The organism is Pseudoalteromonas sp. 31A1 (genome assembly GCF_011378815.1).
GTDB lineage: Bacteria > Pseudomonadota > Gammaproteobacteria > Enterobacterales > Alteromonadaceae > Pseudoalteromonas > Pseudoalteromonas arctica.
This window is the reverse complement of record NZ_WTKY01000011.1, coordinates 1-57671: the sequence shown is the minus strand read 5'-3', so window position 1 is coordinate 57671 and position 57671 is coordinate 1. Positions and strand designations below refer to the sequence as shown.

Below are 57671 nucleotides of genomic sequence, written 5' to 3'. Positions count from 1 at the left end.
TATTAGGTGGACGTTTTTGAACATCTGATGCTTCTGGTTTATCTGACATACGAACTCCATAAAAATTAAAATGCGATATCACTTAGAGTACGCTAAGTGGATTAAATTCATTCTTACACAAATACTATTACATTTTATAATACGGCAATTATAGCAAAGTAAGTTAAGTACTAAATTGGGTGATTAAACAATGTAATAAGTATTAGGGCAGTTATCCTTTGATTCTTCTAGCTTAAAGACTTACAGTTAATAAATAAAGTAAAGACGTAGAACAGTTTAACCACCAATATGAAAATCAAGCAAGTTGATCCACAAAAACCTAAAATTGCCTTATTACTCACAGGTGGTGGCGCACGTGCTGCTTATCAAGTGGGTGTCCTTAAAGCGCTAGCTCATAGTATGCCTCGTACTGCTCCATTGCCATTTAGAGTAATAAATGGCACCTCTGCTGGGGCTATTAACTCAGCTGCGTTAGCATGTTACGCCTCCTGTGCGCATTTGGCTGTACGAAAGCTTGAATCAGTTTGGAAAAACTTTTCAACCTCTATGGTCTATAAAAGTGATTTTTTAAGCGTATTTGGTCATATTGCGCGTAATATTTTAACGAGCTTTCAGTCAGAACATATTAACCATCCACCAGCGAGTTTGCTAAATAATCGCCCTCTACGTGGTTTGCTCAATGAGATTTTAGACTTACACCGGATAGAGCGTAACTTACACCGAAATTATTTAGATGCGCTTTCAATTACGGCTTCTAGTTATACCACGGGCGACTCTGTTGCGTTTTTTCAATCAAATACACAAACACCATGGCAACGCGCTAAACGCGAAGGCCAAGCTACGCGTATTAACGTTGAGCATTTAATGGCATCGAGTGCCATCCCTATGGTGTTTCCAAGTGTAAATATTTATAACCATTACTTTGGGGATGGCTCTATACATCAACTTTCTCCGCTGAGTCCGTCGATTCATTTAGGCGCTGAAAAAATATTTATTATTGGGGTCGACCAACCCAAAGAATTACACCCACCGGGTTACTCGCCACATTATCCGGGTCTATCTGCTGTTGCGGGACATTTACTCGATAGCGTATTTACCGACACAATGCAGTCGGATTTGGAGCGTTTGGAACGTGTAAATCGCACTTTAGGACTATTACCTGCACGCGATAAACACCAAGAGCTAAAACAAATAGATACCTTTGTTATTAACCCTTCGCAAAACTTTAATGCTATTGCTGCGCAGTATTACGACGATATGCCGTGGGCGATTAAAGTATTGCTGCGTACAATCGGTGTTAAAAAACATTCGCAATCGAGTTTAACCAGTTACCTATTGTTTGAAAAACGCTACACCCAGCATCTAATGCAAATTGGCTATGAAGATGGCATGGCGCAGTTACCTAAAATGCGTGAGTTTTTAGAGTTAGATTAAGCCCAAACAGGCACGTTATTCTATTCCGTCGAGCAGGTAGTGCTCTACCCGCTCTACTCGCCTTGGTTTACCTTGTAGTACTAAAACGTCGTTAGCTAACAAGGTTGTTTGCGCTGATGGCGTGTCTATTTCGGCTCCTTCTCTGCGCAGTGCTTTTACGAGTACTCGACGTTTTTCTAAATTTAGATCTTCAATTGTTTTATTAACCGCATAAGCTTTGCTTGGCAGCGCAACTACATGTAAGTATTCTAATCGTTCACTTGAGGCATCTTCGCTATCTTTAAAATACCCTGCGTAAAAGCTTTGCATTAACGGATAACGGTTTCGACGCTCTTTACTCACTCGGCGCACAATACGTGTCATCGGTACGCCCGACATAGACAACACATGCGACACGAGCATTAAGCTCGCCTCTAACGACTCTGGCACTACTTCGGTTACGCCAAGCGCTTTTAAATAATCGAGCTGGCTATCGTCACGAGTTCTAATAAGTATTTTAACGTTAGGCGCTATTTGTTTTATGGCATCAATAACAACTTGTGCGTGATCAAGCTCTGTAAAAGTAATAATAACCAAGCGAGCTCGCTCTACTCCTGCGCACTTTAAAATATCTTTTTGTTTAACATAGCCAAATATAACAGGCTCACCTGCAGCTTTGCCTTCTTGAACAAGTATTGGATTGCTTTCAATGGCAACGTAGTCTATTGCTTCGGGCTTTAAAAAACGCGCTATAGTTTGCCCAACACGCGAAAAACCACAAATAACAACATGGTCACTGTAAAGCGTACTGCTTTGTGGCTCTGCTTCTAATGCTAAACTTGGACGATCGAGTATGCCCAAACGATTTAAAATAAATGGCGTTTTATCAATCAAAAACGGTGTAAGCGCCATTGAAAGTACACCCAACGCAATTAAAAATGAGGCTTGCTCTGAGTTTAATAACTGATGCTGCCCAGCAAGTGCAATAAGTACAAAACCAAATTCCCCCATTTGCCACAGCATGATGCCACAGGCGAGTGAATCTTGGTTTCGTTCATGCATTAGCCGCGCACTAAGTGCGACTACTGTAATTTTTAATACGAGTAAACCAAGCAATGCGCCAACAATTATTACTATATGCGCCAGTACAAATAAAATATCTAACTGCATACCCACAGTGACAAAAAACAGCCCCATTAAAATATCGCGAAATGGACGTATATCGGCCTCTAACTGATGCCTGTAATGGCTCTCACCTAACATCATTCCCGCTAAAAAAGCGCCCAATGCCATAGACAAGCCAAACATATACGTTAAAAAGCCCGCAAATAACGCTACTAATATAGTGGTAAGCACAAATAACTCATCGGTTCGTACTTGCGCTATTTCTTTAAACACAATGGGCAATACCCATTTACCAATTGCCCAAAGAAGCACGCATACAAATGCGCCCTTACTTAGGGCAAACGCTAAAGCCCAGCCAATACTTTGAGAGTCGCTTGATGCAAATAAAGGAAGTATTATTAATAGAGGAACAACAGCAATATCTTGAAAAAGCAGTACACCAACGGCCAATTGCCCACGGCGCTGATTAAGCTCACCCGTTTCTTTTAATAGCTTAACCACTACAGCCGTAGAAGAAAGCGCCATAATTGTACCAATGGTAAAACTGGTGAGCAGGGAAAAGTCTAAACAATATAAAATAATAATGAAGAGTAAGCTGGTTATACCTACTTGTAACGAGCCCAGCCCAAATACTAGGCTTCGCATTGCCATTAGCCGCGAAATAGAAAATTCTAACCCCAAACTAAATAACAAAAACACAATCCCAAGCTCTGCTACAAACTCTATTTCATGAGATTGCGCTAGCCAACCAACACCATGACTACCGGCTAAAACCCCCGTTGCTAGGTACGCCAAAATAGGCGGCAAGCCAATGCGTTTAAAAAACCACACAAAAAGAACTGCTGCCACTAGCAAGCCAAAAATTTGAACGTTAATACTCTGCAAATTCGGCCTCACGCGTCAATTAAACCAAGGGACTTACTTTAAATATAGCAACCTTCTGTTTTTCAGCCAGTTTTAAAATATGGCACAAAAATCGCTTAGTAATTGCAAAGTAACACCCTCGGGGGAGAATTTAATGGAAAACGTCCATATTTTGACGCAGCGTGTGTCTGGTCGCGGTGATTTTTTGCCGTTTTCGGCTGAACATTCGCCAACAAATGAAATAACAGAAACACATAAACTCGTTACAGAGCTACAAACTAGCTTAGTGATTGAGGATGTTTTAGCTATATACGCAAAATTTACAAAACAATTGTTAAATTTCTCTGGTTTACAGTTTCAGTCAACACTGGGAACTACACAAACATCACAGAGTGATACAAATAGTACACCCTATATTTTTGATTTGGCGATTGGTAAAGAACACTTAGGGCAACTAATTTATTTTAGTAAATTCCCGCTTGGTCAAGCCATTGAGAAAAAGCTACATACTTTGCATACTGCGCTGGTTTATCCACTTCGTAATGCGATGATGTATAGCCGAGTATTAAAGCTTGCCACAAAGGATGCATTAACCGGCTTAAATAACCGTAGTCAGTTTAATGACTTTTTACTGCAAAAACTTGAAAACTGCCGTCGTTACCAGCGTCCATTTAGTTTAATGCTGCTTGATTTAGATAACTTTAAACAAGTTAACGACAACTTTGGCCATAAAATTGGTGACGATACACTTAAAGAGTTTTCAAAAGTACTGTGTAGCAGCATACGCGGCACTGATTCGGTATTTAGATTTGGTGGTGATGAGTTTGCTTTACTTATTGAAGACCCTGAGTTTACAACGAATAAAGTGATTGCTGAGCGGATAATGTGCTTAGTAAGAAAATCGCCCCTAATGTCTAAGTATAAAGTAACAACCAGTATTGGTTTTACTTTAGCTAACAGCCAAGACAGCGAAACTGAAATATTTGCTCGCGCCGATAAAGGTTTATACAAAGCAAAAGCATCTGGCAGAAACTGCGCAAAAGCATATTAGTCTTTACTTAACTGCATTAAATAAAAAGCCTAGCTTCCCCCGCTAGGCTTTGCACTTACCAAATTATAAATAAACAACGCGGCACAAAAACCAAAAAAGAATCCGCTAATTAAATTAAGTAATGCAGTAATAGTAGCAAGCGGTGTAAATAATACTAAAAGCAGTGGCAGGCTCACGCCTAAAATAAAAAACAATCCACCTTTACCTAACCAATAAGCTAATAAAAGCACTGCAGATACAATTCCACCCGCAACTGCATAACCTAGCGTAACTATATTTAGCTCAAGTAAAATATTAGCAATAATAGCTATAACGGCCGTTATTAGCATACCCACTGGCGCTTTAGTAACTAACGACAAACCAACATGCGGCTGTTTACTCATTTATTTACACTCCCAAAAAATACCATTTTCATCAATATGCTTAGCACTTATAAAATAACCAACCACTTGAACTAATTCATCATTATAAAAAATAAGCGGCACACTGGCGCGAAGCCAGGGCGCTATTTTTGCATCTTTAAACCAATGCTTAACTGTATTACTACCAGGCTTTTTAAGTGGTTTAATGCGTGCGCTATTGCAATCAAAACGCACTATTACTTGCTCATTAGCGTGTGGAGGTCTTACTCCACAACCGGTGCTTTTAATTAATAAGCGCCCGTCTGCCAGTTTTAGCTGTGAATGATTCAGCTCAATATCTGTTAACACTTCACTTGGTGTTACAAAATACAAATAACCTTGATGACGACGTATTTGCCCATCGAGCAAATCAATACGCATTTGTGCATCGTTTTTTGCGCACATTGCTTGATTAATAATTTGCTCGAGCTGCTTTTGCGATGGCATCACTTGTGTAAATAGTGCAAGCCACGCACGTACTATATTTGCAATGCGCGCTGCGCTGTATTCGCTTATCTGGCCAATGCAAAGTGCTTGATGCTCGTTAATACACTTATTTAAATCAAGCTGAGTATATTCATCAAGTAATGTTTGTTGCTGCTGTAGTAGCTCAATACTTCGTGCAGTGCATTGTTCAAACCCATTAAAGCGCTCAGCTAACACAGGTACTATTTTCGATCGTAAAAAATTACGGTCAAAGCTTTCATCTGTATTAGAGTCATCGGTTATGTGGTTAATATTAAACTGCGCTGCAAACGCTTCTATATCGCTGCGCGTTACACTTAACAATGGCCTAAAACATATACGCCCACTTTGCAGCAAGCGCTCTTTATACATAGAACCAAGCCCTTTTAAACCTGAGCCACGCTTTAAGCGCAGTAAAAACGTTTCTACTTGATCGTTTAAGTGTTGGCCCAGTAAAATAATACTGTCTTGTGGGCTTAGCTCATCAAGTGCTTTATAACGGGCGTCGCGTGCTTGGGCTTCAAGACTCGTGCGCGACTGCTGCTCAATTACAACTTTCGCAGCTTCAAAAGGCACATTAAGCTCAATGCATACGTTTTTGCAAAAGTGTTGCCAGTCATCAGCATACTGGCTCAAGCCATGGTGGACATAAATAGCCGATACATTAATTGCAGGGTTATCTTCTTTTAAAGTGCGCATTAAATGCAACAACACCACAGAATCAACGCCACCAGAAAGCGCCACTGTAAAAGCGGTGTTACCTTGCTCAATATAGCTATTTAATGATTTTTTTAATTGCTGATAAATTGCTGATGTATGCATATGGGCGCACTTTTATATAAAAACTCTGAACATTTTAAAGTAAAAAAGCCGCATAAGCGGCTTTTTTTTAACATTTAATCTGTTTAGCAATAACCAAACGACATTAAACGTTTGTAACGTTGATCAAGCATTTCTTCAAGCGTAAGCGCTTGTAGGTCTGCTAAGTCACGTTTAAGGCGAACTTTTAAGTTACGTGCCATAGCATCGTAATTGCGGTGCGCGCCACCTAGAGGTTCATCAATTAAGTTACTGATTAAATCTAGTTCTTTAACTCGCTCTGCGGTTACACCCATTGCTTCTGCTGCAAGTGGGGCTTTGTCGGCGCTTTTCCAAAGAATAGACGCACAACCTTCAGGCGAAATTACAGAGTAAGTGCTGTACTGCAACATGTTAACTCTGTCGCCAACACCAATCGCTAATGCACCACCTGAACCGCCTTCACCAATAACCGTACATATTGTCGGCACTTTAAGTGTCGCCATTACTTTTAAGTTACGCGCGATTGCTTCAGATTGACCACGTTCTTCAGCGCCAACACCTGGGTATGCACCCGGCGTGTCGATAAAAGTCATGATTGGCATTTTAAAACGCTCAGCCATTTCCATTAAGCGTAATGCTTTACGGTAACCTTCTGGCTTTGGCATACCAAAGTTGCGTTTAATTTTTTCAGCAGTGTCACGGCCTTTTTGTTGGCCAATAACCATTACTGGTTCGCCATCTAAACGCGCAACGCCTCCTAAAATAGCCGGATCGTTAGCAAAAGTACGATCGCCAGCAAACTCGTCAAATTCCGTGAAAATGCGCTCGATATAATCTCGAGTGTAAGGACGCAACGGATGACGTGCTAACTGTGATACTTGCCAAGCGCCTAAATTAGAAAAAATCTCCTGTTTTTGTTTGGCACTTTTTTCTTTTAATTTGCTGACTTCCTCTTCTAACTCAAGGTCTAATTCGCCAGCGCGGCTTATATTTTGTAATTCTTCAATTTTTGCTTCTAATTCTGCAATTGGAAGCTCAAAATCAAGATAATTGAGGCTCATGCTCTAAACTACCTAATTAGTTAAATTCTAGTTCTACATCTTGCGCAGCCATTAGTGATAACTTATGAATTAAGTCGTCACTTGGCGTAACACACCATTCGATCCCAAGAGTTAATTGCGCCAACGCATCTGGACGTTGGTAATAAACCTTGATCGGACACGTTCCCATTTTATAGGGTTCGAGTACTTTTTGTAATTTATCGAAGAAACCTGCCTCGACTTGCACCATGTTCAGCGTCATTTTAATCGCTTTAATACGCTTTTCACGCGCTTGAGCAATGGTGTTTATTTCTCTGGCGGTCATTGTAATACCACCGGAGAAGTTATCAAAGCTGACCTGTCCAGATATTACCAAGATATTGTTAACTTGGAGCATATCTTGGTACTTTTCAAACTCGTCTGAATACAAGCGTACATCAATCCGTGCACTCTTGTCATCTAAAGTTACTAAGGCCCAACGATTTCCTTTTTTGTTAATTAATACCCTAGAAGCAATCACCAAACCTGCGGCTGTTGCAAATACATCGCGGTTCGTTGGCTGTAAATCAACTATTTTTCCGCTGGTATAATGCCTAAGTTCACGGCGGTACTGATTTATCGGATGCCCAGTTAAATAAAGGCCTAGCGTTTCTTTTTCGCCTTCTAACCACTCGTTATCGGTGAGTCCTGTGGCTTTAATAAAGGCTTGTTCAACCTCATCAGGCTCGGTGGCTAATAAACCAAACAAATCACTTTGCCCTAACAGCTCCGCTTTATTGTGTTGGTCAGCCGCACGCATTGCATCCTTTAAGCTAGCTAATAATGTAGCACGCCCTGGTTGTGTTTTTTCTGGCCCTAACTTATCAAGTGCACCTGAATAAATTAATTTTTCGGTTACGCGTTTATTTAAGCGCTTTAAGTCAACTCGGGCACAAAAATCGAATAAATCTTTAAACGGACCACCTTTAGCACGCGCTTCTAGTATTGCATCAACCGGTGCTTCACCCACGCCTTTAATTGCGCCAATGCCGTAAACAATTTCGCCTTGCAGGTTTACTGTAAACTTAAACTCGCCTGCATTTACGTCTGGCGGCAATAAGGTGAGCTTCATGTTTTCACATTCATCCACCAAAATAACTATTTTGTCGGTGTTATCCATATCGGCCGACATTACTGCAGCCATAAACTCTGCAGGATGATGCGTTTTCATCCACAGCGTCTGATACGATACTAATGCATATGCCGCTGAGTGAGATTTATTAAAACCATAACCTGCGAACTTTTCTACCAGATCGAAGATTTTTATTGCGAGTTCGCCGTCAATGCCGTTATTTCTTGCGCCATCTTCAAATGTTGAACGCTGCTTTGCCATTTCTTCGGGTTTTTTCTTACCCATTGCACGGCGAAGCATGTCGGCGCCGCCTAGCGTGTAACCTGCTAGCACTTGCGCAATTTGCATTACTTGTTCTTGATACAAGATAATGCCGTAAGTTGGCTCGAGTATTGGTTTTAAGCTTTCGTGCTGATACTGCGCATCTGGGTATGAGATTTCTTCTCGGCCCAATTTTCGGTCGATAAAGTTATCTACCATGCCTGATTGCAGCGGACCCGGGCGAAACAAGGCCACCAATGCAATCATATCTTCAAAACAATCGGGTTTTAAACGGCGTACTAAGTCTTTCATACCGCGCGATTCTAGCTGGAATACAGCGGTTGTTTCGGCGCGAAGTAGTAACTCAATACTTTTTTTATCATTCAGTGGGATGGTGTTTATATCAACGAGGTCTTTACCTTGGCGCTCCATGCGCACGTTGGTCATTTCGACCGCCCACTGCAATATTGTCAGTGTACGTAAACCCAAGAAATCGAACTTAACTAAGCCTGCAGTTTCTACGTCGTTTTTATCAAACTGTGTGACCGGAAACTTACCTTCGTCATCGCAATAAAGCGCGGCAAAGTCGGTAATAGTGGTTGGCGATATTACTACGCCACCCGCATGTTTACCGGCGTTACGTGTACACCCTTCTAGAATGCGACACATATCGATTAAATCTTTTACTTCATTGTCGCCATCGTAAGCTTCTTGCAAGCGCGGTTCTATATCAAACGCTTTAGCAAGTGTCATCCCAGGATCGCCCGGGATCATTTTAGAAATACGATCGACAAACCCGTAAGGATGCCCAAGCACTCGCCCTACATCGCGTATTACCGCTTTTGCAGCCATGGTGCCAAAGGTAATAATTTGCGATACCGCATTACGCCCATACAAAGCCGACACGTGATCAATTACTTCGTCTCGTCTGTCCATACAAAAATCGACGTCGAAATCGGGCATTGATACACGTTCAGGATTCAAAAATCGCTCGAAAAGTAAATCGAATTCTAGCGGATCCAAGTCTGTAATTTTAAGTGCGTAAGCAACCAATGAACCAGCACCTGAACCACGACCAGGTCCAACAGGAATATTGTTATCTTTACTCCACTGAATAAACTCCATTACGATTAAGAAGTAACCCGGGAATCCCATTTGGTTAATTACGCCAAGCTCTATATCGAGTCGCTCATCGTATTCAACACGTTTTACTTTTCGCTCTTCTTCGTCGGGGAATAAAAACTGCAGTCGCTCTTCAAGACCATCTTCTGACACTTTAACTAAAAACTCATCAATCTTGAGTGAGCCAGTTGGGTAATCAGGTAAAAAGTAAGTCCCTAGCTGAACCGTTACATTACAACGTTTAGCTATTTCTACTGTGTTTTGTAGGGCTTCTGGAATGTCGCTAAACAGCTCAGCCATTTGCTCTGATGTTTTTAGGTATTGTTCTTCAGAGAATCGTTTAGGCCTGCGTTTATCGTCAAGCGTGTAACCATCAAAAATAGCAACGCGAATTTCGTGCGCTTCAAAGTTTTCAGGCTTTAAAAACACTACTTCGTTGGTCGCTACAACAGGTAACTGCTCTTTTGTAGCAAGCTCTACCGCCATGTGTAAGTAGTCTTCTTCAAGCGGTCGGTTAGTGCGAACAAGCTCAAGGTAATAGTTATCGCTGAAATGCTGCTTATAAAAGCTAACTACCGACTCAATAACACTTGGATTATTTTTTAGTAACGCCTTACCTAAGTCACCATCTTTAGCGCCAGAGAGAATAATTAAGCCCGTTTTATGCTCCACCAGCCATTCTCGGTCAATCACTGGGCGATGAAACACATGCCCACGTTGATACGCTTTAGATATTAATAAGGTAATGTTTTTATAGCCGTCGTTGTCTTTGGCTAATATAGTTAAGCGGCTTGGCTCGTCAGGAAATTCTGGGCTACGAACCCAAAAGTCAGCACCCACAATAGGCTTAATACCGGCGTTATGTGTTGCGCCATAAAAACGCACTAAGCCACAAAAGTTCATTTGATCGGTAATCGCAATAGCGGGCATTTGCAGCTCTTGCGCTTTAGCAACTATTGGCTTTGTTTTAGCAAGGCCGTCAACCATCGAAAAATCTGAATGAACTCTTAAATGAACAAAATCAGGAGCAGCCATGCTTAGCCCTCACCATTGGCTTGCGCCAATACACGCTGCACAGGTTTAAAGCTTTTACGATGCTCGTCAATTGCGCCGTACTGCTCAAGCGCTGCAAAATGTGCTTTTGTTGGATACCCTTTGTGCCCTGCAAAGCCATATTCAGGGTGGCGTTTATCAAGCTCAATCATTTCGTCATCGCGTGCTACTTTAGCTAAAATAGACGCCGCTGAAATTTCGGCCACTAAGCTATCGCCTTTAACAATAGCTTGCGCTGGCATAGTGAGTTTTGGCAAACGATTACCATCTATAAATACAAATTCAGGTTGCGTACTTAATGCCTCTACTGCACGGGTCATGGCAAGCATAGTCGCGTGCAGAATATTTAACTCATCAATTTCTGTTGGATTGCAGCGCCCATAGGCATAACACAATGCTTTTTCTTTTATTTCAATCGCAAGCGCTTGGCGTTTTTTATCTGTTAATTTTTTAGAATCCGCTAAGCCAGCAATTGGTTTAGTGGGATCTAAAATGACGGCGGCAGTAACTACATCACCAACAAGCGGGCCGCGCCCTACTTCATCTACACCGGCAATTAAGGATACATTAGGTCTATCAATTTGCATTTATTAACTCCGCCACAGCATTAGCTGCTTGTTCGCTGGCATTTAATCTAATTTTTTCGTGAATAGCTAAAAAGCGTGCTTTTAGCTCAATGTTATCGGTATTAAGCATTGGGGTAAGCGCATTGATTAAATTAGCCACATTACACTCACTTTGTAAAAACTCAGGCACTAGCTCTTCGTCTGCTAATAAGTTAGGCAACGAAAAATACTTAATATTAAACGTAAATAAAGTTTTAAATATCCAATAGCTCAAAGGCTTTATTTTATAGCCCACTACCATTGGCTTTTTATAAAGCATGCCTTCGAGTGTTGCAGTGCCCGACGCTAATAAAATAGCATCAGCAGCTTGCATCGCTAATTTTGATTGTCCATCAAGCAGGTTAACATTAAGGTTTGGCGCGGTAGCGTTTAATATATCAGTAAACTGCGCTTTGCGTTTTTCGTTAACCAGTGGCACTACAACTTTAAGATTGGGGTTTTTAGCTTGCAGCTCTGCAGCTGTTTTAATGTAAGTTTCGCTTAGTAAACCAACTTCTGAGCCTCGGCTACCAGGAAGTAACGCCAGTACTTTGTCATCAAGGCTTAAGCCGAGTTCTGCACGTGCTTTAGTATCGTCGTGCTCAAGCGCTATATCGTCAGCCAAGGTATGTCCTACAAATGTACATGGCACTTGGTGTTTATCGTAAAACTCTTTTTCAAATGGCAGTAACGCAAGCACTAAGTTAGTGGCTGCACTTATTGTATGTATACGCTTTTCGCGCCACGCCCAAACAGATGGACTTACATACTGTACTGTTTTAATGCCCGCATCTTTAAGTGGCTTTTCAACGCGTAAGTTAAAATCGGGTGCATCTATACCAATAAATACATCAGGTGGGTTATCTACAAAATGCTGCACGAGTTGTTTACGTATTTTAAGCAACCGCGGTAAACGCCCAAGTACCTCAACAAGCCCCATTACTGAAAGCTCATCCATGTCGTAAAGTGTTTTACAGCCTTGCGCTTGCATTTTAGGCCCTGCTATCCCTTCAAAAATAGCATCCGGGAAGTGCTTTTTAAGGGCTTTAATTAAGCCTTCGCCTAAAATATCGCCCGACAGTTCACCTGCCACAATACCAATTCGTAGTTGTTTTTGATCTTTATTCATTTGATTTTATTTCACAAGTAAACCAGGCGTTCATGAGTGTTAGTTTACCGTGTTTTACTGTTTGGTTAAACGCTTTAAATAACTGGTTTTTTATCACTAAATTTAATTTATTATATTGTTTGTTTTTAATACTGATGTAGCATATAAAATATATATTAAGTTTTACTAATATACATATTGACAAAAATTGCACAAACGTAAATAATATTACAAACTTTCAGTAATTACTGAAAGTTCATTGAAACTTAACTTTGCCAATAAAATATTGCCCTGTTAATCCGTCACTCTCAAGGAGCCAATAATGATAGATGAAACCTTTGTGGATCTATCGCGATTACAGTTTGCTGTTACCGCTCTCTTTCATTTCTTATTCGTACCGTTAACTATAGGTATGACCTGGATTTTAGTTATTATGGAATCGGTTTATGTAATGACCGGTCGCGAAATTTATCGTGATATGACTAAGTTTTGGGGAAAATTGTTTGGTATTAACTTTGCAATTGGTGTGGCCACAGGCCTTACCATGGAGTTTGAGTTCGGTACTAACTGGTCTTATTACTCGCATTACGTAGGTGATGTTTTTGGTGCTCCCCTTGCTATTGAAGGTTTAATGGCATTCTTTTTAGAATCGACCTTTGTAGGTATGTTCTTTTTAGGTTGGGACAGACTCTCTAAACGCCAACATTTAGGTGCAACCTTTCTAATGGCCATTGGTACCAACATGTCGGCGCTGTGGATTTTAATAGCCAATGGCTGGATGCAAAACCCGGTAGGTGCTGAGTTTAACTATCAAACTATGCGCATGGAAATGACCAGCTTTGCAGAGCTTGTGTTTAACCCTGTAGCACAAGTTAAGTTTATTCATACGGTATCGGCAGGTTATGTAGCTGCATCAATGTTTGTATTGGGTATAAGTAGTTGGTACATATTAAAAGGCCGCGACCTTGCATTTGCTAAGCGTTCGTTTTCGGTCGCTTCTGGTTTTGGTTTAGCGTCAATTTTATGTGTAATTTTACTTGGTGACGAATCAGGCTACGAAGTAGGAGAAGTTCAAAAAGTAAAACTGGCAACAATTGAAGCTGAGTGGCACACAGAAGAAGCCCCAGCTGCATTTACCGCATTTGGGTTTCCTGATTCAGAAGAGCAAGTAACACATGCTGCGGTTAAAATACCTTACGCACTTGGATTAATTGCAACTCGCTCGCTCGATGAGCAAGTTACCGGTATTAACGACCTAGAAAAGCAACACGAAGTACGTATTCGTAACGGTATGATTGCTTACAAATACCTTACAATGCTCAGAAATGGTGAAGACACGCCTGAAAATATAGCAACATTTAATACCCTGAAAGATGATTTAGGCTATGGCTTGCTGCTTAAGCGCTACACACCTGATGTTGTAGATGCTACCGAGGAGCAAATTCAAAAAGCTGTTAAAGACTCTTTCCCTAAAGTGGGCCCTATGTTCTGGTCATTTAGGATTATGGTTGCCTGTGGTGTGGCGATGCTTGGTGTATTTATATTAGCATTTTACTACAACGCACACCGTGTTATTGAGCAAAAGCGCTGGTTGTTATGGGCTGCTGTATTGAGCATTCCACTACCTTGGATAGCTATTGAATTTGGCTGGATAGTTGCTGAATATGGTCGCCAACCTTGGGCTATATCTGAAATACTACCGACCTTTTTAGCCACGTCGTCACTAACAATAAACGACATTCTAATTAGCTTAACTGGATTTATTGTTTTCTATACTGGTTTAGCCATTGTTGAAGGCTGGCTGATGATCCGTTTTGTTAAGCAAGGGCCAAGCTCGCTGCATACAGGTAAATACCATTTTGAGTTACCAAACAAAGCTGAGCAAACTAAAGGAGAGCAATCATGATTTTTGATTATGAAACATTAAAAATGCTTTGGTGGTTGATCATTGGTGTGCTGCTTATTGGCTTTGCTATTACCGATGGTATGGATATGGGCGTGGCTATGTTGCTTCGCCTAGTTGGTAAAACAGATTCAGAGCGCCGCACAGTAATTAATACTATTGGTCCGCATTGGGATGGTAACCAAGTATGGTTTATAACCGCAGGCGGCGCGTTGTTTGCAGCGTGGCCTATGGTTTATGCCGCTGCATTTTCGGGTTTTTACTTTGCCATGATGCTAGTACTATTCGCTTTGTTTTTTAGACCACTTGGGTTTGATTACCGCAGCAAAGTAGATTCAAAACGCTGGCGCAATAATTGGGATTGGGGCTTGCTTGCAGGCAGCGCAATTCCGGCATTAGTTTTTGGTGTTGCATTTGGTAACTTATTTTTAGGCGTACCGTTTAATATTGATAACCTAATGCGTGTTAGCTACCAAGGCTCATTTTTTGGCTTGCTTAACCCATTCGGATTACTTGCTGGTTTGATTAGTATTACCATGTTAGTTGCTCATGCTGGTATGTGGTTACAACTTCGTACAGCAAGTGCCGTAGCAGAGCGTTCGGGTCAATATGGTCGCTACTCTCTAATTGCATTTATTGTATTATTTGCAGCTGCTGGTTTTTGGGTTGCTAATTTAACGGGTTACCAAATTATATCTATGCCTGATACGCAAAGCCACGCAGACCCTTTAGCTAAAGTAGTAACAACAGCGCAAGGTGCTTGGTTAAGTAATTACAGCGATCGTCCGTGGACAATGACCTTCCCTATTTTAGCGTTTGCAATGGCATTAAGTGCTCTTATATTTTCTAAGTTAAATAAGCCAGCACTTGGCCTTATTTCAACAAGCTTAATGTTAATTGGCGTAATTATGACGGCAGGTGTTTCACTGTTCCCATTTATTATGCCATCAAGCAATAATCCTAATATTAGCTTAACAATTTGGGATGCGGTATCGAGCCATAGAACGCTCAATGTGATGTTTGTTGCAGTGTGTATTTTTGTTCCACTTATTTTAACTTACACCACCTGGTGTTACGTGAAAATGTGGCGCAGAGTGACAGTTGAAGAAATTGAAAATAACACTCACGGTAGCTATTAAGGAGACTAAACTATGTGGTATTTCGCTTGGATTTTAGGTGTACTTTTGGCCTGTACCTTAGGTGTAATAAATGTAATGTGGTACGAGTTTCATCAAAATAAAAACAGCATTGCTGATGATGAACAACCTATGCATGATTTATTAAACGAGGCTAACTCGACTAAAGATGACGACTAACCCTCGACCAGATCGCGCGCAGCAGCAGTCACTGCGCGCTTTTTTAAAGTTACAAAGTAAACCCGCTGCAGTGTGGTTAAAGTTAAGCATTGCACTGGGTACTTTTAACGCATTACTGATGATTGCAGGTGCTTATTTACTGGCTCAAGCTATTCATAATGTAATGTTTGAAGGCAGCAGCTTAAGCGGCGTTACACACTTACTGTGGCCCTTAGCAGCTATTACTTTACTGCGTGCAATATTTTTAGCATTAAGCGAACGCTTGAGTGCATATGCTGCACTTAAAATAAAATCGGCAATGCGCCAAACACTTCTAAATAAGCTCAGCTTACTTGGGCCAAGCTATATAGAACAACACGGCCAAGGCGCTACACTCAATACCTTACATAATGGTGTAGAAGCTCTTCACGACTATTATGCTAAATACCTACCTGGTGCTGCTTACAGCGCGCTTATCCCGCTGGCAATATTGGTTGTTATTTTTCCGACAGATTATAAAGCTGGGTTGATATTTTTATTAACCGCCCCGCTCATTCCTTTTTTCATGATTTTGGTAGGCTCAAAAGCCGAAGCTTTAAACCAAAAACGCTGGAAGCAACTTGCTGTACTGGGCAATTACTTTTTTGACCGCGTACAAGGTTTAACTCAACTCAAGCTATTTAATGCAACACGTACCGAGCTTAAACAAATAGCTAAAATTTCAGATGATTTTAGACACGCTACACTCGATGTTTTAAAAATCGCGTTTTTATCATCATTTGCACTTGAGTTTTTAGCCACCATTAGCGTGGCATTAGTCGCAGTAATTATTGGTTTTAGACTGTTTTTTGGCACTCTTGATTTTGCTACTGGCTTTGTGGTGCTACTTTTAGCGCCTGAATTTTATTTACCACTGCGCCAGCTAGGTAGCCATTACCATGCACGTTTACAAGGCATTAGTGCCGCTGCCGATATGGTTGCGATTTTAAATGCACCACTGCCAAGTGACGAAAATGCGTCAGTGACTACAAGCACGCCTGAAAACAATTTAACTTTAAATACAATTAGCTCAATAAGTATTACCGACCTTAATTTTATATACCCAGATAGTAACGAAGGCATTAAAAATATAAGTTTAACACTGCCAAATAAAGGATTAATTGCTGTTGTAGGCAGTAGTGGCTCAGGTAAAAGTACGTTGTTTGATTGCCTATTAGGGTTTCACCCTGAGGTGATTAACCACCTATCAATTAATGATCAGAGTTTAAGTACAACCGATATAACCTACTTGCAAAATAACATTGCGTGGATACCACAAAAAGCGACGCTGTTTTACGACACCATTGCTGCCAACATTAAATTGGCCAAACCAACTGCCACACAGCAAGAGCTTGAACATGCAGCAAAGCAAGCTGGTGTATTTGAATTTATAAATACCCTACCCGATGGTTTTAACACACTGATAGGTGAGCAAGGGGAAGGGCTTTCTGGCGGGCAAAAGCAACGCATCGCACTCGCTCGTGCATTTATAAAGCTAGCACCGGTTTTAGTGCTTGATGAGCCTACAGCGCACCTTGATAGCCAAACAGAGCTGCTTATTCAAGATGCTATTAATGAATACGCTAAAAATAACTTAGTATTAGTCATTGCTCATAGACTCAATACCGTTAAACATGCCAGCAATATCATTGTTATGCACGATGGAAAAATAGCTGAGCAAGGTCACTTTGAAACACTTGCAGCGCAAAATGGTGCATTTGCTGATTTATTAAAAACGGCTAAACAAGGGGTTGCGCATGCATAATTTTATTCGCTTATTAAAGCTTTGTGCTCCTCATTATAAAGCTATGCTATTGGGTACATTTTTAGCAACGATTACGGTATTAGCCAATGTGGGCTTGTTGGCTATTTCTGGCTGGTTTTTAGCATCAATGGCGGCTGCAGGTCTTGCGGGCGTGCAAATGAACTACTTTACTCCAGCAGGAACGATTCGTTTTTTAGCCATTGTACGAACTGCATCGCGCTATGGCGAACGCCTAGTTACTCATAACGCCACATTTTTATTACTAAGTGAAATACGTACCAATGTATTTGCAACGTTAAGCAAGCTTAACAATGTTGATTTAGCAATGAGCCGCAGCGCTGATCTAGTTAACCGATTACAAAACGATGTAGACGCACTCGACAAGTTTTATTTAAACGTTTTACTTCCTATGCTGGTCGCTCTTTTAAGTGTGCCAATCATCATGCTGTTTATGTCGGCTTATAATGGCAACGTCGCCCTTATTTGCTTTACAGGCATTGTACTTATTGGTGTGGTTATACCTGCTTTACTAAGTGCAAAGCTCATTAAAAACAGCCATAAAGAAACGCAGCTTAGTGCACAACTTCGCTCCGAGCTTTCAGATACACTAACGGGACTTAGAGAGTTGAGTATTTATCAAGCCCGTTCGCAGCAGCTTAATAAGTGCGACGAATTAAGCGAGCAATACAATCAGCAATTATTTATTCGCCACAAAGCACTGGCAAACTCAGATGGGTTAAGCTTGTTGGTTGTTCAATTAGCCATGCTTGCTAGCATAGTAACCATAGTCCCACTGGTTTACACCAACAGTATGGTAAATGTAGAACTTGCTATGTTAAGTTTATTTGTACTGGCAAGCTATGAAAGCGTATTGCTACTACCCAATGCGTTTATAGAGCTTCCTAGTGTATTAAAAGCAGCAGAGCGGTTGTTTACACTTGAAGATAAAGCCGCTAGCTCACAAGTTAAAGATACACATGTAGACGTTGATGAAAGCTTTAGCGCGCAAAACCACACGCTAGCACTTAACAATATTAGCTACCAATATGGTGAGCAAACAGCGCTTACTAATATCAGTTTTGAACTAAAGCCCCAGCAAAAAGTAGCAATTGTAGGTAGAAGCGGCAGCGGTAAAACGACGCTTGTAAATTTACTGACTGGTTTATGGCCTTTACAACAAGGCAGCATAACGCTAAATAATCAAAATAGCGTTGTTAACTTACATTCATTAAATAGCGATATACGCGCAAGTGTGATAAATATACTCGCTCAGCAGCACCATATTTTTGATGGCACACTGAGTGAAAATTTACGTTATGCCGCGCCAAATGCAACTAAAGAGCAAATGATTGAAGCGCTCTCATTAGCGCAATTAAGCCCATGGTTTAATGAGCTAAAAGAAGGTTTAAAAACACGACTAGGCACTGGCGGGCGTAACGTATCGCAAGGTCAGTCTAGACGTATAGCTATTGCACAAGCTTTGCTTAAAAGTCCGGCTATTTTGGTTCTTGATGAACCAACAGAAGGTCTTGATAATCAGTCTAAGCAAGGGGTAATGCAAGCAATAATGCATGTTATGAATAACGCGAGCGTGCTGACAATTACGCACGATCCCGCTCTACTTGCTCAAATGGATAATGTTGTATGGTTGGAAGACGGTCAAATAGTCGCACAAGGCTCTCATAAAGAGCTCAGTAGCGCTTATCCAGATTATGTTGCGCTAACTACCCGGTTTTAATACCTTTACAGACACGTCAATAACGCCGACTTTAGGGTCGGCTATTTTTTTAAACATACTTTTTGATAAATCAATAATACGACCTCGCACATACGGGCCTCTATCGTTGATTCTTACCGTGACTGATTTGTTATTAGCGAGGTTGGTAACAACCACCGTAGTACCAAAATCGAATTCTAAATGGGCTGCCGTGGCGGCTTGTTGGCTAAAGCGCTCTCCGTTGGCGGTTGTTCTTCCGTGGTATTTATCAGCATAAAAAGATGCTTTCCCAACTTGAGTGATTTCTCCAGCAGATGATTTAACAATAGGCTGGCTACTACAAGCGGCTAAAACTGAAGTAATAAAAAGAGTGACTACTAACTTAGGTAAACGCATAGGACGGCTTTTATTATATAAATTACCCGCATACTAACTCAATTACCCTGAGTATTAACTGAATTAGCTTAAAGCAGGGCAATAAAAAACCACCTTCGATTTATCATCTAGGGTGGTTTTTTTAATGCTTAAAGCAAACCCGCGAATTATCTTACGATGCCGCGCTCTGAGTTTTTAACAAAGTCGACCATCAATTTCACAGCAGGATACTTTGCGGCATCTTCACTAAGCGACTCAATAGCTTCTTCAGCACCTAAGCTTTTACGATAAAATGCTTTGTATGCACGGCGTACAGCCATAATTTCATCACTTTCGAAACCACGACGTTTCATGCCTTCTTTATTGATAGCTGCAGGGCCTGCTGGCATACCAATGGTAGTAACAAATGGTGGTACATCTTTGTTAACACCTGAATACATACCAATAAAGGCATGTGCACCAATTTTACAAAACTGATGAACACCCGAATTACCACCAAGGATAACCCAGTCACCAACATGTACATGGCCGGCCACACTTGCGTTGTTAGCAAAAATTACGTTATCGCCAATTACCGCGTCATGTGCAACGTGTGTATAAGCCATAAACAAATTATTACTACCAATTTTAGTAACACCTTGGTCTTGAATCGTACCACGGTGAATAGTGGCACATTCACGGATAACGTTGTTATCACCCATGATTAAAGTGGTTGGCTCGTTGTTGTATTTTTTGTCTTGGCAGGCTTCGCCCACAGACGCGAACTGAAAAATATGATTGCCAGAGCCAATAGTTGACGGCCCTTTAACAACAACGTGAGACTCAATAATACAGTTATCACCGATAACAACATCATTGCCAATATAACTATACGGACCAACTGAGACATTGTTGCCTAGTTTAGCGCCAGGTTCGATTATTGCTGTAGAATGGATCACTATTAAAACTCTCTTCTCGCACACATAATTTCGGCACTACACACTATTTTGCCGTCGACTCTAGCTTCTGCAGCAAACTTCCAAATGTTGCGACGTTCTTTTAAAAACTCAACATGAAGATGCATTGTATCACCAGGAATTACAGGTTGTTTAAAACGTGCGTTATCAACAGCAGCAAACAAATACAATTCGTTTTCGCTACGGTTTTCTACTGTTTTAAAACCTAATAAACCCGTTGCTTGCGCCATTGATTCTAATATTAGCACACCAGGAAAAATTGGCTGATTTGGAAAGTGCCCAGTAAAAATTGGTTCATTTATAGAAACATTTTTAATAGCATGTAAAGACTTGCCAGGTGTAAAATCAATAACACGATCAATTAATAGCATCGGGTAACGGTGCGGTAATAAACTTAAAATTTCTTGAATATCAAGGCTATTTAATTCGTTTGCCAAAATAGCATCCTTATTAGTGTTCAACGTTATGACTTAGCCAATGCTTCAAGCGCTTTAAGACGAGATTTCATGTCTGAAAGGTTACGCAAGTGAGCTATTGATTTACGCCATTCTTTGTTTGTTGTATGGGGCATACCAGATGAGTAAATACCTGGTTCGGTGATTGATTTTGTCACCATACTCATGCCGGTAATTATAACACCATCACATACAGACATGTGACCATTAATTGCAACCATGCCACCAATTTGACAGTTCTTGCCAATGCTAACGCTTCCTGCAAGTACAGTGCAGCCTGCTATTGCGGTGCCTGAATTAACTTCAACGTTGTGCGCTATTTGACACTGATTATCGATAATAACATTGCTATGAATGATGGTATTGTCCAGTGCACCACGATCAATTGTCGTACTTGCACCAATTTCAACTTTGTTGCCTATGATCACTGAACCAAGTTGAGGTATTTTAACCCACTGCCCGCGCTCATTTGCATAACCAAACCCATCACTACCTACAACACTATTTGCTTGAAACAAACAATCTGAACCAATTTCAACATCGTGATAAATAGTCACACTAGGCCAAAGCTTAGTGCCAGAACCTATTTTAACACGTTCCCCGATAAAACTGTTCGGACCAATTTGCGCGTTGTCACCTATAACTGCATGAGCTTCAATGACTGCGTTAGCACCAATAGCGGCGCTATCACTAACAATCGCTGTTGAATGAACAGTTGCACTTGGATGAATACCCGTCGAGGCTGAGCGTGGTGTTGTATCCATAAATTGCGCTAATTTTGCGTAACTTACATACGGATTAGCAACAATAATTTTGCTACCACTAAAGTACTCTGCATCGGCTTGGCTTACTATTACAGCACTAGCTTGAGTAGTCTCAAGTTGCGATCGATATTTTGAGTTCGCTAAAAATGCAATATGCCCAGAATGGGCATTTGCAAGTGTCGCTATTTTTTTTATTTCTAAAGCGCCATCACCCTGAAGTTCGGCGCCTAGAAGTTCCGCAATTTGCGAAAGCGTATAATTTTGCATAGAGTGATTATTTCTTACTAACAGCGGCTACAACTTTAGATGAAAGATCAGTCACTTCTTTAGGGTTAAAGTAAATAGTAGTGTCTTTTACTTTAACTTCGTCGAAGTCGCCGTCTTTAGCAATCTCTTCAATTGTTTTGATGATTACACCTTGAACTTTAGCAAGCTCTTGGTTTTGACGCGCTTTAATTTCTTGCTCTAAAGGGCGACCTTGTTCAGCAAGATTTTTTTGCATGCCCTGAATTTTTTCACGTAGAGTATCTTTTTGAGCTTGGCTCATAGTGGTACTTTCACGTTTAAATTTTTCAGCTTCAAAACGAATATCGCCTTGTAACTTTTCAAGCTCTTGACGACGTTCAGCAAACTCAGTTTGTAAAGACTGTTCAATTTTAGCCATTTGAGGAATTTGCTTGTAGATTTCCTGCATATCAACAATACCTACTTTGTGTGCAAATGCATTCACAGAAGTACCCATCATTAAAGTTGCTAAAACTGCTACAGCTGTTGATTTAAATAATTTTTTCACAAAAAACTCCTTTAGAAAGTGTTACTAATGTTAAAGCTGATGGTTTTCGTATCGTCATCTTCTTCTTTTTGCAATGGATACGCAAAACTGATCAACATTGGACCCATTGGAGAGATCCATTGTAATGAAAGACCGGTTGAAACCCTAAAGCGCATTGGGTCTGAATAGTCATCTAATTTAGCACGCTCATCGGGTGCTAAGTTTTGATAGCGATCTACGTTAAACTCAGTATCCCATACGTTTGCAGCATCAACAAAGAAGCTAGTACGTACAGAACTGGTATTTTCTTCATCTAAGAACGGCGTAGGAACAATTAGCTCCAAACCTGCCACAGCCTTAGCGTTACCACCAATACGGCCTTGTGGTATTAGAATATCAAACTCTGATGAACCACCAATGCTACCGGTTGTTGTACCGTCTGCACCTGGCGTGCCCGGAATAGACTGCGGTATACGCGATACAGCACGCGGTAATATTGTATTTCGATCAAAGCCACGCAGTTCCATTTCTGTTATGGTAAAGAATTCTTGAAAAGGTAATGTTTGCTCATACCCGTTTGTAGAACCATAGCCATTACCATAACCAAGCGCTGCACGCGTTGAGAATACCCAACGGTGGTCGTTTGATATAGGCCAGTAAAAACGCGAATCGTAATTCAGTTTAAAGTACTGAAGATCTGAGTTAGGCGTTGTTGCTGTTAAGTTTAGCGTTTGACGCGAACCCGCAGTTGGGAATAAACCACGGTTAACGGTAATACGCGACCAACCAACACTCAGCTCGTACTTAGTAAAGTCAAAGCCTGCATCTGGGTTGTCTGGATCTAAGAAAGTTTCACGAAGTACACGTGTTTGCTCGTACTCTGCAATATCAGAAAGCTCTTCTTTTATCCAACGAGCGCCAAAGTTAACACGATTTACAGCATCAATTGGGAAACCAATATTTGTGCCTAGACCATAAGTTTTAGATTTATATTCGACAAGGCTAAATTTACTTGCATCGTAGTTTCTGTAAAAAATGCTACTACCTTGCGATACGCCGTCTGGCGTAAAGTATGGGTCAGTGTACGATAAGCTTAAGCTTTCAGAACCTGTAGACGTATTAAGGTTTAAACCAATTTGGTTACCTGTGCCTAAAAAGTTAGATTCTGTTACACCAATATTAAACTGCAGACCTAAGTAAGAGCCATAAGCAAGGCCAGCATTAAAGCTACCCGCTGATTGCTCTTTTACGGTGAAATCTACATCTACTTGGTCATCCACACCGGGTACAGGTACTACATTAAAATCAACTTTTTCCATGTAAGGTAGGCGTTGAATTTGCAGTTTTGAACGCTCAAGGTTTTGATTAGATAACCATGCGCCTTCAAGTTGTGTCATTTCGCGGCGTAATACTTCGTCAGCGGTGTTTTGGTTACCGCCAACAATAATACGACGAACGTATACACGCTTACCTGGGTTAACCGATAGTGTTAGTTGCACTTCTTGCTTTTCGTCGTCAATTTCTGGAATTGTACGCACTTCAGCATTAGCGTAACCAAAACGGGCTAGGTAGCTTTTAATAAATTCTTCAGATGACGTAACAACAGAGCCGTTATAAAGCTCACCCGCTCTAAGTGGGATAACACTTTTAATTAAGTCTTCACGGCCAAGCAAGTCACCAATAAAGTCAAAACCTTTAACTTTATATTTTACGCCTTCAGTTAAGTTAGCTGTAACGTAAACCGATTCACGCTCAGGGCTTACTGATACTTGCGTTGAATCGATATTAAAACGTAGATAACCGCGGTCTAAATAGTAACTGCGAATTTTTTCTAAATCGCCTTCAATGGTTTGCTTTTGGTAGCGATCGCTTCCCATAAACTGCCACCAAGGTAAATCTTGTTGCGATTCAGCAAGTTTAAGAAGGTCTTCATTAGAAAAAAGTTCATTACCCACTAAGTTAATTTGGCGGATAGAAGCAGCATCACCTTCATCAAACTCTAACTTAAGTTTAACGCGGTTACGTGGCAGCTTAGTAATACTGATATCTACTTTAGCGTTATATTTACCAATGCTGTGGAAAAACTCAACTAAGCCTTTTTCGATACTATCGATAACGGTTTTATCAAGTGGTTCACCTTGGCGAATATCTTGCTGATCAAGAGACTCATTAAGCTGCTCGTCTTTAATGTCTTTATTGCCTTCAAACTCAATAAAGCTGATGGTAGGACGTTCCGTTACTTTAAAAATAACGTTGTTGCCATCACGAAGTGCTTTTATGTTATCAAAGTGCCCAGAACGATAAAGTGACTTTATTGTTTTTGAAATCGTATAGTCATCAACATTATCGCCTACGTTAATAGGAATATGTGTTAGCGCTGCACCAAGTGCTACGCGCTGCAAACCTTCAACTTTCAGGTCTTCAACAATAAAGGAGTTTTGGCCTAGGGCTGCAAAACTTGCACCCAATAAACTTGTTATTGCCAAATGTTTTTTTATAGCCATTTTATTATCTTTATCCTTTACAACTGTATTACCGCATAACACCTTACTAGTGGTGCTTTACAATCGTGTTCTAATTAGTAATTTGCCACGCTGTAACTACAAACGCGATACATCATTGAACAAAGCGAAACATGTTAGAAAAATGAGCAACAAGGCACCCACTTTAAAACCAAACTCTTGTGTCTTTTCAGAGACCGGCTTTTTACGAAAAAGTTCAATTATGTAATACATTAAGTGTCCGCCATCAAGCACTGGTAAGGGTAATAAATTAAATACACCCAAGTTAACGCTTATTAAGGCTAAAAAGCTTAAAAAGGCCACTAACCCATAGCTTACGCTAGTTCCAGCGCCTACTGCAATGCCCACAGGGCCACTTAAATTTTTAACCGAAACCTGGCCTGTAATTAAATTACCAATCATGTCAAAACTGAGTGTAATTAAGCGCCACGTTTCTTTTGTGCCTCGCACAATACTATCGAGCGGGCCGTAATGCCTTGTCTCTACATAGCCATCAGGCCATTGCTGTACAACAGGAGCAACACCTAAAAAGCCTTGCTCAATACCGTTATTATCAATGCGTCCTTTCGGAGTTACTATAATGGTTTGTATAGTATCTTGTCTTTTTACACTAAATTGTAAAGATTTGTTAGCTGATTGCGTAATAAGATTAACTAATTGCTGCCAATTGCTTATTGTTTCACCGTTTACAGCCAAAATTGTGTCGTTAACTTGTAAATTAGCGTGTTCTGCGGCTGAGTCTTTAGTTACGGCGGCAATTGTTAAAGTTGCTTGAGGTCTAAATGGCACAATACCTAACGAACTCAGTGGTGGTACGTCTCGTTGGTCAAGCTTCCACCCCTCTAAATTAAGCGTTTTAACGCGTGGTTGAAGGTTTTTATCACGAACAATAACTTCAACGCTTTCTTCGCCTAAGTTAGACATAAGCGCAAACGTGGCATCTTGCCATGTCGTTATGTCATCATCACCAATTTTTATAATATGTTGAGAAGGCATAATGCCCGCCTGCTCTGCGCGACTGCCTTCGGTTATGCTGCCAACAACTGGCTTAACCGATTGCACTCCTACCATATACATCACCGCAAGAGCAAAAATGGCAAACAGAAAGTTAGCCATTGGTCCCGCAGCAACAATAGCAATACGCGCTTGTACAGATTTAGAGTTAAACGATAAGTGACGTTGATTTGCTGGTACGTCATCAACTCGCTCATCAAGCATTTTTACATATCCGCCTAATGGAATAGCGGCAATCACGTATTCGGTATTATATTTGTCATGCCATTTTAACAGTGGCTTACCAAAACCAATTGAAAAACGCAGCACTTTAACGCCCATTTTTCGTGCAACCCAAAAATGGCCATATTCATGTATGGCCACTAAAATACCAAGCGCTAAAATAAATGAGCCAAGATTCCAAAAAAAATCAAACATATTAATGCGCCACTTTTGTTATAAATTCTGAAGCGCTAATACGCGCTAATTTATCACACTCTAAAATTTCATCTAGGCTTTGCACATTGGTGTAAGTTGCAGCTTCTAGCGTCTGTGCATTTATTTTGTATATATCGGTAAAACCAATTTTACCGTTTAAGAATGCGTCCACAGCTATTTCATTTGCTGCGTTAACCGTTGTTGTCGCACCCTGCCCTGCACTACACGCATCAATCGCTAATTGTAAATTTGGATAACGAGAAAAATCAGGTTTAGTAAACGAAAAATCACAAATGTCAGAGAAGTTTAACGGTTTAACACCCGCATTAATTCGCTCAGGATACGCAAGTGCATGGGCAATTGGCGTGCGCATATCGGGGTTACCCATTTGCGCTAAAATAGAACCATCGTGGTACTGCACCATTGAATGAATGATACTTTGTGGATGAATAACCACATCAATATCACTCGCATCACAATTGAATAACCACTTAGCTTCAATAAACTCTAAACCTTTGTTCATCATAGTTGCGGAATCTACTGATATTTTTTGACCCATCGACCAGTTAGGGTGTGCAACGGCTTCACTTACGGTTACATCTTTTAACGTATTTATATCACGCGTTAAAAATGGGCCACCAGAGCCGGTAAGCAAAATTTTACTTACGCCATGTTGCTGTAGTTTTTGATCGCCTTTGGCATTTTGTAACGAAGACGGTAGGCATTGAAAAATTGCATTATGTTCGCTATCTATTGGCAGCAAAGTGGCTTTATGTTGTTTAACTTTATCAATAAACAACTGACCTGACATAACTAAAGATTCTTTATTAGCTAGTAGTACTTTTTTACCCGCTTCAACAGCACTTAATGTAGGTAGTAAACCAGCTGCACCTACAATTGCCGACATTACAATGTCAACATCAGGATGAGCACATAAGTCACTCATTGCTTGCTCACCGTGCATAACAAGAGTTTGGCACTGAGTATTGGCTAAATACGCAGATAATTGCTCTGCGGCCTGCTGGTTAGCCATAATCGCATAAAGCGGTTCATGTTCAATACACAACTCCGCCATTTTCTTTGCATTTTGTCCTGCAGCCAAAACAAAAACATCAAATAGCTCTTTATTGCGCGACACAACATCAAGTGTACTTAAACCAATTGAGCCCGTTGCGCCTAAAATAACCAGCAATTGCTTTTGGCTCATAAACTAAGAGTCCACGCATAGCACATAACAAACATTGGAGCAGCAGCCGTTAAGCTGTCAATTCTATCTAAAATACCGCCGTGTCCTGGTAAACATCGACCGCTATCTTTTAAACCAGCTTCACGTTTAAACATGCTTTCCAGTAAATCACCTACCGCAGAAAACAACGCAATAAATGCTGTCATTATCGCGTACACAGGCCATACAACTAAATCAACATCGGTAAAGTGACAAAATGCTAATACAAAAATAATAGAAGCGACTACACCGCCTGCTAACCCTTCAATTGTTTTATTAGGGCTTACTTTAGGCATTAACTTATGTTTACCAAAACTTTTACCCGTAAAGTAAGCACCCACATCTGCGCTCCATACAATACCGAGTACCACTAAAATTAGCACCGAACCAAAATGAGTTGATTCAGCATATTGCGCGCTACGTAGTGTATTTAGTGCAAGCCATAACGGCACAAGCGTTAATAATCCTGCAATGCCGCGCATAACTAGGCCTTCATTCCACGCTTTAGCCATTTCTGGGTAGCGCCAAATTAAATAGCTAGCAACAATCCACCAAGCAAACGAAAGCGTAAATACGTAATTTGCATCACCGACTAGCTTGCCATTTTCCCATAATGATTCAATAGGCCAATGTAAATTAAGCAAGGCAAGTAAAGCGCCAATAAACACAACAAAGGCAGCACGTTTAAGCTTGTCGCAAAGGCCCATAAATGCAGACCATTCCCATGCGCCTAATAATACAATTGCACCAGCAAAGTAACTAAATAACGTAAGCGGTGTATAAAAAACCAAAGCCAATGCTAATGGAGCTAGCACTAGAGAGGTTAAAATTCGTTGTTTTAACAAAATGTGACCCTTATTCTATTTAGGTTTGAGCGAGTAATTGTTTTATTTGTTCGCCCGTACAACCAAAACGTCGCTCTCTGGCAACGTAACACGCAATGGCCTCAGCAAATGCTGCTTCATTAAAATCTGGCCAAAGTGTCTCGGTAAAGTAAAGTTCTGCATAAGCAACTTGCCATAGTAAAAAATTACTAATACGAACATCGCCACCAGTGCGAATAAGTAAATCAGGTTCTGCCTGATCTGCCATGCTCATATGCTGTGCTAAGCGCTCTTCTGTAATATCTTCTGCGTTTAGTGTGCCCTGCGCAACTTGCAAAGCAAGTTGTTTTGCCGCATTGGCAACATCCCAACGACCACCGTAATTAGCTGCAACATTTAAACGCAACCCGGTGTTATTTTCAGTCAGCTTATGCGCAGCGTCTACCTTGCTACGTAATCCTTCAGAAAATCGTGATAAGTCTCCAATAATGGTCAGTTTTACATTGTTTTTATGAAGCTTTTTAACTTCCTTTGTTAAAACAAATAAGAAAAGCTCCATTAAAGTGTTTACTTCGTCTTCAGGGCGGCGCCAGTTTTCACTACTAAAAGCAAATAAGGTTAACGATTGTATCCCTAATTTAGTACACAACTGAACAGATTGACGAACTGCGTCTACGCCTTTTTTATGCCCATACACACGAGGTCTATTTCTAGCTTGCGCCCAACGTCCGTTCCCATCCATGATGATAGCAACATGTTTGGGTAAACATTGCTGTGAAATTGTGTCAGCATCTAGAACCATAAATATCGAGTATTCCATAAAAAAACGCCGCCTAGTATACCCTAGACGGCGTTTCAAAACTAATAAAATTAGCTGTTTAGATTTCCATCAATTCTGTTTCTTTAGCAGCTAATAAAGTATCCATTTCTTTAATAAACTTATCAGTAAGCTTTTGAATCGCATCATCCGATTGACGCGCTTCATCTTCAGATATGTCTTTATCTTTTAATAAACCCTTTACATCGCCATTAGCATCACGACGAATGTTACGAATAGCAACACGACCGCCTTCAACTTCGCCACGTACAATTTTGATTAGGTCTTTACGACGCTCTTCTGTAAGTGGAGGAAGTGGTACGCGAATAACAGTACCTGCCGACATAGGGTTTAAACCTAAGTCAGATGCCATAATTGCTTTTTCAACAGCTTGCGCTAAAGACTTATCAAATACACCAATAGCAAGTGTACGAGAATCTTCAATTGTTACGTTAGCAACTTGGTTTAAAGGCGTTGGTGCACCGTAGTACGACACCATAATGCCATCTAGGATTGCAGGATGTGCACGGCCAGTACGAATTTTAGATAATTGGCTACCTAGTGCAGTTACACTTTTTTGCATGCGCGCTTGCGCGTCTTTTTGAATATCGTTAATCACGGTTTAATCCTAATTATTTGATTATTTCATCTGAGGCTTGTGAAGAAATAAGTGTACCTTCTTCTTCACCCATAATTACGCGTTTTAGCGCGCCTGATTTATTCATGTTAAATACGCTCAATGGCATATTGTGATCGCGGGCTAGAGTAAATGCCGCTAAATCCATAACTTTTAATTCTTTTTCAATGATTTCATTGTAGCTTAAGTGGGTATAAAGCGTCGCATCTGGGTTTTTAACAGGGTCATCACTGTATACGCCATCAACCTTAGTCGCTTTAATTACTGTATCCGCTTCAATTTCGATACCGCGTAAACATGCTGCAGAATCGGTAGTAAAAAATGGGTTACCAGTACCCGCTGCAAAAATGACTACGCGACCAGTTTTCAATAAACTAATTGCTTCAGCCCAGTTATAAGCGTCACATACACCATTAAGCGGAATAGCCGACATAAGACGACAATTTACAAATGCACGGTGTAGCGCATCACGCATTGCAAGGCCGTTCATAACAGTTGCAAGCATACCCATGTGATCGCCTACTACGCGATTCATACCTGCTTCTGCAAGTGATCCACCGCGTAAAAAGTTACCTCCACCAATAACTAAACCCACTTCTACGTCGAGCTCTACTAGCTCTTTAATTTCTTGTGCCATACGGTCTAAAACTTTAGGATCGATGCCGAAGCCTTCGTCTCCCATTAAAGCTTCACCACTTAATTTGAGAAGAACACGTCTAAAAATAGGTTTGCGATTGATAGTCATAGTATTGGGGCCAACTTTTATTGAATTATGGATAAAAAATAACCGCGCTTATGTTAAACATAAAAGCGCGGTTATTTTAAAGAATTTCTAGCTGCGAAGCAAAACCAAATAGTACTTTAATTGCATCTAATTTCATTATCCTTCACAAATAGTAATCTTACTTAGCTTTAGCAGCAGCAATTTGAGCAGCAACTTCAGCAGCAAAATCTTCTTCTTTCTTCTCGATACCTTCACCAACTTCTACACGTACGAAGCTAGTAACTGTTGCGTTTTTCTCTTTAAGAATATCGCCAACAGTTTTCTTAGGCTCCATGATGAAAGCTTGACCAGTAAGAGAAACCTCACCAGTGAATTTTTTCATGCGGCCAACAACCATCTTCTCAGCGATTTCAGCAGGCTTGCCTTCATTCATCGCGATTTCGATTTGTACTTGCTTTTCTTTAGCAACAACATCGGCTGGTACATCTGAAGGTGTTAAGTATTCAGGGCTAGATGCAGCAACGTGCATTGCAACGTGCTTAAGTGTTTCTTCATCAGCAACACCCGCAACAACAACACCGATACGATCGCCATGACGGTACTCAACTAGGTTTTCACCAGTTACGTACTGTAAACGACGTACATTGATGTTTTCGCCAATTTTAGTAACTAGCTCAACACGGTCTTCTTCAAACTTAGCTTGTAAGTCTTCGATAGAGATAGTGTCAGCAATTGCAGCGTCAGCAACTTTGTTAGCAAATGCTAAGAAGCTTACGTCTTTTGCAACGAAATCTGTTTGACAGTTAACTTCTACTAGTACTGCAACACCCGCGTTTTGCTTGATGATGATAGTACCTTCAGCAGCAATGTTACCTGCTTTTTTAGCAGCTTTAGCAGCGCCACTTTTACGCATGTTTTCAATCGCTAACTCGATGTCGCCATCAGTCTCAGTTAACGCTTTTTTACAATCCATCATGCCAGCGCCTGTGCGCTCGCGTAATTCTTTAACTAGGGCAGTAGTTACAGCCATTAGTAAATCCTCAAATCTGAAATCAGGTTAGATAAGCGGGTTACCCGCTCGACAAGAATAGCAAGTCTTCACCTTAAAAAGATGAAGACTTGATGACAGCTAATTACTCAGCTTCAACGAAATCGTCTTTCTCAGCTTGAGCAACGATGTTATTCTCGCGACCTTCAGTAATAGCAGCTGCAACAGCGCTAGTGTAAAGGCTTACAGCACGGATAGCATCATCGTTACCAGGTACGATGTAATCAACACCGTCTGGGTTAGAGTTAGTATCTACGATTGCAACAACTGGAATACCTAGGTTGTTTGCTTCACGGATAGCAATGTGCTCGTGGTCAGCATCGATAACGAAAAGCGCGTCTGGAAGACCGCCCATGTTTTTGATACCACCAAGGCTCTTTTCAAGCTTTTCCATTTCGCGGTTAAGCGTTAACGTTTCTTTCTTAGTTAATTTCTCGAAAGTTCCGTCTTGGCTTTGTGCTTCAAGGTCTTTAAGACGCTTGATTGATTGACGTACAGTTTTCCAGTTAGTCAACATACCACCTAACCAACGGTGATTTACGAAGAACTGGTCGCTTTCTAAAGCAGCTGATTTAACTGCGTCGCTTGCTGCGCGCTTAGTACCAACGAAAAGAACTTTACCTTTGTTTGCTGCAGCACTTGATAAAAACTTAAGTGCGTCGTTGAACATTGGTACAGTTTGCTCAAGGTTGATGATATGTACACGGTTACGTGTGCCGAAGATGAAAGGCTTCATCTTAGGGTTCCAGTAACGTGCTTGGTGACCAAAGTGAACACCAGCTTGAAGCATATCGCGCATTGAAACGTTTGCCATTTTATAGATCCTCTATAGTTGTTTAGGGTTAGGCCTCCACATATCCCATAGCACCAACACCGAAGTAATTAAACTTCAAATGCACCCAAGTGTATGTGACGATACGTGTGTGTGTTAAAATAAAATTGTGTTTGCCTTAAATACAAAAAATCATTTAAGAATTTATTTGTAAAAAGACGGCGCGCTTTATACCATATTAAAATTAAATACTCAACGTCGCGTGCAAAATTTGTTCGGCGATAAATGTTAAAAACTCAACTTTGGAGCCTCAATGAGCGCTATTATCAAGACCCCTGAAGAAATAGAGAAAATGCGCGTAGCTGGGCGCTTAGCGGCCGATGTACTTGAAATGATCGGCCCTCATGTAGTGCCAGGTGTTACCACCGATGAGCTAAATACACTTTGTCATGATTATATTGTTAATGTGCAACAAGCAATCCCTGCTCCGTTAAATTATCATGGCTTTCCAAAATCAGTTTGTACGTCAGTTAATCATGTTATTTGTCACGGAATTCCAAATGACAAAGCATTAAAAGAAGGCGACAGTGTAAATATCGACGTAACTGTCATTAAAGATGGTTACCACGGCGACACATCTAAAATGTTCCACGTTGGTACACCAAACATTCAAGCTAAGCGTCTTGCAGAAGTAACACAAGAAAGCTTATACCTTGCTATTAAAATGGTAAAACCAGGTGTGCGCTTGGGTGATATTGGCTCAGCAATTCAAAAATATGCAGAGAGCTTTAACTACTCAATTGTACGTGAATATTGCGGCCACGGTATCGGCGCAGGATTTCATGAAGAACCACAAATAATGCATTACGGTAAAGCCGGTACTGGCGAAGCCTTAAAAGCAGGTATGTGTTTAACTATTGAACCTATGGTTAATGCGGGTAAACGCCAATGTAAGCTTCTTAAAGATGATTGGACAGTAGTAACACGCGACCGTAGTTTGTCTGCACAGTGGGAACATACTTTATTAGTGACTGAAAATGGTGTTGAAATTTTAACGCTACGATCAGATGATACTATCGACAGGATTATCGAACACTAATAAAAACCGAACCATTTGATAAAAATACTTATCAAAATAAAGGTTCAACAAGGAGCCAGCCCACGTGGCATTACCCAACAAAGTAAAAAAGTTGCTTAGCGATGCTGAGCAACTTAATGATTATCGCGATTGTTCTAGCTATTTTTATAAATGGCTACATAACGAGTTTTCTAAACAACCGGTTGGGAATTTAATTAATGCCCGGGCTGAGTTTATTGACCGCCTACTCATAAAGCTGTTTCATGTTTACGACTTAGCGCATGAACCTGATTTAGCGCTAATTGCTGTAGGCGGATACGGACGTGGCGAGCTACATCCCTACTCCGACATCGACTTTTTATTGCTTGTAACTAAACCGCCAAGCGAAGAAATATGCGAAAAAATAGGCCTGTTTGTCACCATGCTATGGGATCTCAACTTAGAGATAGGTCACAGCGTGCGCACCATAGAACAAGCCATTGAGCAAAAACGTGAAGACGTTACTTTTGCCACCAGCTTGCTCGAAAGCCGCCTTATTTTTGGTAACCACATTGAGTTTGAAAAACTCAAAATGCATATTCTTGAAACGCCAGTATGGCGCTCAGGTGAATTTTTTACTGCCAAAGTTCAAGAACAAAACTTACGCCACAGAAAGTGCCACGGCACCGCGTATAATCTTGAGCCAAACATTAAAGAAAACCCCGGTGGTTTGCGCGACTTACAAACCATTATTTGGGTGGCAAAAAAGCATTTTAGAACCGAAACCCTGCAAGAGTTAATAAGCCACGGCTACTTAACTCACGAAGAGTTTCAAGAGCTTTCTGAGTGTCTAGAAAACCTATGGAACATTCGCTTTGCACTGCATTTAGCTGCAGGTCGAGCTGAAAACCGCTTATTGTTTGATCATCAACCGCAAGCCGCCGAAATTTTAGGTTTTGGTAGCGACGGTAAAGCCTCTGTTGAGCGTATGATGAAACGCTTATTTAGAATAATGAGCCGCGTGCGCGAACTTAACCAAATGCTACTTTCATACTTTGAACAAAGTATAATGCCCGAAAGTAGTGAAAAAACGGTGATAGAACTCGACAGAAACTTTGAGCAAGTAGGTCATCAAATACGCGTAAAAGATCCGTCGGTATTTTTTAGACGCGACCAACTCTTTGTATTGTTTGAGCACATAGCCGATAACCCAGCAATAACGCATATTTACCCAAGTACTATTCGTACTATTCGCCAAGTGCGCCGTCGTTTATTGGGCGATTTGCAAGATTACGCAGCCTGTCGCGAAGCCTTTTTACGCTTAGTTAAACACCCTAACGGTATGGGCCGCGCATTTACGCTTATGCACAAGCACGGCATGCTTGCCGCCTACTTACCGCAGTGGCGTAATATATTTGGGCAAATGCAGTTCGATTTGTTTCACGCGTACACCGTAGATGAGCACACTCACAAATTAATCAAAAACATTTACGAATATTTTGATAAAACAGGCATTAGCGAGTTTCCTATTTGTAGTGAAATAGTCACTCGAATGGACAAACCAGAGCTACTTTATTTAGCCGGTATATTTCACGACATTGCTAAAGGCCGAGGTGGCGACCACTCAGAACTTGGCGCTGTTGATGCCATAGCTTTTGCTAAATTGCATGGCTTTTCATCGGCTGATGCTAAGCTAGTAGCATGGCTTGTAAGTAACCATTTACTTATGTCGGTTACCGCGCAGCGTAAAGATATTAACGACCCTGCTGTAATAAAAGACTTTGCTACACGCATTAAAACAGAGCGCCAACTCGACTACTTATATTGTTTAACTGTTGCCGACATACGTGCAACCAACGACAACTTGTGGAACGATTGGAAAAACACCCTACTGCGTGAGCTATACTTACACACGCAACGCGCACTGCGCTTAGGGCTCGAAAACCCAATGGATCAACGCGACCAAATTCGCGACAAAAAGCACCAAGCTAAACAGCGTCTTCTTAATTTAGGTTATCAAGAGGAAAAAATTGATTTAATTTGGAGCCGTTTTAAAGCCAACTATTATACCGCCTTTAGTGAGCAGCAAATATCATGGCAAACCGAGCATTTATTAAATAGCCCAGATTTAAGCCAACCAAGTGTTATTGTGTCTAACAAAGCAATGCATGGCGGTACGCAAGTATTTGTATACAGCCCTTACTCTGGCGCACTATTTGCCAGATTAGTGAGCGTAATTGGCTCTAAAAAAGCGCAAATACAACACGCGCAAGTACTGACCACAAAAGACGGTTATGTCCTGTTTAGCTTTGTAATACTAGAAGTAAGCGGCGACCCTATAGCCAGCGGTCGAGCGCAATCAATTAAACGTGGACTTGAGCAAGCATTGAGCGATCCGCGTAAAAAAATTCGCTTTAAAAAGAGCCGCTCTCAACGCTTTAAAGATTTTAATATTAAACCTAAAATTGTGTTGCGCCCACATGCACGCAAAGATCGCAGCTTAATAGAAATTCAAGCCGTCGATATTCAAGGTTTACTAACCAAAATAGCCGAAGTTTTCCAAGCGCATTTACTACACATTCACGCTGCCCGTATTACCACAGTAGGTGAACGTGCCGAGGATTTCTTTGTTGTATCTAATAACGAATACCAAGCGCTGACTGATGAAGAGCAAGCAAAAATTCATCAGGCATTACGTAAAAAATTCAACGCCGAAACAGAATAGAGGACACACATGTCAGATTTAAAAACAATGATAGAAAACGCATGGGACAACCGCGATAGCATCAGCCCAAGCACAGTATCAAGCGACGTAAAACACGCTATTATCGACGCACTTGATTTACTTGATAGCGGCGCTGCACGCGTTGCCGAAAAAATATCAGGTGAATGGGTTGTACACCAGTGGCTTAAAAAAGCAGTGTTACTGTCGTTTCGTATTCGCGACAACCAACCAATGAACGATGGCGTAAACCAGTTTTACGACAAAGTACCGCTTAAATTTAGCGACTACACCCCAGAGCAGTTTCAGCAAGGCGGTATGCGCGTAGTACCAAACGCTGTAGCACGTAAAGGCAGCTTTGTAGGTAAAAACGTTGTACTTATGCCATCGTACGTAAACATTGGCGCATACGTTGACGACGGCACCATGGTTGATACATGGGCGACTGTAGGCTCGTGTGCACAAATTGGTAAGAATGTACATTTATCAGGTGGCGTAGGCATAGGCGGCGTTTTAGAGCCTCTACAAGCTAACCCAACTATCATTGAAGACAACTGCTTTATTGGCGCACGCTCTGAAATTGTGGAAGGCGTAATAGTTGAAGAAGGCGCTGTAATTTCAATGGGCGTTTACATCAGCCAAAGCACCCGTATTTATGACCGTGAAACCGGCGAAATTCACTACGGCCGCGTACCAGCAGGCGCAGTAGTTGTACCAGGCGCACTACCGTCAAAAGATGGCACTCACAGCCTTTACGCTGCAATAATCGTTAAAAAAGTAGATAAACAAACACGTGAAAAAGTAGGCATAAACGCCCTACTACGCTCAATTGATGAGTAACAGTCGGTTGGGTTGAGTAAAACGAAACCCAACGATACTTTTAAGTTAAGTGTTTTAGCTAAACTTTAATTGTATAAAGAAAGCTCTAAGCCTTTGGTTTAGAGCTTTTTTGTTTATGGCAATAAACTCTCAATCAAGCAGCATTATTTTTGTCTTAATGAATAACGTATTAACTGGATCTTCTATCTTGAAGTCATATATGTAGTCTGTTTCTTCATTAAATCTTTTTAGGTAATGATTAGCTAATGGATCGTAGCGGTCCCCATTCAACCAACTATAAAACTTCCCTAACTCATAACTTAGCTTTCGACTTAAATCTGATTTAGGCTCAAGAAGTCCGTCATTATCTAAATCTATAATATTCATCGATTGGAGGTTTATTTTTATTTCATCAATTAATAGCTCTAGCGACCTTCTGTAATTAGCAGCTTTAATTTCAAGATCTGGCTTTAAAGGCTCGGCTTCGTAAACCATAATTAAATTATCAATAACATCATTATAATAATCATTGTTTAATCTTATCTCAGACTCATTTTTTAAAATATATAACTGCTCTAAATAGGATGCTTTAGTTTCTATAGGCTGCTTAGTTAAAATCAGCTTAAAATCGTTAAATAATTTTGTTATTGCTTGAGATAAAACATCCAGATAGTTGTATCTCTCAAGAAGGAAACAAAATAGTTCGTTAGAGTTAAGAACCATAACTAAATCACTCTCACCCACTTTATTGCTATATAAGTTAACAGTAAGCTCACTATTCTCCATGTGGTTCTCGTAAGGCCAACTAGCGAACCTTTTACTATTTGTATGATTTAAGTTTACAGGATGCGCACCAAATGAGGCTCTTATAGATTTGAAATAACTGTTATCATCCTCGTCAAATAAACGATTTTTAAAACACTCTTTTTCACCGGAGAAAGGTAGCGTCTTTGGGTTTATAAACACCCGGTGTAGTTGGGTTATTGCTTCTGAAACGAGATCTATCGCAGAAATTAAAGAAAACATCTGCATTACACGCACATCAATATTTTCCTCTAATCCTGGAGGATGTTCTAAATACCTAATCGATACAGTGATCCAATCCATACAAGAGCAAATTATATTCCATTGATTTTTGCCATTTTTGTTGTGATAAGTCTTATAAACAAAACTTGAATTGGAATTTACTAGATCTCTAAAGTCAGAAATCTTGTCATCCTTGATCGCCTTTTCCATTAACTTTTACTCTGAAGCTAGTTATTAGCTCTAAAATATCACTAAAAATACAAACGTATAAAGAAAAAAGGAATCTTTTAATCTAGGCCAAAAAAATATTGGTGGTAAAATAAGCACCGAGGTAAGTAAGGTCATTAGAGGTTCGTTGGGTTTCGTTTCACTAAACCCCATTAAAATAAAATTTACATAGTTAACTTAGTGGTGATATAACTGAATGTGTTTTAGGAACGGAGTTGGTGATAAATCAAACCGTTAGCTGCCAGCTAAAAAATATTACTCAGCTAGCTTACCCTCACACCCTTTACTTAAAGAAAGTAAAAACCCTAACTAAAACAGTGTTTACCACATTTTAAATAACAAAAGCACAAGTAGGTTGTACTAATGGAAGAGTATTTAATCGTTAAACAAAAAAGTAGATATCCTATCGCTATTGCGGCTTTATTGCTGTTATTGGTTTTGGGCTATTTAATTAAAGTAGTGCTGTTCTCTGATGATATTCCTGAGCGTTATTTAAAGCCAATATTAGTCTCTCAAGTATCATTACCCAACGTATTAAAAGGGATTGGTACAATAGAGCCTACACAAAGAGAACTTTTGTCTGCGCCGCTAAAAGGCAATATCAACACACTTACAATTCGTGAAGGGCAAGCTATAAAAAAAGGCCAAGTATTAGCAAAGCTGACTAACTACGAATTGGAGCAAGATATACATAATGCGAGTTATGAGCAGCTTAATTTAGAATCCCAAGTAGCTATTGATAAAAGTAATTTAGCAATTAAGCTCTCGCAAATTAAAGTCGACTTATCAAAAGCTAAAATGGCATTGCAGCAGCAAGCACTTGAATTAAATGCTAATAAAGTTTTAATGGAACAAGGTATTATTTCTGCAATTCGCTTTAAACAAAGCGAAATGCTTTACAAGCAAAGTGAACTTGAAGTTAATGCCAAAAATGGTGAACTGAGTCTATTTAAAGAGGCATTTGATCAGCAATTAATTGCGCTTGATAACAAAGTAAACATCGCAAAAAACAAACTTAGCTATTTACAAAGGCGTCAAGAGCAACTAACACTCACAGCAAACTTTGACGGTACCGTAAGTCAAAACTTAGCTAAATTAGGTCAAGCGGTTACTCAAGGGCAATCACTGTTTGAGTTAATAGAGACCGACAACTTACTGGCTAAAATACAAGTCCCTCAGTATTCATCTAATCAGTTACGAATAGGCCAAAAAGCAGACATAGTTACACCCAGTGGCACAATTGCAGCTAAGGTTGATTATATAGATACAGTAATAAGAAATGGCGCTATTAATGTATTTTTAGTATTAGACACTCCCCCACCATCATGGCTTAGAAGCAGCCAAGCAATAGAAGCCCATATTTATTTGGAGCAATCTTTAGTAGTTCAAAATATTAAAAAACCGAATGATTTTGATAACTACAGCAAATGGAAGGTCTACGAAATAACACCATCGAGTAAAGCTATTCTTACCAATATAAATTATAAAACGACTGAGCAAGACACCTTGAGCTTTAATGAAACGCTAAAAAGTAATTATGTATTATTACTGCCTGCTGATTATGCCACTAAAAATAACTTTGATTTAATAGGCGCTTTTAAATGAGTTATTCGCTGATAGAGTTTAATAATGTTTTTTATCAATATCCTAATACCAACGTCAATACACTTAAAGCTATAAACTTTAAAATAAACAGTGGTGACTACATTGCAATAACCGGTACTTCTGGCAGTGGTAAAAGTACCTTACTTTCTATTTTAGGCTTACTAAACTTACCTAGCCAAGGGCAATACACTATTTTAGGCACTAACACAGCAGACTTAACACCCGATGCTATTTCATCCATTAAAAACAGAGAACTTGGTTTTATATTTCAAAACTTTAATTTATTAAATCATTTAAGCGTATTTGATAACGTGGCTTTGCCACTCAGTTACAACAAATCGGTGTTAAGAAAGGATTATCAAAAAAAAGTAGAAGCTGCGCTTAATAAAGTAAATATGCTTGAATTTATTGATAGAAAGCCAAGCCAATTGTCAGGCGGGCAACAACAAAGAGTTGCTATTGCTAGAGCGTTAATAAATGAACCATCTGTTATTTTAGCCGATGAGCCAACGGGTAATTTAGATTCGAGCAATAGCGAACAAATATATCAGTTACTCAATAAGCTAAACGACGAAGGCAAAACAATTTGCTTAATAACACATGATGAAAACCATGCTAAAACAGCAAAAACGCGTTTGTATATTCAAGATGGACAGCTTAGTGCGCAAGTTTTTTAATGCTGAACTTAATTACTGATCTGACCTTAAACTGGCTAAAATATGCTAAGCAAAATACTAAATTATGGCTTAGCTGTTTGTTGCTGAGTATTCCTTTATGTTTAATTTTAAATATAAGTAACATTCATAGTCAGTTTTTATCAGCCGATTACACGGCAATAAATAACATCCAAAAGATTAAACAAGTTTATTTAAGTGACACTCAAAATGACTTGCCCGTTGATGAGTACATTTTTGATGAAATAACCGTATTGCACCAAGATTTAGTTGGCGTTTTTGAGCGTTCTATTGATTTATCATTAAAGCTTTCGGTTAATCATGATAAAGAGTCTGTTAAGGTAAGCTTTATATCGGGGGGGTATAAACAATTAGGTATCATTCCTGCCTTAGGCAGCTTTGAACAATTAGATTTCCCAAAACAAGGCAGCGCACTAAGTGCCGCCATTAGCTATTCGTTTTGGCATACTCATTTTAAAGGTGTCACTGATATTATTGGCAAACAGCTTGTTGTTAATAATAAAAGCATAAACATTGTCGCTGTAATGCCAAAAGAGTTTAAAAGCTTTAAACGTGCTTATGAACCTAAACTTGTTATTCCTTACTCGCAACTTAAACGTATTTTGCCTCAAGAAAGTAGCCTGACCCCAGATACATTTACGTATATTTTAGGGCACGTTAAAAATAAAACACTCTTTTTAAGCTTGCTAAATAAGCACTTACAAAACGAAATGTTTATCTTTGATAATACCGAACTTAAGTTTAGTGATGGTATTGGTGTCAACCCAACTCACTTTAATAAAATAATAAAGCGCCTAAACTTATTGCAGTTACTTTATTATATTTTGCTCTTATTTAGCTTTATTGCCTTTTGTGCATTTTACTGTGCAGAGTCAATTAAAAAGCAACAAGAAGAAACTATACGCAAATTATGCGGAGCCAATAACACACACATTTTTGTGCAGCAAATTATTGATATCGTACTCACAAGCCTACTACTTATTATTGTAATGTGCGTTTTGTATCCACTGAGCGACCGCATCAGCGCAATTTTATTACCAAGCCTGAACCAGCTAAACAGCTCTTTTTCATTATTTACGCTGGCGGTATTTTACATTGTTATTATTACTTTTTTATCGGCGCTTAGTTATTTTCAACGAAGGTGGGTACATAGCAGTATTGGACGCGGCCAAAGTGCGACAACAAGCGAAAAAGTACAAGTATTCTCATTACTTTCATTACTTACTAGCCTTGCTATTACAAGTGTTTACATTAGTAGTTTGGTTATTTACAGCCAGATTAATTTAAATAATAAAAGTATGGGTTTTAATGCAAATAATATTCTAATTGCCAGCTTTAGTTTTCCACAATCACCTAGCGAGGCCTTTAATGCAAATAACTCTGCTCAACAATTAATTCAGCAATTAAATTCACTGCCCATTATTGAAGAAGTATCACTTAGCTCTGCCCCACCACTATCAGAGCGCAGTGGGTTTAGTGCATGGTACACCGTTACCGGACAAGCTATCAGTTCGGGTAAAAGCGCCAGTACCGCAAGCCACAGAGTGAGCCCGCATTACTTTAAAACTATTGGCGCTAAGCTTATCTCTGGGCAAAGCGTGCAATGGCAACATTACCAAAACATTGTCGTTAACAGCGCTTTATGGGATCAATACTTTGCAGGCACAGAACTAAGCCAAGCTTATTTATTAGCCCAATTTGATACTGGAAAAGTAAAACATAAAGTAGTTGGCGTTGTTAATGATATTTATAATGAAGGAGCCGATACACCGGTTCAGCCCACTGTGTACAGTGTAATAAGCGCCCTGACAGGTTTTGAAACAATCATAATTAAAACTTATGCGCCCATCACACAAGTTGAAAAAGAACTACAAACGGCAGTAAAAGCATTAAGTGTAAACTTTAACGATTTATCACTTACCCCCCTTTCGTCTTTAGTAAAAAATGAGCAAGCCCCTAGAAATGCATTACTTGTAATTACCGTTGTGTGCTCCTCAATTCTTCTACTCTCTGCCTTTTTATACAACTACAGTAGTATTAAACAGCTTACTGCTAAATCATCCACAGAGCTTGCGTTAAGACGTGCTATGGGCGCTCGCAGCTACCAAATATGCTATTTATTTTTAAAGCTCTTTTTCACTGCATTTGTGATAGCCCATATAGTTATTGTTGCACTATTTTTCACCCAACATGAAAAACTACAAACTTTTTTATTTCAACAATCCGTTTTTGACCTAAATATTATACTGATAGTGCATTTAGTCATTTTGTTAGCGGTTATATGTATTATTGCTATAGAGATTAAAAAAACACTTAACAACTCGTGGAATCACTTAACTTAAGGATAAACATGTACAAATTACTACTAGCTACACTACTTATATACGGCGGAAATACATACGCTGAGCAGTACAGTTTCTCTCATTACCAAATGGTTAAATCGCCCATTAATAATACCGCACCGCAAATGTTTTTATTTAACAGCAAAGGCGAGCTGATGCATTACTCTGATAAATATTTACCCAATATTTTATCCATTTTTAAAAATAAACAAAGCCATCCTGATTCTGATTTAATTAAAAGTAATTTAGAGCAGCTATTAACAACATTGCCCGATTTTACCCAGCAAAAGTATACGTTGTTTTACACCTCAATAGATGAAGGTATAGGCCCCTGCCCGCCTTGTAGGCAACAAGAAAAAACCATCGACATGCTTAAAAGTAAGTTTTCAGATAAGCAGCTAAAGGTTCATTCAATTTCTATAATTGCCAGTGACTACGGTATATAAAAAAAACCCGCTAAATAACTTTAGCGGGCTTTTTGTTGCGAAGGTTAAATCTCTAAAAAGTTTACAGCGCGTTAAATACGTCGTCTGTTTTAGCTGCGCAAATAAAATCGTTTTTGTGTAGGCCTTTAATTGAATGGCTCCACCATGTAACGGTTACTTTGCCCCACTCGGTTAATAAACCTGGGTGATGGCCTTCGTCTTCTGCCATGTCGCCTACTTTGTTAGTAAACGCGATAGCCTGTTTAAAGTTTTTAAATTTATAAACACGCTCAAGCTGCATAATGCCGCCACGAACTTCTGGAACCCAGTCTGGGATTTTAGTAATTAATTGTGCTAACTCTTCGTCAGATACTTTTGGCGCATCTACATGACAGGCTTCGCATTTTTGTGCACTTAATGAAGACATTCTAAATCCTTACTTTTAGCTTTTTTAGCATTAATGTTTAACTGGCTAATTTTTCTTTTGGTGGAAATTTTGGGTCGTGCAAGCCAAGATCTTTAGCTCGCTCAACCAAAGTCATAATATCCATTTGTGATATATCAAACAGATCATGAATCGAATTTATGGTGAAGTACTGTGGTTGCATAATATCAATTCGGTACGGCGTACGCAGTACATCAAGCACATTCATTGGGCTAATTTCTGGCGTATTTGAGTATACGTATTGGGTTTCACCTGGGCTTGATAAAATACCACCGCCGTAAATACGCAGGCCATCTTCGGTTTGCATTAAACCAAATTCAACCGTAAACCAGTATATACGTGCAAGGTATACACGGTCTTTTTTCTGCGCTGCGTAACCTAACTGTCCGTACTTATGCGTAAACTCGGCAAAGTCAGGATTAGTTAGCATGGCGCAATGGCCAAATATTTCATGAAAAATATCTGGCTCTTGTAGGTAGTCAAATTCTTCGCGACTACGAATAAATGTAGCTACCGGAAATTGCTTGTTTGCCAGTAATCTAAAAAACTCATCAAAGTCGATAAGCGCAGGTACTGGTGCTACTTGCCACCCGGTAGTGGCTAGTAACACTTCATTTAGTTCGCTTAACTGAGGAATACGATCGTGCGGCAGGTTAATCTTTTTTAACCCTTGCATGTACTCATTGCAGGCTTTGCCTTCAATGCACTCAAGTTGGCGCGCTACAAGCTCAGACCAAATTTTATTTTCTTCATCACTCCAATGTATAACACCATTTTCGTCTGGTGTTTTGGATGTGTATTTACTTGCTTTAGCCATAAGTACCTTCTTGGGTGTGTGCCCTAAATCGGTGTCAGTGTGATACTCAAATCTATTGAATATCGAATGACCCCATACTATGCAAAAGTGAAGAAAAGTTTAATAGATAGGCTAACATCAGTATTTGGCGCGATCACCCCAATCGTAAAGTTAAAATTACACCTGTGGAACATTAAAAATACAGGCCTTAAATTAAAGGCCTGCAGCCTGACTTTTAACGTACACAATTAAATACACCTAGCCAGTTTGAGTGAAAGCTTGGTTTAAATCACTAATAATGTCGTTAACATCTTCAAGCCCAACCGAGAGCCTGATCAGCCCATCACTTATTCCAGCGGCAGCTCGCTCCTCTGGCGTATAAGGCGAGTGGGTCATAGATGCAGGATGCTGAATCAGTGTTTCAGCGTCGCCTAGGCTTACAGCAAGTGTACAAAGTTTCATACTATCAATAAATTGCGCGCCATCTTGTAGCGTACCTTTTATTTCAAATGCAATAACACCACCAGCGGCTTTCATTTGGTTACCAATAAACTTATAACCTGGATGCGATTTAAGCCCAGGGTAATATACGGTACTTACTTGTGGATGCGCTTCTAGATACTCGGCTATTGTTTGTGCACTTTGACAATGGCGCTCTATTCTAATGGCGAGTGTTTTTAGACCTCGATTAATTAGCCATGCATCGTGCGGACTTATAGTTGCACCAATGTCTTTTAGTACGGTCATTTTAATGTGTGTTATGTGCTCAAGCGATCCACATACAATACCGGCGACTACGTCACCATGACCATTTAAGTACTTGGTCGCACTGTGCATTATAATGTCGATACCGTATTTTTTAGGCGATTGCAGTAGCGGCGTTAAAAAGGTGTTGTCGACCACACTAATTAAACTGTGATCTTTAGCAACTACGCCAATGAGTGCTAAATCAATAACCGCCATAGTGGGGTTAATTGGCGTTTCTACAAATATCATTTTTGAATTAGGTTTAATGGCAGCGCGTAGTTCGTCCTCGTTGGTCATATCAACAAAAGTGACTTCGATCCCCCAGCGCGGCAACATATGCGAGAAAAACGCAAAGGTACAACCATACAAAGCACTTGAGGCAACAAGGTGATCGCCCTGCGATAAAAAGCTCAGTACTGAGGCTGATACAGCCCCCATACCTGTTGCGGTTGCAGCAGCTGCTTCACAGCTCTCTAGTTGAGCAACTTTTTGCTCAAGCTCTGTGGTTGTAGGGTTTCCTAAGCGCGTATAAATATAGCCAGGTTCGTCGCCTGCAAAACGCGCAGCACCTTGTGCGGCGTTTTCAAAATGAAAGGTAGAGGTTTGATACAAAGGAGAAGTAAGTGCGCCATGCGGGTCGTTTGCTTTTTGTGGTCCGTGAATACACTGGGTGTTTATATGATACTTGCTCATTGTAGGCTCATTTTTGATTATTATGTTTTTGCGATTCAACAATCAAAACGTATGCGCTTACAAACAGCAAGCATGCCGGATGCTCAGATGGCTATTTGTGTAAAAACCGTGCAGCGCAAGTTTGTACACAAATATTGCCACCAGGGCGTGTTGACCTTTGCGGATTGAAATTTGTTCAATCTAGGGGCGATTAAATCGCGGCGCGAGGTTTGTAACCTAGTGGGCTAAGTAAAAACCGAGCAAAGCTTCCGCGTCCTGCTCACGCCCCTTACCTACATCCATGTAGGCAACAAAGAGTTTATCGCCCCTAGAAAGAACCCAACAGGCAGCGCATGTTTGGCATTTATGCTGCGTTATCGCCTATTTATGGGGAATAACCACACTACATAGGCTCTGCCTTGCCTAAATACCAAACACACTGCTGCAAATTCAACCATCAAAGATCAACACGCCCTCGTATTTTACTGCGTTGGTTCCGCCTTTTTGCGGCTCATAATTTTACCTGCGATGCTTTGCACAGTGCCTTTTAGTAAGCTGCGTTTGTTTTCAAGCCGTGGTAATGGGCGACTAAGCTCCATTGCTTTGTAACCAATACGCGCTGTAAAAATACCGGCGCTTACGCCCTGCGCAGCCCGACCCGAAAGCTTACCTAGTAGCTCAGCACTTAATGCAGTTGCTGCAAGATCAGATACAAGCTCTGCACTGCCTACAAACATCACTTGCCTTATTAACATGCGGTATAACTTTATACGGCTTGCGTAGCCAAAACCAATGCCATAAATTTTACCAATTTGTTCAATCAGTTTAGTCCCTCGCCAAAGCACAGCCATCATATCCACCAGCGCCAGTGGGCTTAGGGCAACTAGCAGTGCAGATTCGGTCGCAAAACGATTTATAAGCTTTTTAGCTTTGGTGTCTTGGGTTATTAATAAACTATTGGCGTACAGCGTCATGATTTCTTTGTCGCTGTGATGCATCGCTACTTGGTTTTTAAAGGTTTCAAAGTTATCAAGTTCTTGGTGTTTATTGAGCTTTTCGAGCCAAGGTAATGCACCGCCTACTTGCTCGCTGTTTAAAAGCCTGTCGGCTTCAATTCGGTGCAATTGGTTACGCTTTAAACTGCGCAGCATTCGGTACTCTCGCCACAATAAGCGCCCTATTAGCAGCACGCCACTTACAACCGCAGTTAAATAAACACTGCCTAAAATAACAGACTGCTGAAATGCAAATACTAACGAGTACGCAAACTCTAAAAGCACCAGTACTATAAAACTAATAGCAAACACACCTTTAAGCGTTTGCCATTTTGATTTTTTATACACAGGTTCCAGATCTATTTCGGGATCGAGTGATTCATCTTCAAGTTCTTCGTAATCACTTTGTCCGTGCTGAATAATTTTTGCAGGTGCTAAAGCGGGTTCATTTTGCTCAATGCTGTGCGTATCTATACGACGCCCTGCTTGAAATGTTTGGTTTGACTCACTCATGTTAATTTGTCTCCTAGCAGGTACTGCATGACATGATCTAATCGAATATGTTTGAGTTGTTTATCGGGGCTCGGCATTGGAGAAAACGATAAAAAATCAAACCCCTGTACTGGCCACTCATTTTTATTGAGCATTCGCGTGGGAGGCTGTGGCGGTAAATACGTAAGCCAATCAGGCTCGTTCAACGGTTTACCGTAAATGCAATCAAGCGTTTGGCCTTTGTCGGTGATTTGGCGTGGCTGCGTGGCTGTAATTGACGACATAGCCATAGTTTCTATTTGCACACCATCAAACTTTAAATGATTACTTTGCTCATGCACGAGCGAATCAAGCAGCAGTGCTAAATCTTTATGATGCTTTGCACTTATGTGGTCTGACTTATTAGCTGCAAATAATATTTTGTCTATGTTGGGCTTAAATAAACGTTTAAAAAAGCCTGACTCACCATAATTAAAGTGCGCGAGTAATTGGTTTATTACACTGCTTTGCTCTTGTAAGGTTTCATGCCCTTCGTTTAATGCACTCAGTACATCGACAAGTACAATTTGGCGATCAAAGTGCCTAAAATGCTCATTATAAAATGGTTTTACAACTTCTTTTATATAGGCGTTAAAACGCTTAATTAAATGCGCTAAATTAGAGCCCGCAACGACATCGTCACTGTTTATTTCACCCGATACCGGAAAAAACAATAACAATGGCGCGCCTTGTAAGTCGCCAGGCATAAGCATGCGCCCGGGTTGTAACATGGCAAGTTTTGTATCTTTTTTAAGCCCTACTAACATGCTTTGATAAAGCTGAGCAATATGAGCAAGTGCGTTTTCATCTACAGGTGCATTTAAATCAAGTTGCTCAACGGCAGCTAGAAAATCACTTGATGTATTTACACGCGAAGGCTGAGTTAGTAACGGATATTGCTGCTCGCACCATTGAGAATAGCTTTGCTCAAGCATAGGTAAATCAAGAAGCCATTCACCCGGGTAGTCAATAATATCTAAATAAAGCGTTGATTGCGGCGAAAAGTGCCCACGCAGCCCTGCATTACTTTGATACTTTATTGCTAAGCGTAGTGTATTAATACGCTCGGTTGATGCAGGCCACGTAGGCTTCCCATCGCTTGGTAATAATGAATTTAGCGCGCGCGTATAATTAAATGTAGGGACTTTTAACGCCTCTTGCGGCACAACTTTAGTGGCAACATGGCGGTGCTCGCGCATTACATCAAAAAAAGGTAAGTTTTTATCGTCCGCTTGGGTTGTTAAGTGTTTAACAAGCGCGGTAATAAAGGCTGTTTTACCACTACCACTTAGGCCTGTTACGGCAAGTTTTACGTGTTGGTCTAAACTGCGATGAAGGGCTTTTTGTGCTTTGCCTTTAATACTTTTAAAGGTCTTTTTTGCAAATGATTGGCTCATAAAGTGTCTTGCACCTAATTTGCCGTAATTTATCACGCTGCAAATAAGGTGCTATTAAATCCTTTAAAGTTTGTTAATTTCACGGCTCACCGTAAACTCACTTGAAGTAACATGGCGCTCCATATCTTGAAGGCGAGTATCTACACGCGTTAAACGCTCTTTTAAATCTTGCAATGCGCGGCGCGGTGGCTCGCCCTTTTGCCATACTTTAAATTTTACTTCTAGCGGATCGTCAGTTTTAGTTGAGCTGTTAGTTTGCGCTGTTGCGGGCTCTTTTTTATCTAAAATAAACCAGGCTGCAATATACGCTACCACAAATAATGGGCCACCCGTTAGCAGTACCGCACTAACAAATATAATGCGAACTAACCATAACTCCATATTAAAGTAGTCACTTAATCCCGCACATACGCCGGCTATTTTACCGCGTTGTGGGTCTCTTAATAATTCGCGTTTGGCACTCATACTTTGCGTCTCCATTGTGGTGACTCTTGATCAAGCAATGCTTCTAGTGTTTCGACTCTGTCGGCCATTTTTTCGGCTTTATGTGCAAGCTCAAGTAACTGGCGATGTTCGTGTTCACTTAAACCTTGGCTTACTTGTTTTTTGCTACGGTAATGTAAAATTAACCACAGCGGTGCAACAAAAATCATAAACAAGATAAATGGTGCAACTAGTATCTCTGGATCAAACATAATCCTCTCCTGACAATCCGTTTTGATGTTTTTAAGCAGTGGGGTACTTTAAGTACCCCTTTATAAGTTATTTATCAGCTAGCTTCTTTTTAAGTTCGGCTAGCTCATCATCTATCTTTTCATTTTTTTGTAGATTAGCAATTTCGTCCGCTAACGTCTTTTTACCTAAATCGTAAGACTCAATTTGAGATTCTAGTCCATCAATTTTAGTTTCGTAACGTTCAAAGCGATTAAGTGCGTCTTCTACTTTTGAGCTATCAAGTGTCTTTTTCACTTCAAGGCGCGACTCAGCCGAACGTTGGCGAAGTATAATTGCCTTTTGACGTGATTTCGCATCTGCTAGCTTTTCTTGTAGTGTCGTTACTTCTTGCTGTAATTTCTCAATATGAGACTCTACATGTTCAAGTTCACTAGCGACTGAAGCAACGGCATCTGCCGACTTTTGCTTTTCAAGTAGGGCTGAACGCGCTAAATCGTCGCGGTCTTTACTTAAAGCCAGTTCGGCTTTATCTTGCCAATCGCTTACCTGTGCTTTAAGCGTATCTAAGCGGCGTACAATTTCTTTTTTCTCAGCCAATGTTTTAGCTGATGTAGAACGTACTTCAACAAGCGTATCTTCCATTTCTTGAATAATCAGACGAACCATTTTTTCTGGGTCTTCTGCTTTATCTAAAATGGCGTTGATATTAGAATTAACAATATCTGCAAAACGTGAAAAAATTCCCATAACATTTACCTCTGTAATTAAAACTTAGTTAGTCTGCTATAACTAGTATCAATATGCTTGCCAACTTTTTAAAAGTTAAAATACACTTTATTTTCATTACGTTAAACTAAATATACAAATTTCTTTAGTTATCCCTACTTATGAAATACACTAACTGTTAGTAAAAATGACCAAGAGTTAGGAAATATGAGCCAATATCGCCAACAGGATAATTTACTCGGCCAATCAGATAGCTTTCTGTCTGTATTAGATCAGGTATCGCAACTGGCTAATTTAGATAAACCGGTACTTATTATTGGTGAACGCGGCACAGGTAAAGAGCTAATAGCAGCACGCTTACACTTTTTATCAAAGCGTTGGGATCAAAACTACGTAAAACTTAACTGTGCAGCACTTAACGAAAACTTACTCGAAAGTGAATTGTTTGGCCACGAAAGCGGTGCTTTTACGGGGGCAAGCAAACGCCACGAAGGTCGTTTTGAACGCGCCAACAGCGGCACACTGTTTTTAGATGAATTAGCTAATACCTCAGCTATGGTACAAGAAAAACTGCTGCGCGTTATAGAATACGGTGAGTTTGAACGTGTTGGCGGCAAACAAACTGTAAAAGTAGATACACGCTTAGTGTGTGCTACAAACGAAGATCTTCCTTATTTAGCTGAGCAAGGTGAATTTAGAAGTGACTTACTTGATCGCCTCGCCTTTGATGTAATTACCCTGCCGCCACTGCGCGAACGCCAAGACGATATTATGTTGCTTGCTGAGCAGTTTGCGATGAATATGGCGCGCGATTTAGAGTGGGAACTCTTTAGCGGTTTTACCCGAAGCGCAACAGAAACACTGCTCAGTTATGATTGGCCTGGTAATATTCGCGAACTTAAAAATGTGGTTGAACGAAGTTTGTATCGCCACGGTAGTGAACATATCCCCGTTCACCAGATTATTTTAGACCCATTCGACAGCCCATTTAGGCCAAAAGCGCGCATTAAAGCACCTGTAGCGGCTCAAACTGTTAATGCAGAGCCTATTGTAGTTGCGCAGCCGATCGCTCAAGCAAGCGCAGATATAACCCTTGATATTCAATTTCCGTGTAGCTTAAAAGAGCGTTCAAACGACTTTGAAATAAACATGATTAATAAAGCGCTCGAGCATAGCCAATTTAATCAAAAGAAAACTGCAGAAGTACTTGGTTTAACGTATCATCAATTACGTGGTTATCTTAAAAAATACAACTTGTTGGATCAACAATAGTCAGAGGTTATGCGGGTGCATAAATTATTACTTGTTTTGCTTGCCACCACTTTAGTTGGTTGCCTTGATAGCAAAGAAGAAATCATAGAAGAAAAAAACCAAGGCTTAGTTTATTGCGCTGAAGCTAACCCTGTGTCGTTTAATCCGCAAGTCACGACCACCGGTTCAACTATTGATATAATTGCTAACCAATTATACGACCGTTTAATTAGCATTGACCCTGTTACGGCAGAATTTCAAAGTGAGTTAGCGACTGATTGGAAAATTAGTAAAGATGGTAAATCGGTTACCTTTACCCTGCGTAAAGATGTAAAGTTTCATACAACTTCTTATTTTACCCCATCGCGGGATTTTAACGCCGACGACGTTATATTTACCTTTAGCCGATTATTCGATGTATATAATCCATATCACTTTGTGGGCGATGCCAATTACCCGTATTTTCAAAGTGTGGGGATTGATCAACTTATTCGTAAAATTGTCCGCGTGTCTGACTATCAAGTCCGTTTTGAATTGTTTAATCCTGAAAGTAGCTTTTTAGCCAATATGGCTACCGATTTTGCTGTGGTGCTTTCAGAAGAATATGCCATGAAACTCAAGGAAAACAATCAAGAAAATTTATTTGATCAGTACCCGATTGGCACTGGCCCGTATATTTATAAAGAATACCGCCGAGATCACCTTGTACGCTTTTATCGTAATCCACTTTATTGGAAGCACGATGTAGCACTTGAACAATTGGTTTACGACATAACGCCTAATGGCACTGCGCGCATAGCTAAAATGCTAACTAAAGAGTGCGATGTAACGGCTCATCCAAGTAGTGCGCAATTAAGTATTTTAGCGCAACGCGATGATATAAATATTGAAAAAGAAACAAACTTAAACATAGGTTATTGGGCGTTTAATACAGAACGTGCCCCATTTGACGATTTACGCGTACGCCAAGCACTCGCGCATGCAATAGATGTAGATAAAATAATGCAGGCGGTTTATTACGGTAACGGTACTCGCGCACAATCTATTTTGCCACCAACCTCTTGGGCGTTTGAGCCACAAGAAGATATTCCTACGTTTGATCCAGAACTTGCTAAAAAGTTACTTATTGAAGCAGGCTTACCTGATGGATTTGATATGACAATATGGGCTATGCCTGTGAGTCGTATTTATAACCCTAACGCACGTAAAATGGCTGAGCTTATGCAGAGTGATTTACGCAAAGTGGGCGTTAATGTAAGCATTGTAGAATATGAGTGGAACACGTTTATTCAGCGTATTGGCGAGCACAGGCACGACAGCGTGTTACTTGGTTGGGCGGCAGATACACCCGATCCTGATAACTTTTTTAGCCCACTGCTCAGTTGTACCGCTACTTTTAGTGGCAAAAACCCAGCAAACTGGTGTAATCCCCAATTTGATTTATTGCTTACTCAAGCACTCGACACCACTGATTTAAACAAACGTAAAAAATACTACGACGATGCACAAAGCTTAATTATTCAAGAGCTGCCGTTATTGCCTATTGCTCATGGCCTGCGCTTTCAAGCGAGTAGCGCCGATGTGGAAGGCATAACACTTGGCCCGTTTGGCGCTATTTCGCTTGCCAATGCGAGGAAAAAATAATGATCTTAGATTATATTTTACGCCGCCTTGGTTTATTCCTTTTTATGATACTAATGCTTAGTGTATTTACGTTTTCGCTAGCGTATTTATTTCCCGGTGATCCACTCAGTAATTTAAGTGGCATACCGAGCAGTAACTTTGCACAGCATAGTGAGCTTGAAGACAAATATTTATACAACAGCAATTACTTTATGCAGTACGTTGCCTTTTTAGGGCGAATATTTCAGGGTGATTGGGGGTTTTCGTTTGCCTCGGGTAACAGCGTCTTTAGTCATATTGTTGATTTGCTACCGGCCACTTTAGAGCTAAGCGTATACGCATTAATTGTATCGGTTGTTATTGGTGTACCGACTGGCATTTTAGGCTCTGGCTATCATAAACGTTGGCCCGACAAGCTTATAAACTCGACCACTATGTTGGGTTATTCAATGCCTGTATTTTGGCTCGCATTGTTATTAATAATGGTTTTTTCATTAAAGCTTGGCTGGTTTCCTATGTCGGGGAGAATGGGGCTCCTTTACGAAATACCCGCAAATACTGGGTTTATTTTAATTGATATTGCACTTGCTGGCTTTCCGTATAAAGGCATGGCTTTTGTTGATGCGCTGCGCCATTTAACGCTCCCTACAATTGTACTTGCTATGTATCCTACAACCGTATTAATTCGCTTTACTCGCGAGTCGATGCTTAAGGTAATGGATCAAAACTTTATTAAAACAGCTAGGGCAAAAGGCCTTAACCGCCGTCAACTTATCATGCACCATGCACTGCGTAATGCATTACTGCCGGTAATTAAGCAAATTGGTTTGCAATTTAGTACGCTAATAACGCTTGCGATGATTACCGAAGTTATTTTTTCGTGGCCGGGTATTGGCCGATGGTTAATCGATAGTATTTATCAGCGTGACTTTCCTGCAATTCAAGGCGGATTAATGGCGGTATCTTTATTTGTTATTTTAGCTTCTATTACAGCTGAACTTACTTACACTTTATTCGATCCACTCTCGCGGAATCAGGCTCATGGCAAAGTTTAATTTATTTTCTGAAGAGTCGAATAAATCGCCACTCGCGCGACTTTGGCGAAAGTTTAAAAATAACCACCCTGCTTTGGTTGGTTTATGGATATTTATAGCGTTTGCACTATTAGCCGCCACCGCTCCTTTTTTAGCCCCGTATGGTGTAAACCAACAACACAGTGATGCACTACTTATTCCACCATCGTGGCGAGAAATGGGCGATGTACGCTTTCTTTTAGGTACCGATGATTTAGGCCGTGATGTACTCTCGCGCTTAATGAATGGTGCTACATATACGTTTGGCCTTTCTGTTGTAGCCGCCCTAATCACCACTATTTTTGGTGTATTAGTGGGTACTTTTGCAGGGATTAGTAAAGGACTGCGTTCAAGCTTTTTAAATCACTTACTTGATATAACGCTTTCTATTCCTTCTTTGTTATTGGCAATAATAATAATCGCTATACTCGGCCCGGGTTTAATGAATACCGTATGGGCCATTATTTTAGCGCTACTGCCGCAGTTTATTCACTCGGTGCGCAACTTGATTGTTGATGAATTAAGTAAAGACTACATTACTGCGTTTAGACTCGATGGTGCGTCTAACTGGCATATTATATCGCGCGGTATTTTCCCTAATATTTATGAGCACATTGTGGTTATATTCACGATGGCGCTTTCTACCGCTATATTAGATATTTCAGCACTGGGATTTTTAAAATTAGGGGCTCAGCCACCGACGACCGAATGGGGCGCAATATTAGCCGAAAACTTAGGCCTTATTTATTTAGCGCCGTGGACTGTAGCGCTACCTGGTGTGCTGTTATTTTTAGCCGTGTTATCTACTAATTTAGTAGGCGATGGCCTGCGACAAGTGCTTAAAGCACGTAAGGCTGATTAAATGCAATTACTCGATGTTCGTAACTTAACAATTGAACTACGTACCTCTGAAACAGTAATTAGAGCCGTAGACAGAGTGAGTTTTAGCTTAAAAGAAGGCGAAGTACATGCGCTTGTAGGCGAGTCTGGCTCTGGTAAAAGCCTAATAGCAAAAGCGATTATTGGTGTATTGAACGAACGCTGGGATATTACTGCCGACCGTATTCATTGGCGCGGCGTAGACTTAATGCGTTTAAGCCCAGAGAAACGCCGTAAAATAGTAAGCCAAGATATAGCGATGATCTATCAAGATCCAAGTCGCTGCCTTGACCCAACCGCTAAAATATTTGACCAAATTGCCGAAACACTCCCAGAGATCGCAACTAAAGGTTTCTTTTTAAAGCGCAACCGCGAGAGAAAAGACAGAGTAAAAGCGCTTATTCATAAGGTGGGCATTAAAAACCACGAAGCGGTATTAAGTAGTTACCCACATGAGCTCTCAGAGGGCGTATGTCAAAAAGTAATGATTGCGATGGCCATTGCTCGCACGCCTAAGTTATTAATCGCTGATGAGCCAACTACAGCGCTTGAGAGCACAACTCGCGCACAAGTATTTAGACTACTAAAAAGCTTAAACCAACTTAAAAACATGTCTATTTTGATGATCTCTCATGAACTTGAAGAGATTGCACATTGGTCGCATGGCATTCATGTTTTATATTGCGGGCAAATGGTTGAAGCAGGCCCAACCCATGAAATATTTAAACAGCCTCGCCATCCATACACGCAAGCATTACTAAAAAGCTTGCCTGACTACGAACAAGGTTTAGCGCATAAAGAACCTTTTTATGCACTTAAAGGGACTATCCCTACTCTGCAACATTTGCCTATTGGCTGCCGCCTAGGGCCACGCTGCCCGCAAGCACAAAAAGCCTGCGTAGTAACTCCCACCCTTACTAAGCATCATGGTCATAGTTATGCGTGCCATTTTCCGTTAATTAAGGACATGAAATAATGCAGCCACTGTTAAAAGTACAAGCGCTTTCAAAAACATTCAATGTGCGAGCAGGGCTTTTTTCACGTAAAAAGTTTGAAGTACTTAAAAATATTTCGTTTTGTGTCGGTAAAGGCGAAAGTATTGCCATAATTGGTGAAACAGGTGCAGGTAAAAGTACATTAGCAAAACTACTTTCAGGAGCTGATACTGCTGATAGCGGGCAAATTTTGCTCGAGAATAATATTATCGAAGATAATGGCGTACGCGATAATCAATGCCGGGATATTCGTATGATTTTTCAAGATTCAGCTGCATCGCTCAACCCGGGGTTAACCATTGGCGAAATGCTTGATGATTGCCTGCAATATAATACTGAACTTGATGCTAGTGAACGCACTGAAAAGATTGATGCAACGCTTTCAAAGGTGGGTTTGTTAATCGATCATAAACACTACTACCCGCATATGTTTAGTGTGGGGCAACTACAGCGTGTTGCGTTTGCTCGTGCATTAATTTTAGATCCTAAGGTGATTGTGCTTGATGAAGCCGTTTCGTCTTTAGACCCTTCTATACGCGCGCAAATAGTGAATTTATTACTTAAGCTGCAGCGCGACACAGGCCTTACATATGTGATGATCACCCATCATTTAAGTCTAGTGCGCCACATCAGTGATTATGTGGTTGTACTCGATAAAGGCGAAGTAGTTGAATACGGCCCTACTGAAGATGTTTTTCAAAATCCCCAATCAAAAGTAACGCAGCGATTACTTAGCTGCTAAACGCAGCCTAGCGTGTAATGTAATCTCCTTTATGAAGGTCTTTGTTAAATGCGCAATTTAACAACTAAAACCATAAAGAGGATCTATGCTAAAAAAAACATTACTCACAGGCATTTCATCATTAGCGTTACTACTGCTATCAACAACCTCAATAGCTGACGAAAACTCTACCTCTAAAAGTTGGGTTGGTGGCGTTGATCATTTAGGTTTAACCGTATCAAACTTAAATGCATCCAAAGCATTTTTTACTGATGTACTTGGTTTTAAAACGCTAGGAAGTGATCCAACCTACCCCGCTTATTTTTTATCAAACAATAAAATAACCATTACATTATGGCGCGTAAAAAATGATGAAAAACGTGTGGAGTTTAATCGGGCAGAAAATGTGGGCTTACACCATTTAGCACTCAGTGTAGAAAGTATCAAAAAGTTAAGCGAGCTACATACACACTTAGAAATGCAAAATAATATTACTATAGAGTTTGCACCAGAAAACTTAGGTAAAGGTCCAACCCAACATATGATGATAAGAGAGCCTAGCGGCAATCGGATTGAGTTTATTGCCAGAGGTAATTAATACCAATCCGCAATAATACTTAATTAAGCGAATTGGTAATATACCAACTTTATTTAAGACAATAAAAAAGGCGCTTACTAAGCTGTCTCTTGATCACAAGTCTGGCTCAAGAGATTTTGCTAAATCGTAGCCTTCCAGGATGGCTTGTAACTTAAGCCATCCTTGCC

52 protein-coding genes (1 of these 52 running past the window's edge) are annotated in these 57671 nt (G+C 40.3%); 21 read left to right on the top strand and 31 right to left on the bottom strand.

From position 1 onward, the window contains the following. Positions 1–49: the start of a DUF3014 domain-containing protein gene (locus GQR52_RS11610; protein WP_101164364.1), read on the bottom strand. 827 nt of this gene lie to the left of the window's left edge; 49 of the gene's 876 nt are visible here — the first part of the coding sequence; the start codon lies at positions 47–49; its stop codon lies off the left edge, out of view. Between the two features lie 239 nt (positions 50–288). On the opposite strand from GQR52_RS11610, the gene GQR52_RS11605 reads away from it, so the two are divergent. Further along, complete coding sequence (locus GQR52_RS11605; RefSeq protein ID WP_165728544.1) at positions 289–1434, top strand: patatin-like phospholipase family protein; 1146 nt, start codon at positions 289–291, stop codon at positions 1432–1434. Between the two features lie 15 nt (positions 1435–1449). On the opposite strand, the gene GQR52_RS11600 is transcribed toward GQR52_RS11605, so the two are convergent. Beyond that, on the bottom strand, positions 1450–3423 hold the full coding sequence (locus tag GQR52_RS11600) for a monovalent cation:proton antiporter-2 (CPA2) family protein (RefSeq protein WP_165728543.1): 1974 nt from the start codon (positions 3421–3423) through the stop codon (positions 1450–1452). Positions 3424–3556: 133 nt separating this feature from the next. On the opposite strand from GQR52_RS11600, the gene GQR52_RS11595 reads away from it, so the two are divergent. Continuing rightward, on the top strand, positions 3557–4453 hold the full coding sequence (locus GQR52_RS11595; protein ID WP_024590733.1) for a GGDEF domain-containing protein: 897 nt from the start codon (positions 3557–3559) through the stop codon (positions 4451–4453). A gap of 29 nt (positions 4454–4482) precedes the next feature. On the opposite strand, the gene GQR52_RS11590 is transcribed toward GQR52_RS11595, so the two are convergent. The 6 genes from GQR52_RS11590 to lpxB all read right to left on the bottom strand — a co-directional run bounded on the left by GQR52_RS11590 (position 4483) and on the right by lpxB (position 12441). Next, the gene (locus GQR52_RS11590; RefSeq protein ID WP_165728542.1) at positions 4483–4836 is read right to left on the bottom strand and encodes a hypothetical protein; all 354 of its coding nucleotides are present in this window, start codon (positions 4834–4836) and stop codon (positions 4483–4485) included. Continuing rightward, on the bottom strand, positions 4837–6141 hold the full coding sequence (tilS, locus tag GQR52_RS11585; protein WP_165728541.1) for a tRNA lysidine(34) synthetase TilS: 1305 nt from the start codon (positions 6139–6141) through the stop codon (positions 4837–4839). An 83-nt stretch (positions 6142–6224) separates the two neighbouring features. Beyond that, entirely contained in the window at positions 6225–7181 is a 957-nt protein-coding gene (gene accA / locus GQR52_RS11580; protein WP_007581016.1) for an acetyl-CoA carboxylase carboxyl transferase subunit alpha, read from the bottom strand. A gap of 16 nt (positions 7182–7197) precedes the next feature. Continuing rightward, positions 7198–10689, bottom strand: a complete 3492-nt coding sequence (gene dnaE, locus GQR52_RS11575) for a DNA polymerase III subunit alpha (RefSeq protein WP_165728540.1) — start codon at positions 10687–10689, stop codon at positions 7198–7200. A 2-nt stretch (positions 10690–10691) separates the two neighbouring features. After that, positions 10692–11294 (bottom strand): ribonuclease HII, encoded by a 603-nt coding sequence (gene rnhB, locus GQR52_RS11570; RefSeq protein WP_010553737.1) that lies wholly within the window; start codon positions 11292–11294, stop codon positions 10692–10694. Then, positions 11284–12441, bottom strand: a complete 1158-nt coding sequence (lpxB, locus tag GQR52_RS11565; RefSeq protein WP_165728539.1) for a lipid-A-disaccharide synthase — start codon at positions 12439–12441, stop codon at positions 11284–11286. The genes rnhB and lpxB overlap by 11 nt, the downstream gene beginning before the upstream one ends. A gap of 301 nt (positions 12442–12742) precedes the next feature. On the opposite strand from lpxB, the gene GQR52_RS11560 reads away from it, so the two are divergent. From GQR52_RS11560 to cydC, 5 genes are read left to right on the top strand one after another with little or no spacing between them, the layout of a single operon-like run. Continuing rightward, positions 12743–14326, top strand: a complete 1584-nt coding sequence (locus GQR52_RS11560) for a cytochrome ubiquinol oxidase subunit I (RefSeq protein ID WP_165728538.1) — start codon at positions 12743–12745, stop codon at positions 14324–14326. Next, entirely contained in the window at positions 14323–15462 is a 1140-nt protein-coding gene (gene cydB, locus GQR52_RS11555) for a cytochrome d ubiquinol oxidase subunit II (RefSeq protein WP_165728537.1), read from the top strand. The genes GQR52_RS11560 and cydB overlap by 4 nt, the downstream gene beginning before the upstream one ends. 12 nt (positions 15463–15474) lie before the next feature. Further along, positions 15475–15639, top strand: coding sequence for a cytochrome bd-I oxidase subunit CydX (cydX, locus tag GQR52_RS11550; RefSeq protein ID WP_008133888.1), 165 nt, complete (start codon positions 15475–15477; stop codon positions 15637–15639). Beyond that, the gene (gene cydD, locus GQR52_RS11545) at positions 15629–17422 is read left to right on the top strand and encodes a thiol reductant ABC exporter subunit CydD (protein ID WP_165728536.1); all 1794 of its coding nucleotides are present in this window, start codon (positions 15629–15631) and stop codon (positions 17420–17422) included. Before cydX ends, cydD begins: the two co-directional genes overlap by 11 nt. Then, the gene (gene cydC, locus GQR52_RS11540) at positions 17415–19160 is read left to right on the top strand and encodes a thiol reductant ABC exporter subunit CydC (protein WP_165728535.1); all 1746 of its coding nucleotides are present in this window, start codon (positions 17415–17417) and stop codon (positions 19158–19160) included. Before cydD ends, cydC begins: the two co-directional genes overlap by 8 nt. Here the strand turns inward: cydC and GQR52_RS11535 are convergent. The 14 genes from GQR52_RS11535 to rpsB form a co-directional block, all read right to left on the bottom strand. Continuing rightward, positions 19143–19535 carry a septal ring lytic transglycosylase RlpA family protein gene (locus GQR52_RS11535; RefSeq protein ID WP_010553743.1) on the bottom strand — a complete coding sequence of 131 codons (393 nt, stop codon included), beginning with the start codon at positions 19533–19535 and terminating at the stop codon, positions 19143–19145. The two genes, cydC and GQR52_RS11535, sit on opposite strands and share 18 nt — an antisense overlap. 146 nt (positions 19536–19681) lie before the next feature. Next, complete coding sequence (gene lpxA / locus GQR52_RS11530; protein ID WP_007580998.1) at positions 19682–20452, bottom strand: acyl-ACP--UDP-N-acetylglucosamine O-acyltransferase; 771 nt, start codon at positions 20450–20452, stop codon at positions 19682–19684. Between the two features lie 2 nt (positions 20453–20454). Further along, positions 20455–20907 (bottom strand): 3-hydroxyacyl-ACP dehydratase FabZ, encoded by a 453-nt coding sequence (fabZ, locus tag GQR52_RS11525; RefSeq protein ID WP_007580997.1) that lies wholly within the window; start codon positions 20905–20907, stop codon positions 20455–20457. Positions 20908–20933: 26 nt separating this feature from the next. Continuing rightward, entirely contained in the window at positions 20934–21956 is a 1023-nt protein-coding gene (gene lpxD, locus GQR52_RS11520; RefSeq protein ID WP_165728534.1) for a UDP-3-O-(3-hydroxymyristoyl)glucosamine N-acyltransferase, read from the bottom strand. Between the two features lie 7 nt (positions 21957–21963). Then, positions 21964–22482: an OmpH family outer membrane protein gene (locus tag GQR52_RS11515; protein WP_007580993.1), complete on the bottom strand. Its 519-nt coding sequence runs from the start codon at positions 22480–22482 to the stop codon at positions 21964–21966. A gap of 11 nt (positions 22483–22493) precedes the next feature. Further along, complete coding sequence (bamA, locus tag GQR52_RS11510) at positions 22494–24965, bottom strand: outer membrane protein assembly factor BamA (protein WP_165728533.1); 2472 nt, start codon at positions 24963–24965, stop codon at positions 22494–22496. A 96-nt stretch (positions 24966–25061) separates the two neighbouring features. Next, positions 25062–26414 carry a sigma E protease regulator RseP gene (rseP, locus tag GQR52_RS11505; RefSeq protein WP_165728532.1) on the bottom strand — a complete coding sequence of 451 codons (1353 nt, stop codon included), beginning with the start codon at positions 26412–26414 and terminating at the stop codon, positions 25062–25064. 1 nt (position 26415) lies between these two features. Further along, the gene (gene ispC, locus GQR52_RS11500; RefSeq protein WP_165728531.1) at positions 26416–27621 is read right to left on the bottom strand and encodes a 1-deoxy-D-xylulose-5-phosphate reductoisomerase; all 1206 of its coding nucleotides are present in this window, start codon (positions 27619–27621) and stop codon (positions 26416–26418) included. Continuing rightward, a complete protein-coding gene (locus GQR52_RS11495; protein ID WP_007580986.1) occupies positions 27618–28484 on the bottom strand; it encodes a phosphatidate cytidylyltransferase in 867 nt (288 codons plus the stop codon). The genes ispC and GQR52_RS11495 overlap by 4 nt, the downstream gene beginning before the upstream one ends. Positions 28485–28503: 19 nt before the next feature. Next, the gene (locus GQR52_RS11490; protein WP_165728530.1) at positions 28504–29283 is read right to left on the bottom strand and encodes an isoprenyl transferase; all 780 of its coding nucleotides are present in this window, start codon (positions 29281–29283) and stop codon (positions 28504–28506) included. A gap of 58 nt (positions 29284–29341) precedes the next feature. Further along, a complete protein-coding gene (gene frr, locus GQR52_RS11485; RefSeq protein ID WP_007580984.1) occupies positions 29342–29899 on the bottom strand; it encodes a ribosome recycling factor in 558 nt (185 codons plus the stop codon). Positions 29900–29912: 13 nt separating this feature from the next. Beyond that, positions 29913–30662, bottom strand: a complete 750-nt coding sequence (gene pyrH / locus GQR52_RS11480; protein ID WP_007580982.1) for a UMP kinase — start codon at positions 30660–30662, stop codon at positions 29913–29915. A 157-nt stretch (positions 30663–30819) separates the two neighbouring features. After that, positions 30820–31671 carry a translation elongation factor Ts gene (gene tsf, locus GQR52_RS11475; RefSeq protein WP_007580981.1) on the bottom strand — a complete coding sequence of 284 codons (852 nt, stop codon included), beginning with the start codon at positions 31669–31671 and terminating at the stop codon, positions 30820–30822. 103 nt (positions 31672–31774) lie between these two features. Then, positions 31775–32503 (bottom strand): 30S ribosomal protein S2, encoded by a 729-nt coding sequence (gene rpsB, locus GQR52_RS11470; protein ID WP_007580978.1) that lies wholly within the window; start codon positions 32501–32503, stop codon positions 31775–31777. A 271-nt stretch (positions 32504–32774) separates the two neighbouring features. Here rpsB and map point away from each other — a divergent pair, with 271 nt between their 5' ends. From map to dapD, 3 genes are all read left to right on the top strand, one after another. Then, entirely contained in the window at positions 32775–33560 is a 786-nt protein-coding gene (map, locus tag GQR52_RS11465) for a type I methionyl aminopeptidase (RefSeq protein WP_007376820.1), read from the top strand. A 64-nt stretch (positions 33561–33624) separates the two neighbouring features. Then, positions 33625–36243 (top strand): [protein-PII] uridylyltransferase, encoded by a 2619-nt coding sequence (gene glnD / locus GQR52_RS11460; RefSeq protein ID WP_165728529.1) that lies wholly within the window; start codon positions 33625–33627, stop codon positions 36241–36243. A 9-nt stretch (positions 36244–36252) separates the two neighbouring features. Beyond that, positions 36253–37080, top strand: coding sequence for a 2,3,4,5-tetrahydropyridine-2,6-dicarboxylate N-succinyltransferase (dapD, locus tag GQR52_RS11455; RefSeq protein ID WP_165728528.1), 828 nt, complete (start codon positions 36253–36255; stop codon positions 37078–37080). 129 nt (positions 37081–37209) lie between these two features. Here dapD and GQR52_RS11450 read toward each other — a convergent pair whose 3' ends face one another. After that, positions 37210–38295 carry a hypothetical protein gene (locus tag GQR52_RS11450; RefSeq protein WP_165728527.1) on the bottom strand — a complete coding sequence of 362 codons (1086 nt, stop codon included), beginning with the start codon at positions 38293–38295 and terminating at the stop codon, positions 37210–37212. Positions 38296–38676: 381 nt separating this feature from the next. Between GQR52_RS11450 and GQR52_RS11445 the strand changes: the two genes are divergently transcribed. The 4 genes from GQR52_RS11445 to GQR52_RS11430 are packed head-to-tail and all read left to right on the top strand — an operon-like array spanning position 38677 to position 43401. Then, positions 38677–39918: an HlyD family efflux transporter periplasmic adaptor subunit gene (locus GQR52_RS11445; RefSeq protein ID WP_165728526.1), complete on the top strand. Its 1242-nt coding sequence runs from the start codon at positions 38677–38679 to the stop codon at positions 39916–39918. Continuing rightward, positions 39915–40595, top strand: coding sequence for an ABC transporter ATP-binding protein (locus GQR52_RS11440; protein WP_165728525.1), 681 nt, complete (start codon positions 39915–39917; stop codon positions 40593–40595). The genes GQR52_RS11445 and GQR52_RS11440 overlap by 4 nt, the downstream gene beginning before the upstream one ends. Next, on the top strand, positions 40595–42955 hold the full coding sequence (locus GQR52_RS11435; RefSeq protein WP_165728524.1) for an ABC transporter permease: 2361 nt from the start codon (positions 40595–40597) through the stop codon (positions 42953–42955). Before GQR52_RS11440 ends, GQR52_RS11435 begins: the two co-directional genes overlap by 1 nt. A gap of 8 nt (positions 42956–42963) precedes the next feature. Continuing rightward, a complete protein-coding gene (locus tag GQR52_RS11430) occupies positions 42964–43401 on the top strand; it encodes a hypothetical protein (protein WP_165728523.1) in 438 nt (145 codons plus the stop codon). Positions 43402–43462: 61 nt separating this feature from the next. On the opposite strand, the gene GQR52_RS11425 is transcribed toward GQR52_RS11430, so the two are convergent. The 8 genes from GQR52_RS11425 to pspA form a co-directional block, all read right to left on the bottom strand. Then, positions 43463–43807: a 4a-hydroxytetrahydrobiopterin dehydratase gene (locus GQR52_RS11425; RefSeq protein ID WP_165728522.1), complete on the bottom strand. Its 345-nt coding sequence runs from the start codon at positions 43805–43807 to the stop codon at positions 43463–43465. Between the two features lie 37 nt (positions 43808–43844). Beyond that, the gene (phhA, locus tag GQR52_RS11420; RefSeq protein ID WP_165728521.1) at positions 43845–44642 is read right to left on the bottom strand and encodes a phenylalanine 4-monooxygenase; all 798 of its coding nucleotides are present in this window, start codon (positions 44640–44642) and stop codon (positions 43845–43847) included. Positions 44643–44879: 237 nt separating this feature from the next. After that, positions 44880–46061 (bottom strand): methionine gamma-lyase, encoded by a 1182-nt coding sequence (gene megL, locus GQR52_RS11415; protein WP_165728520.1) that lies wholly within the window; start codon positions 46059–46061, stop codon positions 44880–44882. Between the two features lie 461 nt (positions 46062–46522). Next, positions 46523–47548, bottom strand: a complete 1026-nt coding sequence (locus GQR52_RS11410) for a TIGR01620 family protein (RefSeq protein ID WP_165728519.1) — start codon at positions 47546–47548, stop codon at positions 46523–46525. After that, positions 47545–48963: a YcjX family protein gene (locus GQR52_RS11405; RefSeq protein ID WP_165728518.1), complete on the bottom strand. Its 1419-nt coding sequence runs from the start codon at positions 48961–48963 to the stop codon at positions 47545–47547. Before GQR52_RS11405 ends, GQR52_RS11410 begins: the two co-directional genes overlap by 4 nt. A 63-nt stretch (positions 48964–49026) precedes the next feature. Next, entirely contained in the window at positions 49027–49428 is a 402-nt protein-coding gene (gene pspC / locus GQR52_RS11400; RefSeq protein ID WP_149591832.1) for an envelope stress response membrane protein PspC, read from the bottom strand. Then, on the bottom strand, positions 49425–49658 hold the full coding sequence (pspB, locus tag GQR52_RS11395; protein WP_024612319.1) for an envelope stress response membrane protein PspB: 234 nt from the start codon (positions 49656–49658) through the stop codon (positions 49425–49427). The genes pspC and pspB overlap by 4 nt, the downstream gene beginning before the upstream one ends. Before the next feature lie 67 nt (positions 49659–49725). After that, positions 49726–50385: a phage shock protein PspA gene (gene pspA / locus GQR52_RS11390; protein ID WP_002958333.1), complete on the bottom strand. Its 660-nt coding sequence runs from the start codon at positions 50383–50385 to the stop codon at positions 49726–49728. Positions 50386–50571: 186 nt separating this feature from the next. On the opposite strand from pspA, the gene pspF reads away from it, so the two are divergent. From pspF to GQR52_RS11355, 7 genes are all read left to right on the top strand, one after another. Next, complete coding sequence (gene pspF, locus GQR52_RS11385) at positions 50572–51636, top strand: phage shock protein operon transcriptional activator (RefSeq protein WP_165728517.1); 1065 nt, start codon at positions 50572–50574, stop codon at positions 51634–51636. A gap of 15 nt (positions 51637–51651) precedes the next feature. Next, the gene (locus GQR52_RS11380) at positions 51652–53259 is read left to right on the top strand and encodes an ABC transporter substrate-binding protein (RefSeq protein WP_165728516.1); all 1608 of its coding nucleotides are present in this window, start codon (positions 51652–51654) and stop codon (positions 53257–53259) included. Then, on the top strand, positions 53259–54293 hold the full coding sequence (locus tag GQR52_RS11375) for an ABC transporter permease (protein ID WP_165728515.1): 1035 nt from the start codon (positions 53259–53261) through the stop codon (positions 54291–54293). The genes GQR52_RS11380 and GQR52_RS11375 overlap by 1 nt, the downstream gene beginning before the upstream one ends. Then, a complete protein-coding gene (locus GQR52_RS11370; RefSeq protein ID WP_165728514.1) occupies positions 54280–55173 on the top strand; it encodes an ABC transporter permease subunit in 894 nt (297 codons plus the stop codon). The genes GQR52_RS11375 and GQR52_RS11370 overlap by 14 nt, the downstream gene beginning before the upstream one ends. Beyond that, positions 55174–56166 (top strand): oligopeptide/dipeptide ABC transporter ATP-binding protein, encoded by a 993-nt coding sequence (locus tag GQR52_RS11365; RefSeq protein WP_007580952.1) that lies wholly within the window; start codon positions 55174–55176, stop codon positions 56164–56166. It abuts the gene before it with no gap. Further along, positions 56166–56927, top strand: coding sequence for an ATP-binding cassette domain-containing protein (locus tag GQR52_RS11360; protein ID WP_101163094.1), 762 nt, complete (start codon positions 56166–56168; stop codon positions 56925–56927). The genes GQR52_RS11365 and GQR52_RS11360 overlap by 1 nt, the downstream gene beginning before the upstream one ends. 85 nt (positions 56928–57012) lie before the next feature. Beyond that, positions 57013–57504, top strand: coding sequence for a VOC family protein (locus tag GQR52_RS11355; RefSeq protein WP_007580948.1), 492 nt, complete (start codon positions 57013–57015; stop codon positions 57502–57504). Positions 57505–57671 lie beyond the last annotated feature (167 nt).

Bases quoted from the DNA above. Each gene is read 5' to 3' on its own strand.
- pspC (WP_149591832.1), bottom strand. From the start codon at position 49,428: ATGAGTGCCAAACGCGAATTATTAAGAGACCCACAACGCGGTAAAATA.
- rnhB (WP_010553737.1), bottom strand. From the start codon at position 11,294: ATGCAAATTGATAGACCTAATGTATCCTTAATTGCCGGTGTAGATGAA.
- pyrH (WP_007580982.1), bottom strand. From the start codon at position 30,662: ATGACTATCAATCGCAAACCTATTTTTAGACGTGTTCTTCTCAAATTA.
- GQR52_RS11440 (WP_165728525.1), top strand. From the start codon at position 39,915: ATGAGTTATTCGCTGATAGAGTTTAATAATGTTTTTTATCAATATCCT.
- GQR52_RS11425 (WP_165728522.1), bottom strand. From the start codon at position 43,807: ATGTCTTCATTAAGTGCACAAAAATGCGAAGCCTGTCATGTAGATGCG.
- lpxD (WP_165728534.1), bottom strand. From the start codon at position 21,956: ATGCAAAATTATACGCTTTCGCAAATTGCGGAACTTCTAGGCGCCGAA.
- GQR52_RS11450 (WP_165728527.1), bottom strand. From the start codon at position 38,295: ATGGAAAAGGCGATCAAGGATGACAAGATTTCTGACTTTAGAGATCTA.
- tsf (WP_007580981.1), bottom strand. From the start codon at position 31,671: ATGGCTGTAACTACTGCCCTAGTTAAAGAATTACGCGAGCGCACAGGC.
- GQR52_RS11360 (WP_101163094.1), top strand. From the start codon at position 56,166: ATGCAGCCACTGTTAAAAGTACAAGCGCTTTCAAAAACATTCAATGTG.
- GQR52_RS11560 (WP_165728538.1), top strand. From the start codon at position 12,743: ATGATAGATGAAACCTTTGTGGATCTATCGCGATTACAGTTTGCTGTT.
- tilS (WP_165728541.1), bottom strand. From the start codon at position 6,141: ATGCATACATCAGCAATTTATCAGCAATTAAAAAAATCATTAAATAGC.
- GQR52_RS11590 (WP_165728542.1), bottom strand. From the start codon at position 4,836: ATGAGTAAACAGCCGCATGTTGGTTTGTCGTTAGTTACTAAAGCGCCA.
- GQR52_RS11370 (WP_165728514.1), top strand. From the start codon at position 54,280: ATGGCAAAGTTTAATTTATTTTCTGAAGAGTCGAATAAATCGCCACTC.
- GQR52_RS11535 (WP_010553743.1), bottom strand. From the start codon at position 19,535: ATGCGTTTACCTAAGTTAGTAGTCACTCTTTTTATTACTTCAGTTTTA.
- GQR52_RS11595 (WP_024590733.1), top strand. From the start codon at position 3,557: ATGGAAAACGTCCATATTTTGACGCAGCGTGTGTCTGGTCGCGGTGAT.
- pspA (WP_002958333.1), bottom strand. From the start codon at position 50,385: ATGGGAATTTTTTCACGTTTTGCAGATATTGTTAATTCTAATATCAAC.
- cydD (WP_165728536.1), top strand. From the start codon at position 15,629: ATGACGACTAACCCTCGACCAGATCGCGCGCAGCAGCAGTCACTGCGC.
- accA (WP_007581016.1), bottom strand. From the start codon at position 7,181: ATGAGCCTCAATTATCTTGATTTTGAGCTTCCAATTGCAGAATTAGAA.
- pspB (WP_024612319.1), bottom strand. From the start codon at position 49,658: ATGTTTGATCCAGAGATACTAGTTGCACCATTTATCTTGTTTATGATT.
- rpsB (WP_007580978.1), bottom strand. From the start codon at position 32,503: ATGGCAAACGTTTCAATGCGCGATATGCTTCAAGCTGGTGTTCACTTT.
- bamA (WP_165728533.1), bottom strand. From the start codon at position 24,965: ATGGCTATAAAAAAACATTTGGCAATAACAAGTTTATTGGGTGCAAGT.
- phhA (WP_165728521.1), bottom strand. From the start codon at position 44,642: ATGGCTAAAGCAAGTAAATACACATCCAAAACACCAGACGAAAATGGT.
- GQR52_RS11430 (WP_165728523.1), top strand. From the start codon at position 42,964: ATGTACAAATTACTACTAGCTACACTACTTATATACGGCGGAAATACA.
- GQR52_RS11435 (WP_165728524.1), top strand. From the start codon at position 40,595: ATGCTGAACTTAATTACTGATCTGACCTTAAACTGGCTAAAATATGCT.
- lpxB (WP_165728539.1), bottom strand. From the start codon at position 12,441: ATGAATAAAGATCAAAAACAACTACGAATTGGTATTGTGGCAGGTGAA.
- GQR52_RS11355 (WP_007580948.1), top strand. From the start codon at position 57,013: ATGCTAAAAAAAACATTACTCACAGGCATTTCATCATTAGCGTTACTA.
- dapD (WP_165728528.1), top strand. From the start codon at position 36,253: ATGTCAGATTTAAAAACAATGATAGAAAACGCATGGGACAACCGCGAT.
- cydC (WP_165728535.1), top strand. From the start codon at position 17,415: ATGCATAATTTTATTCGCTTATTAAAGCTTTGTGCTCCTCATTATAAA.
- GQR52_RS11605 (WP_165728544.1), top strand. From the start codon at position 289: ATGAAAATCAAGCAAGTTGATCCACAAAAACCTAAAATTGCCTTATTA.
- GQR52_RS11445 (WP_165728526.1), top strand. From the start codon at position 38,677: ATGGAAGAGTATTTAATCGTTAAACAAAAAAGTAGATATCCTATCGCT.
- cydB (WP_165728537.1), top strand. From the start codon at position 14,323: ATGATTTTTGATTATGAAACATTAAAAATGCTTTGGTGGTTGATCATT.
- ispC (WP_165728531.1), bottom strand. From the start codon at position 27,621: ATGAGCCAAAAGCAATTGCTGGTTATTTTAGGCGCAACGGGCTCAATT.
- megL (WP_165728520.1), bottom strand. From the start codon at position 46,061: ATGAGCAAGTATCATATAAACACCCAGTGTATTCACGGACCACAAAAA.
- rseP (WP_165728532.1), bottom strand. From the start codon at position 26,414: ATGTTTGATTTTTTTTGGAATCTTGGCTCATTTATTTTAGCGCTTGGT.
- map (WP_007376820.1), top strand. From the start codon at position 32,775: ATGAGCGCTATTATCAAGACCCCTGAAGAAATAGAGAAAATGCGCGTA.
- GQR52_RS11410 (WP_165728519.1), bottom strand. From the start codon at position 47,548: ATGAGTGAGTCAAACCAAACATTTCAAGCAGGGCGTCGTATAGATACG.
- GQR52_RS11365 (WP_007580952.1), top strand. From the start codon at position 55,174: ATGCAATTACTCGATGTTCGTAACTTAACAATTGAACTACGTACCTCT.
- GQR52_RS11375 (WP_165728515.1), top strand. From the start codon at position 53,259: ATGATCTTAGATTATATTTTACGCCGCCTTGGTTTATTCCTTTTTATG.
- pspF (WP_165728517.1), top strand. From the start codon at position 50,572: ATGAGCCAATATCGCCAACAGGATAATTTACTCGGCCAATCAGATAGC.
- GQR52_RS11490 (WP_165728530.1), bottom strand. From the start codon at position 29,283: ATGGAATACTCGATATTTATGGTTCTAGATGCTGACACAATTTCACAG.
- GQR52_RS11405 (WP_165728518.1), bottom strand. From the start codon at position 48,963: ATGAGCCAATCATTTGCAAAAAAGACCTTTAAAAGTATTAAAGGCAAA.
- dnaE (WP_165728540.1), bottom strand. From the start codon at position 10,689: ATGGCTGCTCCTGATTTTGTTCATTTAAGAGTTCATTCAGATTTTTCG.
- cydX (WP_008133888.1), top strand. From the start codon at position 15,475: ATGTGGTATTTCGCTTGGATTTTAGGTGTACTTTTGGCCTGTACCTTA.